The organism is Phaeobacter sp. B1627, assembly GCF_006265095.1.
In the GTDB taxonomy this organism is placed as follows: Bacteria; Pseudomonadota; Alphaproteobacteria; order Rhodobacterales; family Rhodobacteraceae; genus Epibacterium.
This window is the reverse complement of record NZ_VCNK01000022.1, coordinates 57672-113796: the sequence shown is the minus strand read 5'-3', so window position 1 is coordinate 113796 and position 56125 is coordinate 57672. Positions and strand designations below refer to the sequence as shown.

Here is a 56125-nt window from a genome sequence, read left to right as displayed (position 1 = left end):
CACGCTCAGCGATGCATCCGCGATGGTCAGCGGCGACGATTATGCGGCTTATGAAACTTTTGACCTGGCCACGGTTCTGGCAGAGGACATGCAATGACTGATATCTCGGGCACCAAATCTCTATCCCGCACGCCGCGCTGGCTCAAGCTGGCGTTTGCGCTCTCGCTGGGGGCCAACCTCGCGGTGATCGGAGTGGTCGCAGGATCAGCTCTGCGGGAGCCCCCCCATGGCGGCAAGCGCTATCACAAGGCTCCGCCGCCCCCCGCTGCCGCCGATGCCATTGGCGGGGTGATGTTTCGGAGTTTCGACCCGGACCAGCAGAGAATGCTGCGCGATCTGGGCGAGGGCGAGTTTGACAGTGTTGTCGACCGTCGGATCGCAGAGCTGAAGGCGCTATTGGACCTGATCCGGCAGGAGCCGCTGGATGTCGCTAGGTTGCGGGACCGTATCGCCGAACAATCGTCTGAGATCGAGAGCTTCAAGTCCACGCTGCAAGACGCCTGGATCGGCAAGCTGCAACAGATGAGTCCCGAAGAGCGTGCGGCCTTTGCCGACCGGGTCGAGCGTCATATCGCACGGTTCCGCAAACCGAAATCGCGCGATGGCCAGGGCGGGGGAACTCACGGCGGGGGAACTCAAAGAGGCAGCGATTGACGCCGATGGGCTCCCCCGTGTCCGGTGGGTGTCCGGTCACTGGTCGGGGAAGACAGGTCGGGAAAAGCGGGCCGGGAATAGCGGAGCTGATCTGGGGATGATCCGTGGCGCCGCCTTTGTTCCCCGGTCGGCGCAGTGGCTATAGAACGCCCGATTTGAACCACCGGCGCAGGTGGGCGTGATCAGGCGGCTGCCGGACGTGACGCGGCACCGAGAGAGGTTTGGTTGCGTCCGGCACGTTTGGCATCATAAAGCGCCCGGTCCGCAGCTGCAAACAGGCCATCAGCCGAGGTCTCGCCCGCGTGAGGCCCCCCGATGACGGCGCCGATGCTGATGGTGACCTCGATCGGGGTCGAGGCGCCCGAAACGGTGAAGGGGGCCGTGTTGATCGCCGTGCACAGCCGGGTTGCGGTGCTGCTGACTTCTGCGGCCGAGACGCCGGGCATGACGACCATGAATTCCTCGCCGCCGATACGGGCCAGCATGTCGCAATTGCGCAACTCTGCCTGCAGCCGCCGGCCCGCTTCGATCAGGACCGCGTCGCCGACCGGGTGGCCGAACTGATCGTTGATCCGCTTGAAGTGGTCCAGATCTGCGACCATCACCGCATATTGCTGACCCGACAGCGCAGCGTCACAGACGACCCGGTCGAGGAAGGGTTTTGCGTAGCGCCGGTTATAAAGGCCCGTCATCGGATCCTCCATCGCGGCGCGCAACCCGTTGCGCAATGTGTCCCGGGCGCGCTCGGCCCGGCCTCTGTACTCCAGTTGTATGTTGATCCGCAGCGCCAGTTCCTCGACCTGAAAACCGCAGTGCAACACATCATGTGCACCGCGGTCCAGAGCTTCGGCGGCAATGGTGGCGTCGGCCGGGTTGGGCACCGCGACCACAATGCAGTCGCGGGTGCTTGCCCGGGCCCGCAGATCAGCGAGAAGGCGCAGCGCCATGCCGGCGGAGAGTTCGTTCAATTCGATCACGATGACATCCGGCACCGGAGACCGCATCAGATCCTGGATGGCGTCGAGGGTACAGGCGCGCAGATCATCGCTGACCTGCGAGGACAGGCGGCGTTTCCATTTGAGAGAGGTTTGCAGATCGTGACACAGAAGTGCGATTCGGGCGTCGGGTCGCGACATGCGCTGCGCCGCCGCGGCAAGGGGGATGGCCAACCTGTGCGCGCCGTCTTCGCACAGTTGCAGATCTTCATTCTTGGAGCGCATGCGGAGCAGGCTGCGGATGCGGGCCTGAAGGATCATATCGTCCACGGGTTGCGGCAACACTTCATCAATTCCGGCCGACAGAGCCTTGATCCGGGTGGCGCGGTCATTCTGAGCACTGAGCGCGATCACCGGCACATCCGCGACCTGTGGCATGGCGGCCAAGGCCTGCTTGAGGGCGGCGGCGTCACCGTCGGGAAGGGACATTGCGGTCAGGACAAGATCTGGACGGTTGCCGGACGCCAGCGCGACGGCGGCCGCAACAGTATCGGCCTGCAACACCTGGAAACAGGCGGCCGTCAGCTGCACCTTCAAAATGATGCGATTGATGGAGACCCCATCTATGATCAGGATCGTGCCTAGCAAGTCCGAACACCTTCATATCTGTCTTATGACGTGGTCCGAGTGTCGATTAGACTGGTTAACAAACTCTTTCGTATTTACAGCAATTTGACCTAAAAGTGTCGACAAGGAGGCTGCTATGCCATTTTCCGCCGATCAGGCCGAGGTTCTGAGTTTGAAAGCGCTGAGCTGGCTGGCTGGCAATGACGACCTGCTGCCGGTCTTCCTTGGCGCCAGCGGGGCCTCGCTGTCGGACCTGCGTGACCGGGTGAACGATGCGACATTCCTCGGGGCTGTTCTGGACTTTCTGCTGATGGATGACGCCTGGGTCATGGCCTTTTGCGATCTCGAAGGTCTTCCCTATAGCGCGCTGGTCGAGGCGCGCGCGGCCTTGCCGGGGGGTGAACAGGTCCACTGGACGTGATAGGGCTGCGGAACGCCCTGATCCCTGATATCCCCGAGGACCATCAATGACCCTTTCCGCGCTTCTGTTTGACAAGGACGGTACGCTGTTCGACTTTTCCCGCACCTGGAATGGCTGGTCGATGACGATGCTGACCGACCTGGCGGAGGGAAACAGTGATCGCTTGGCCGCACTGGCGGACGCCATCAGTTATGATCTGGAGCAACGGGCATTCCGGCCGGACAGTATTGCCATCGCAGGCACAAACGGCGAGATCGCGGCGCGGCTGTCACCGCATGTTCCGGGCCGGGCACCCGCGGAGCTTGCCACCTATCTGACCCGGACGGCCGCAGAGGCCGAATTGGCGCAGGCGGTGCCCTTGGCTCCGTTTCTCGAAGGGCTGCGCGCGGAGGGCTACAGATTGGGCGTGATGACAAATGACGGTGAACATTCGGCCCGCCGTCATCTGACCCGCTCCGGCGTGCTTGAGCTTTTCGACATGGTGATCGGTGCAGACAGCGGCTATGGGGCCAAGCCAGACCCCGATCCCTTGCTGGCCTTTTGCAAGACCGCCTCGGTCCCGCCGTCGCAAACTGCTATGGTGGGCGACAGTCTGCACGATCTGATCGCCGGACGTGCTGCAGGCATGCAGACCATCGGCGTTCTGACCGGAATGGCCAGCGCCGCCGATCTCGCGCCGCACGCAGATGTGGTCCTGCCCGATATCGGCCACATCCCGGCCTGGCTTGCGGGCTGACCCCGGGAGGGTCTGCGCCAAGCGGCATCCTCCGACGGGAAAGCGACATGCCGTGTCGGGAATGGACAGGTGTGTCTGGAAGGCGATGATGCAGTATCGAGGGAGAATTCGGTTCACAGTCTGAGGGGGAGCACCATGTCGGAGACAGTTGCGCGCAAACGCCGTGGCGGCGGCAGAGCGGGGGCAGCGGCCCGTCGTGGTACGGCAACGCTGGAACAGATGCCGTGGAATCCTCCGACCAATCTTGACCGCCCGATTGAACCGTTGACCGATGAAGGCGTGGCCGCAATTCATGATGGCGCCATGCGGATCCTGGAGGAAATCGGAGTTCAATTCCTGAATGCCGAGGCGTTGGAGATCTTTCGGGAGGCCGGCGTCAAAGTAGACGGTGAACTGGTCCGGATGGGTCGCGACTTTGTCATGGACATGGTCGCAAAGGCGCCGTCGGACTTTACCCTGACCCCGCGGAACACGGATCGCACAATCCGCATCGGTGGCGACACGATGGTGTTCGGCAATGTGTCCTCGCCGCCCAACTATTGGGACGTGGAGCTGAACAAGAAGGTCTCGGGAACGCGCGCGCAATGCCAGAACCTGCTGAAACTGACGCAGTATTTCAATTGCATCCACTTCGCGGGCGGATATCCGGTGGAGCCTGTGGACATACATGCCTCGGTGCGCCACCTGGATGTGCTTTTTGACAAGCTGACGATCACGGACAAGGTGACGCACGCCTATTCGCTGGGCAAGGAGCGGGTCGAGGACGTGATGGAAATGGTGCGGATCGCCGGGGGGCTGAGCGATGCGGAATTCGAGGCGACACCTCGGATGTATACCAATATCAACTCCACCTCGCCGCTGAAGCATGACGACCCCATGATCGACGGCTCCTTGCGTCTGATCCGGCGCGGCCAGCCGGTGATCGTGTCGCCCTTCACGCTGGCGGGTGCGATGGCGCCGGTGACGATGGCAGGTGCGGTGGCGCAGTCGCTGGCGGAATCGCTCTGCGCGATTGCCCTGTTCCAATATGTCCGTCCCGGTGCCCCCTGCGCGATCGGTACCTTCACGTCGAACGTGGACATGAAATCCGGTGCCCCTGCCTTTGGCACGCCGGAATACATGCGGGCGACCCAGATGACCGGCCAGATGGCCCGGTTTTATGGGCTGCCGATGCGGTCTTCGGGGGTGTGCGCCGCAAATGTCCCCGATGGTCAAGCGATGTGGGAGACCTCCAATTCGCTCTGGGCTGCCGTACAGTCGGGCACCCATATGGTCTATCACGCCGCCGGGTGGCTCGAAGGGGGGCTGATCGCAAGCCCCGAAAAATTCATCATGGATTGTGAAGTGCTGCAGATGATCCAGCGCTATATGGAGCCGGCGATCGTGGCGACAGGACCTGATGAGATCGCGTTGGATGCCATCCGCGAAGTTGGCAACGATGGCCATTTCTTTGGCATCCAGCACACCCAGGATCGCTATGCCACTGCGTTCTATCAGCCTTTCCTGAGTGACTGGCGCAATTACGAGGCCTGGGAGGCGGCAGGCGGCGTCTGGACGGCGGAGCGGGCACACAAGATCTACAAGCAGATCATAGCCGAATTTGAAGAACCGCCGATGGATCCGGCTATCCGAGAGGAGTTGGCAGCCTTTGTGGAGCGGCGGAAATCCGAAGGTGGCGCGCCCACCGATTTTTAGGTTTCTGTCCCGGCCTGCGTCCCTGCGGCAAGTTTCCGCATGAAACTTGCCGCAAAGATCACTATTTCATTGGAGAGTGCGCATGTCTTGTCTTATGGTGGCTGCGTAACAATCGCACAGAATGATAGGATACGAGTCAGGGAGACCCCGCCCGGAAGCTTCGCATCATGCCTCGGATGTCAGCTCAAGAGGGAAATACCGCACGATTCGCATATGCAAGACCCTTGAGGCCGTGGGAAACTGTCCCCTCGGCTTTTGTTTTGTATGACGTCAGAATTATTCGTTTTTCCAGCAAGCTCTGGAACATGGCGTGTTGGTAAGACAGAAAGAATATGAAATCTTAGATATTCGGCCTTTCTTAAGCATGCGGACTTAATTTTGGCTAAAAGGTGAGATAGGGAACGACCGTATGCACGGTTTGATCAACAGGGCTGTCCAAGCGTTTGTTACCAGCACATATGGGAGCAAGCGCTGGAACGAGATCATGGACGCAAGCGAACTTGGATTTTCCGAGTTCGAAGCGATGCTCGTATACCCTGAAGATCAATCAATGCGGATGATGCGCGCAGTAGAACGGAGCCTTGAACGCCCTTTGCTCGAAATTCTGGAAGATGTCGGGACCTTTCTGGTGTCCAATCCGCAAGTGGAGGCCCTGCGCCGTCTGCTGCGGTTTGGCGGCGTCAACTACGTCGAGTTTCTGCATTCACTGGATGACTTGCCCGACCGGGCGCGGCTGGCCGTGTCCGACCTGCATTTGCCGGGGTTGGAGCTGATCGAGCAGGCCCCGGGCCAGTTCGAACTTTTGTGCCAGCCGGGCGTGCCTGGATATGCTCAGGTGATGACCGGTGTGCTGAGGGCGATGGCCGATGATTATGGTGCTCTGGTGATCCTTGATCTCGCGGGCACACAGGACGGCGCCGATGTGATCTCCATCACCCTGATCGAAAGCGAGTTCTCCGAGGGCCGGACCTTTGATCTCGGAGCGCATCCGCTATGATGAGCTTGCAGGATCTCAGCGCGATGGCCGATCAGATCTGTCCGATGCATGTCATCATCGACACTGACGGCAAGCTGCAGAGCTATGGTCCGACGCTGGATAAAATCCGCGGTGAGGACTCCTGGGAGGGGCGGTCCTTTTTCGATATCTTCGACCTCCAGCGACCGCGCTGGGTCAAGACCGTCGATGACCTGATGGAAACAGCGGGCAGCAAGCTCCATTTCCAATTGCGCTCTGCGCCCCATACCCGGATGAAGGGGGTTCTGGTGCCGCTGCCAGCCGGTAAGGGCGGCTTTATCAATCTGTCCTTCGGTATTTCGGTTCTGGATGCGGTGCGCGATTTCGACCTGACCAGCCAGGATTTCTCGCCTACGGATCTGACCATCGAGATGCTGTATCTGGTCGAGGCCAAATCCGCCGCGATGGAGGCCTCGCGTCAGTTGAACCTGCGCTTGCAAGGGGCGAAGATTGCCGCTGAAGAACAGGCCTTTACCGACACGCTGACCGGCCTCAAGAACCGTCGCGCCATGGATCACGTACTGAACCGTCTGATCAACAGCGGTCGGGATTTCGCGTTGATGCATGTGGATCTGGATTTCTTCAAGCAGGTCAATGACACCTACGGCCACGCCGCGGGTGATGCGGTGTTGCAGCGGGTGGCCGCGATCATGGTGGATTGCACCCGCAAATCAGACACCGTGGCGCGAATTGGCGGCGATGAATTCGTTCTCATATTTGAGGGTCTCATGGATATTGGGCGGCTGAGCGAACTGGCCCAGCGTCTGATCCAGAGGTTGGAAGACCCGATGATGTATGGCGCTCAGACCTGCAGGATCTCGGCCTCTGCCGGCACAACGCTGTCGTCGTCAATGTCGCAACCGGATGCGGCGCAATTGCTCCATCAGGCGGATGTGGCTCTTTATGGCGCCAAACGGGCCGGGCGGGCGCGACATATGTTCTTTGCCCCTCATCTCGAAGCTGAGATGGCGCCCCCCAGCAGCAAGTCTGCCTGACCTTTCTGCGCGCAGGGGCGGGGGCGCGTTGGTTGCGATGCTCTGCATGCCATGATCGCCAAGTCGCCGGATGGGACGCGCCGCCAACCGCGGCAAGAGACCAGAGGCACTGTGCTCAAAACCGTTCAAATTGGTCTGCTTGAATTGGTCATTATTGGTGCTTTGTCCTGTGCTGCTTGTGATCTAGGACAGGCAAAACGACATCGCCAATGCGGAGCCGCGCCATGCCACCATCCGATCTGAAACACCCCTTTGTCGCGGAGGAGGGGCACCGGCCCACGTCCCGGACGCAGGTTCTGCCCAGCGTCTGCCCGCTCGATTGCCCAGATACCTGTAGCCTCAACGTGGACGTCACAGACGGACGGATCGTGGCTGTGCGGGGCTCTGACGCCAATCCGTTTACGGCCGGGGTCGTTTGCAACAAGGTCGCCCGGGCCTATCCTGATTTTGTGCATGGGCCTTCGCGGCTGACGCATCCGCTGCGCCGGACGGGGCCACGCGGGTCCGGGCAATTTGAACGTATTTCCTGGGACCGGGCGCTCGAACTGGTGCATGAGGGGATGCAAAGATCTATCGACCAGTTCGGCCCACAATCCATCTTGCCGCTGAATTACGCGGGTCCTCACGGTGAATTGGCGGGTGGATCGCTGGACCGGCGGTTTTTCTACCGCCTTGGAGCAACCCGGTTGAACCGGGGGCCCCTGTGTGGCGGTGTCCGGGGGCTGGCCTACGAGAGCCTCTATGGCGATGCGCCGGGCATGCCGCCGGAGCAGGCGGCCCAGTCCGATCTGATCGTCGTCTGGGGCAACAATGTGACAGTGTCCAACCTGCACCTGACACGCGTCGTCAAAGCGGCCAGGGCGCAGGGGGCGCGTCTTGTGGTGATTGACCCCAAGCGGATCAAGATTGCCCAGCAGGCGGATCTGCACCTTCAGGTCCGCCCCGGGACCGACGTGATCCTGGCGCAGGGATTGGCGGCGGAGCTTGAGCGGCGGGGCGCCTTTGATACGGGGTTCATCGCGCGCTGGACATTGGGGAGCGACGCCTACATGACGGAGGCGCGGCAGTATAGTCTGGCGGCGACTGCTGATATTTGCGGACTGTCGCTGGCGGATCTGGGGCAATTGGCCGACTGGATGCAGGCGGCAGAGCGGATGGCCACGGCGCTGGGCAACGGAATGGAGCGCGGGCGCTCGGGCGGATCGGGTTTGCGCGCGGCCATGGCGCTGAACGCGCTGCTGGGCCAGCATGGCCGACCCGGGGCAGGTGTCATTGCCAAATCCGGTCTCGCCTCTCCCAAGACCCGTGCGCGTCTGCAGGGGGACCATCTGATCGATCCCGCGACCCGGGTCGTCAACATCCTGGATGTTGCGCGGCTGATGCTGGATCGCGATCAGGAGGTGCCGGTGGGGGCTGTGATGATCTACAACCACAACCCGGTGGCCACGCATCCGGATCAGGGTCGCATGATCGAGGCTCTGAGTCAGGAGGAGATGTTTGTGGTTGGCTGTGACGTCGTCATGACTGACAGCATGGCCTTGTGCGATGTCATCCTGCCGGCTGCTTCGCATTTCGAACATGATGAGATTTTCGCCGCCTATGGGCAAAACTATGTGCAGCGGGCGGAACCGGTGATCGCGCCGCTCGGCGAGAGCCTCCCCAACACGGAGATCTTTCGCCGTCTGGCCGCGCGGTTCGGCTATGTCGAACCGGAACATCAGGCCAGTGACGTCACCTTGATGGATGAGGCAATGGATGGCAGCCATCCGCAATTCGGGGGCCGCCCCCCAAGCGAGATGCCAACCGACCGGGCGCTGGAGATGCAGGCGGAAGGCGGCGCGCCTCTGGTTCTGTGCGACACGGTTCACCCTGCCACGGCTTCGGGCCGGATCGAATTGTTCAGCTCTGATCTCGAGCAGGCCGGCGGCTTTGGTGTGCCGCGCTATGATCCCGCACGGCAGGACCTGCCATTGGTGCTGATCACGCCCAGCTCCGACAAGCGGATCAACGCAACATTTGGCAGCTCCCCCTGGTCCAAGGGGCCGGAAGTGCTTGAGGTGCATCCAGCCGATGCCGCCGCGCGCGGGCTTGGCGATGATGAGTTTGTTGCGGTGGAAAACCAGCGCGGCAGTGTCACGTTTCGACTGCGGATTTCGGACGCGATGCGGCCGGGTGTGGTCTATGCGGCCAAAGGAACCTGGCGGCAAAGCTCGCAAACCGGGCTGACGGCCAATGCCCTGATCTCCTCTGCGCTGCGCACGGATATTGGCGATGGGGCCTGCTACAACGAGACCTTTGTGGAGCTGCGCCGCGCCGGTGAGGGGGCGGGCGCAGGCTAGGCCGGCCGCGGATCTTCGCGCCCGCTGCCGCAGACTTGCGCAGCGGGTCCCCAAGGCATAGCGTGGGGGTCCGGAAATCTCGACAGGCCGAATATCATGACAGTTGCTGCGCTGGGTTTTATGCCCGACCGGGGATCGGATACGCCGATATTTGAACAGATCTGCGCCGCGATCCGCAGCCGGATCCGGTCCGGGGCATTGGCTCCGGAGGAGCGGCTTCCTGCAACCCGAGCACTGGCGACGGATCTTGGTGTGGCGCGGGCAACCGTGGTGACCGCCTACGAACAGCTGATGGCAGAGGGGTACCTCAGATCGCGGCGCGGGTCTGGCTATACGGTCTGCGCCATGGGAGAGGTGGAGCTGTCGCCCGCAGAGGAAACATACCCGGCACAGGATTTGACCGAACATCCGCCCTTGTCGCTGGAGGCCGGGGAGCCGGACATGCGCCTGTTTCCGTATCGGGCCTGGGCGAAATGCGTGTCGCGCCTATGCCGCACTCGACCGGAGGAGATGCTGACCGGCTGCGGTGGCTTCGGCCATCCGGAGCTGCGGCAGGCCATTGCCACCCATGTGCGCGACTGGCGCGGCATTCCGGCCCGCCCGGAGCAGATCCTGGTGACGTCCGGCGCGACAGAGGCGCTGGATATCTGCCTGCATGCGCTGGCCAGGCAGGGCGGCACCGTCGCCGTCGAAGATCCGGGCTTTCCGCCGATTTGCAATTTTGCCGAGGCCCAAGGGCTTCGGGTGCGGGATCTCTTTGTTGATGCGCAGGGGGCCGAAGTGCCGACGGTCGGGGATGGCACCGGGGTGGTGGTTTTGACCCCATCGCACCAGTATCCACTCGGCGGCGCAATGAGTGCCGGACGGCGGCAGTCCTTTATTGCCTGGGCGGCGCAGGCCGGCGGCTGGATCATCGAAGACGACTACGATTCCGAATTTCGCTATGCAGGACATCCGATTCCCGCCATGGCCGGCGTCGATGCGCAGGGCCGCACAGTCTATATTGGCAGCTTTTCAAAAGTATTCTCCAATAGTCTGCGGATGGGCTATATCGTGGCGCCGGACGGTCTGGTCGATGTCCTCGGCACCGCAATGAGTGCCAAGGGGGCGCGGGCAAGTTCGATGCCGCAGGCTGCCTTGGCGGAGTTCATGCATCGCGGCGAATTCTATCGTCACCTGCGCCGCGTCCGTCGCGTCTATGCGGAGCGGCACCGTAACCTTGTTGACCGTTTGCGCCGCGACTTTTCCGATGTTGGTCACGTCCAGGATCATCATGCGGGGATGCAGGTCGTGTTGCATTTACGGGATGGCCTCAACGATCAGAAGCTCGCGCAGTCGGCACGCGCCCATGGTCTGGGGGCCGATGCATTGTCGGCTTTTTGTCGGGGCTCCGCCGGTTTGAATGGCCTGATCCTCGGGGCAAGCCTCAACGATCTGGACGAGCAGGAAGAGGCTTTGGAACGCCTGCGGCGGGTGATTTCATCAACAGAGAAATCCCCGCCGCAGGAGCGTATTTTTCGAACGTGAGTGGTGGCTGGCACAAGCGGTTTGAAATAAAAATGGCAGCCCGTAGGGGAATCGAACCCCTCTTTCCAGGTTGAAAACCTGGCGTCCTAACCGATAGACGAACGGGCCGCGCTGTGCGTGAGGGGGTGTTTACTCAGTCCCCAATGACTGTGCAAGGGGGAAACTACAGAAAGTGCAAAGTTTTTGCGAAGCTGGTGGGATCCGTGAAAATTCATCATTTTCAGTGACTTGGGGGGATTTTTCGCCGCGTGGAAACCCGCAGAGATGCAGGTTTCAGATCCCGAGCGGACAGCAGTCACCAATATAGGGATAGTGGCAGCCCGTAGGGGAATCGAACCCCTCTTTCCAGGTTGAAAACCTGGCGTCCTAACCGATAGACGAACGGGCCGCGCTGTGCGTGAGGGGGTGTTTACTCAGTCCCCAATGACTGTGCAAGGGGGAAACTACAGAAAGTGCAAAGTTTTTGCGAAGCTGGTGGGATCCGTGAAAATTCATCATTTTCAGTGACTTGGGGGGATTTTTCGCCGCGTGGAAACCCGCAGAGATGCAGGTTTCAGATCCCGAGCGGACAGCAGTCACCAATATAGGGATAGTGGCAGCCCGTAGGGGAATCGAACCCCTCTTTCCAGGTTGAAAACCTGGCGTCCTAACCGATAGACGAACGGGCCGCGCTGTGTGAGCGCGTGTCTAGGGATTTGCGCCGGCCCTCGCAAGCGAAAAAGCATGGATCAGCGAAATTTGTTTTCCACAGGGGGCGACACACAGAACGGCCGCGCCACAAAAACAGCAAAATCAGGCCTCGGCCGCATCTTCCAATCGCAATTGCGCGCTTTGACGCCCGCCCCAGGTGTTGACCTCCAGGCGACCGGCGACATGAAAGCGCGCACCGCCATGGTCCAGCAGACGCGGTCCCAGCGCTGTATCAAAGGCGCCAAAGCTGATGGCGTCGATGTTGCCCCCCATGCCGTCGGTGAAACTGACCTTCAGATGCGACTCGCCCACACGTTTGGCAAAGCGCACGGCAAGCTCGGGAAAACCGTAGCGCGGGGCAGGGGCACCGGCGCCAAAGGGGCCTGCCTGTTCGATCTGTTCGATCAACTCGACGGTTGCGGCACCGGGCATCAACATCCCGTCCAGCTTCAGGTCAGATGGCCCCAGATCGCCGGCCCCCTGTTTTTCCAACAGCTCGGACAGTCGGGCCATGGCGGGTTCCAGTTGATCCCGGGCCACGGTCAGCCCGGCCGCCATCTTGTGCCCACCCCCTTTGATGAGGTGGCCGTCCAGCGCCATTCTCTGGATCGAAGCGCCAAGGTCGATGCCGGAGACGGAGCGTCCCGACCCTTTGCCTTCGCTGCCATCAAGCCCGATCACAACCGCCGGGCGGCCGGTGGCTTCTTTCAGGCGGGAGGCCACGATGCCGACGACCCCGGGGTGCCAGCCTTCGCCTGCGGCCCAGACCAGCGGTGCGTCAAAGCCCCGTGCCTCGGCCTGTTCGAGGGCGGCAGCCCGCACGGCATTCTCAATATCACGCCGTTCCGTGTTCAGCTGATCCAACCGTTCCGCAAGGGCCGCGGCCTCGTGTGGATCCTCGGTGGCCAAAAGCCGCGCGCCGAGGTCGGCCTTGCCGATGCGCCCTCCGGCGTTGACACGGGGGCCCAGCAGAAACCCGAGGTGATATGTTGAGGGGGCAGAGTCCATCCGGCTGACATCCGCCAGTGCCACAAGACCCGGGCGCGCGCGCCGTCCCATGACCTTCAGGCCCTGCCGCACCAGCGCCCGGTTGGCCTCGATCAGCGGGGCCACATCGGCGACCGTTGCCAACGCCACCAGATCCAGCAGTCCCATCAGATCGGGCCCGGTCCCGAACCCTTTGTCCCGGGCCTGCCGGCGGACATCGACCAGCATCAGAAACACCACCCCCGCAGCGCAGAGGTAGCCGAGGTCGCCATCTTCGTCCTGGCGGTTGGGATTTACCACTGCCACACAGGCGGGCAGGGTCTCCCCGCCGAGGTGGTGATCCAGAACCACCACATCAGCGCCCCTGGCCGCCGCGATAGGACCATGCGACAGTGTTCCGCAATCGACGCAGACAATCAGGTCATGATCCCGAGCCAGGGCGGCCATCGCCTCCTCGTTGGGGCCATAGCCCTCGTCGATGCGATCCGGAATATAGAGCGTCGCATCCTGTCCCATCTGACGCAGATACACCAAAAGCAAGGCCGCCGACGCACCGCCATCGACGTCATAATCCGCAAAGATCGCGACCCTTTGACGTTTTTCGATGGCCTCAAGAAAGCGCGCAGCAGCGACCTCCATATCCTTCATGCGGCGCGGATCGGGCAACAGTTCGCGAAGCTGGGGCGCGAGAAAACCGCTGGCCTCATGTGCGGGGACGCCGCGGCGGGCCAGAACCTGACAGACCGCTGGCGGCAGACCGGTTTCCTGCGCCAGATGCTCACCGGCGCGGCTCTGATCGATGCCCGGCCCAATCCAACGCCGTCCGGTCAATGAGGTCTCGACTCCCAGAAAACTCAACTCTGTGGCTCCTGCTGATGGCTAAGAGAAAAGGCCGGATCCGCTCGGTCCCGGCCTTTCATCTTTTCATAAATACCTACTTTCCGACCGCGCCTGCAAGCGCTGCGGAGGGGGGAGGGCGATGGCGTTACTGATGCGCGCTCAGTGGGGTGCGGTAGCTCATGCGCCGCACGGACCCTGTCTTGGAACGCATCAGCAGCGTGGTGGTCTCTACCCACCCCGGCCGACGCCGGATGCTGGGCAGGAGCGAGCCGCCGGTGACGCCGGTGGCGGCAAAAATCACGTCCTGCGTGACCATCTCGTCCCGGGTGTAGATGCGGTCAAGGTCGGTGATGCCTGCTTTGGCGGCCCGGGCCTTCTCGTCGTCGTTGCGAAACACCAGACGACCAAAGATCTGGCCTCCCATGCATTTCAGCGCCGCTGCCGCCAGGACCCCTTCGGGGGCGCCGCCCTGACCCATATACATGTCGATACCGGTGATTTCGGCTTCGGCGCAATGCATGACGCCCGCAACATCGCCGTCGGTGATCAGGCGGATGGAGGCTCCGGTTTCACGCACTTCCGCGATCATCGGCTCGTGCCGTGGGCGCTCCAGAATGCAGACGGTGATGTCGGCGGGGCTGCAGCCTTTGGCGGCCGCCAGCGCTTCGACCCGCTCGCGCGGGGACATATCCAGCGATACGATGCCATCGGCGTAGCCGGGACCAATGGCCAGCTTGTCCATATATGTATCGGGCGCATGCAGCATCGAGCCGCGTGGCCCCATCGCAATCACCGTCAGCGCGTTTGGCATGTCCTTGGCGGTGAGGGTGGTGCCTTCGAGCGGATCAAGGGCAATATCCACGCCGGGGCCGTTGCCGGTGCCGACTTCTTCACCGATGAACAGCATTGGCGCCTCGTCGCGTTCGCCTTCGCCGATGACCACGACACCGGCGATGTCCAGCAGATTGAGCTGCTCGCGCATGGCGTTCACGGCGGCCTGATCGGCGGCCTTTTCGTCGCCGCGCCCAATTAGCGGAGCAGAGGCCAGAGCGGCCTGTTCGGCAACCCGGGCCAGGCCCAGGGACAGCATGCGGTCGTGAAACGGCGCATCGGCAGGTGTCGAAGTCATTCCCAAATTCCTATCTCAATCTCTTGTGATCCCATCCGGCATACCCCGCCCTTGCCCGCAGGGGCAAGGGAGCGGCGGCGATGGTGACGCTAACGGTGGTCGTTTCGGGCGCGATCTGGTCAAACCCCGTCCGCCTGTTGCGTATAAAGATCAAATGTCACAGTTCTTCGATGCGCAATGCGACTGGGGCTCCTTCGACGACACCGGTCGCCTCCAGCCCGTCCAGAGCATGTTCCAGCATGGATGAGGTGCATTTATGCGTCACCACCAGAACCGGTGCGATGGTGGTCGAATGGTCATACTGGCGCATCCGGTGGATCGAGACACCCGCGTCCCCGAGCGCCGCCGCCACCTTTGCCATCGCCCCCGGCTTGTCCTGCAGCGACATGCGCACGTAATGGGCCGCGGGCAGGCCGGCTTGCGCAGAGGGCGCATCGTCCAGCGTTGCGGCGGGCTGACCAAAGGTCGCGATCCGGATGCCCCGCGCAATATCGAGCACATCCCCCATCACAGCACTGGCCGTCGGGCCTTCGCCCGCGCCGGGGCCGCGCAGAACCACCTGTTCGATCGCGTCGCCTTCGATCACCACCATGTTGGTGCCGCCTTCCAGCTGTCCCAGGGGAGAGTTCGCGGGAACGAGGCAGGGTGTCATACGCTGCTCCAGCCCCCGCGCCGATCGCTGAGCCACCCCGAGGAGCTTGATCCGGTAGCCCATATCGGCAGCATGACGAATGTCTTCGATTGCGATCCTCTGGATCCCTTCGAGCTTCACATCGTCAAAGGCCGGTTTGGTGCCAAAGGCAATCGCCGCCAGCAACGCCAGTTTGTGACCGGCGTCGATCCCGCCGACATCCAGCGTCGGATCGGCCTCGAGATAGCCAAGGTCGTCCGCTTCCTTGAACACGGTGGCATAGGGCAGGCCCGCAGTTTCCATCCGGGTCAGGATGTAGTTGCAGGTGCCGTTCATAACCCCCATGACGCGGGTGATCTCATTGCCCGCCAGCCCCTCGGTCAGCGATTTGATCACCGGAATGCCACCGGCCACGGCCGCCTCGAACCGGATCACACGGCCCTTGGCCTCGGCCTGTTCGGCAAGAGCCTGCCCATGGATCGCCAGCAGCGCCTTGTTGGCGGTGACCACATCCTTGCCAGCGGCCAGTGCGGCCTCGGTTGCGGCCTTGGCGGGGCCGTCGTGTCCGCCCATCAGCTCGACAAAGACATCGACATCGTCGCGGGTGGCCAATGCGACCGGATCGGTCTCCCAGGCATAGTCTTTGAGAGACACACCGCGGTCTTTGGAGGCATCCCGGGCACAGACCGCAGATATCACCACGGGGCGGCCGGTTCGGGCCTCCAGCAGGGCTGCGTGGCGACGGATGATTTTCACCACGCCAATGCCAACCGTGCCCAAACCTGCAATCCCCAGTCGAAGCGGTTCAGTCATAGCGGGAGGTCCTCATAAATGGATGTCGAAAGGTTGGATGACGCATTAGCCGCTCTGGCCCGGTGGTGCAACGCCTCGTCGGTCTGCTCTTCGGCCGACAGGTTCGCCTGCGCGTCGGGCGACACGGTTGATCAGGATCCCGCTCAGGGTGTCCGGCGGCGCAGGTCTGCGGCCCGTTGGCGCAACCGCGCCGCGCGCGCATCGAGCGTCTCCGTCAATTCGGCGCTTTCTACCTCGGGAAGCGGTTCGGCTGCGAGGGCGGTCCCGAGAGGCAGCAATCGGGGGTAGGGCTGGTCCTGCAGGTCCGCGGGCAGGCGATCCTCGAGCTCGGGGACGCGGGTGCAGGAGGTGAGAGCAAATGCACAAAGCAGGGCCAGTGCGCAGAGCGGGGCCACGCTGCCGAGCTGTACAACCGTGCCCCTTGTTCGCGGCTTTGATGCGGCGTAGAGCCGATCGGCAAGCGGCTCTGTGGACGGTAGCGTCGAGGTGTGTCGGCAGGGCATGGCAATGGTCCTTGTTCCCGCCCTTGATGCACAAATGTGCCTGTGGGTACAAGACATCGCGACGCCTGCCGGAGGTGGGTTTTATCTGAACAAATGTTCAGTTACCTTTGGCGCCATGGCACGTACGCAAGGCTCTCATTCCGACATTACCGGCCCCCGCATCCGTGCGGCGGCGCAGGAGCTTTTTGCGCGACATGGGTTTGCCGCCGTGTCGATGCGCCAGATTGCGGCCCATGTGGGTTTGCAGGCAGGGGCGCTTTACAATTACACGAGCGACAAGCAGAGCTTGTTGGTGGATCTGATGCAGGCCCATATGGAGGACCTGTTGGCGGCCTGGGCCGAACAGCGGGTGTCCGGAGACGCGGTCGCCCGACTGGAAGCATTCGTGCGTTTTCACATCCGCTATAATCTGGAGCGGTCGGACGCGGTTTTCATCGCCTATATGGAGCTGCGTAATCTGACCGAAGAGAATTTCGCCCGCATCGAGGACCGCCGCAGGGCCTATGAGGATCAGCTGGAAAACATCCTGAAGGAGGGCGTTGCCACCGGCGTTTTCCAGGTGCCGGATACAAAGATCGCGGCGCTTGCGGTGATTGCGATGCTGAATGGTGTGTTGACCTGGTATCGGGATGGCGGGCGGCTGTCGCTGACTGAGGTGGAGACGCTTTATTGGGACATGGTCCGGAAATCCGTCGCGCTCTGATCGGGTTCGGCGGCAGGTGGGTATCTGACGGCAGACGGGTTTCAAGATGAGCGCTACCGCGCGCTTTTATTCTGCAGGACGGACGGTGATGGATCACGCGACGGTACCGGACGGGCGGCCCCCGGGAGCAGGGGGACCGCCCGCAGGCGCCTGTCTGGTGTGATCAATGCGCGGGCTTGATGAATGTGCCGTTGCGCAATTCAGCAAAGGCTTTTTGCAGTTCGGCCCGGGTATTCATGACGATCGGACCATGCCAGGCCACCGGTTCCTGGATCGGTGCGCCGGAAATCAGCAGGAACCGGACGCCCTCGGGGCCTGCCTGCACGGTGATTTCATCGCCGGTGCCGAAGCGCACCAGCGTGCGATCCCCGGACATGTCGCGGATGTTGACTTCCTGTCCTGCGACCTCTTTTTCCAGCAGCACCCCCTGCGGGCGGGAGGCATCCGCAAAGGCGGCGGAACCGTCAAAGATATAGGCAAAGGCCCGCCGGTAGGTATCGATCCGAAAGGTCTTTTTCACTCCGGCCGGAACATGGATGTCGAGATACTGCGGATCGGCCGCAATGCCGTCGACAGGGCCGGTCTTGCCCCAGAAGGAGCCGACGATCACTTTGACGCGGGTGCCGTCGTCGTCGATGACCTCGGGGATTTCTTTGCCCTGTACGTCCTGATATCGCGGCGCGCACATCTTGTCGCGTCCGGGCAGGTTCCCCCAGAGTTGAAACCCGTGCATTTGCCCCTCGCGATTCCCGGCGGGCATTTCCTGATGCAGGATGCCGGAGCCGGCTGTCATCCACTGCACATCGCCCGCGCCGAGCGTGCCGGTGTTGCCGAGGCTGTCGCCATGTTCGACCGTGCCTGCAAGCACATAGGTGATGGTCTCGATCCCGCGGTGGGGGTGCCAGGGGAAACCCTGCTGGTAGAGCTCCGGATGGTCGTTGCGAAAGTCGTCAAACAGCAGGAAGGGGTCCAGCTCGCTGGGATCCTGAAAGCCAAAGGCGCGGTGCAGATGGACACCTGCCCCTTCCATCGTCGGTTGGGCGGCGCGGGTTTCAAGGACGGGACGCAGGGACATTTGGGTTCTCCTGATGAGGTGATCTCTCTGCCAATCTAGACCGAACCACGGGGAACGGAAGTCTGCACAGGTTGACGGTCACTGTGCGCGGGTGCAGAGGCCAAGGCCCGCGACCGAGAGCGGGTCTGAGACAGAGCCGTCTGCGGTTCGGGCGGGTGGAAGAGGGTGGGGCGAGGGGCGAGCAGGACCCGGGTTGCGGGGCGTGTCTGCGGCTGCTGCGTTTCTGGTGCCCTCGAAAGGGGCTGTTAGGTTCAGATGTTTTTCGCTACCTCTGCCCCATCGGTCGTGGATTGGGTCCTGACCAAAACAGGGAGAGCAATCCATGAACAGCCCCTATGGCGCCGATGAAATTCTGGCCACCATCGAGGCCTCGCCCGCCCGCAGGGTGCTGGGGGTGGCAATGCTTGCGGGGCTGGGGCTTCTGTCTCTCTATGTCGCGGTAACCAGTTCGCTGGGCTTTGGGTGGTGGATCTTCTTGGTTGTGGTTGCAGGCGCGGCGCTGTGGATGGGATATCGCATGTGGCACGCCACTGCGCACCGGTTGGAGCTGACGCCCAAGGTGCTGCGCTGTTCCGATGGAGTCGAGCTGGTGAGAATTTCAGATCTGGAGCATCTGGACCGCGGATTCTTTGCCTTCAAGCCCTCCAACGGGTTTCTGATGCGCAGTCGGAGCCGGGACACGCGCCAGTGGTATCCGGGTTTGTGGTGGCGGATGGGGCGTCGGATTGGCATCGGCGGGGTGACGCCTGGGTCGCAAACCAAAACGGCCTCTGAAATCCTGGCGGCCCTGATGGCGGAACAGAACGCAGACTGAATGCACAAACATCTGGTCAGGCGGCGTCAGGCGGAATAATCGCAGCCCATTGATCAGGTGGCGACTTCAAAGGCCGCGCCGGACCTTGTCACCGAGTCATGGTCGCGCCATCACATCACGGAGTCGTCGATTTCGTCATCGTGAATAGTACCGTCGCTGAATATTTCCCCCTCAAAGGCGACGAGAGAGGCAAAGCGGGGGCGGGTGAACACGAAGTTGTAGATATTGCGGGTGGAGAAGCCGATGTTGAAAGCGGGCTCCACATTGTTCCATGTCTCGACAAGGATCACGCGCTCCTGGTCGGGCATCGTGGGCAGCTTGGCCTCGATATCGGACACCGTGCCATCGGTCCAGACGTTCATCAAGTCGCCCCGCTCGACGGACCAATCGACGTAGTAGCGATTGTCGTCTTCGTCCCAGCGGATCACCGATACCCGCATCGACATGCCGGAATCTGACCGCACCAGAAGCTGCGCCAGGGTGAACATGCTGTCGATGTAGTCATCGTTCAGGGCGGCCGTCTCGCGCGAGATCAGGTCCGAGATGGTATAGGCGGCTTTGGTATTGACCGTCTCCTGCCGAAACAGATCAAACAGCGTGTAAGTGGCCGCAAAGATGCCGAGCAGGAAGGGCAGGTAAAAGGCAACCTCAACCGAGACGTTGCCCTCTTCGCGGCGCCGAAACCGGCGCAGGATATCAATGAGAAACTGACCCATGGCTTATTTCGGCTCCTGAACAAATGCGCTGGAGGCATAGAGGCGAATGCGACCCTGACCGTCCTTTTGCATGCTGTCGGCGAGGCCCCAGTGGGGAAAGACGGGGTCAAAGCTCATGCAGGCCCGCAGGAACATCAGATCGTTTGATCCCCCGTTTACAAAGGTGGTGACCGCCTCCACCTCTTCAATGACGGAGACACAGTCCGGGTCGGAATTGACCCCGCCCCAGGCGAAGGGGTCGAGCTGCACCATTTCGAGACGCAGCGAGGTTGCACAGTCGTCGATGAACCCGGATCTGGCACAGATCCTGTCGCGAATGTCATCATGCTGCATATTGCCACCGGTGCCGAGGCGAATATCGCGGACCGTCATGTCCATGGCGCGCTCCAGCATGATCTGTCGCACGGTGATCAACCCCAGCTCGACCGAGGCGAAGAGGACCAGCAGCATCAGCGGGAACAGGATCGCAAATTCGATTGTCGCATTGCCGTCGTCGGCCTCGCGGAACCGGCGCAATCGGGCGGGCAGGGCAGGGGCGCGCATCATTCTGTCAGCCTCAGTTGGCGGATCGCCGAGGCGATGGAGTTGAAGGCCTCAGCGATTTCCAGCCCTTTGACATCGTAGTAGTGCGAGTCGGAGCTTGCGCAGTCGCGCAGAACGGTCTGGCCGCCTTCGGGTGCTTCGAAGCCGATCGTGAAGACGATGATGCCCTGATCCTTGGCCGCGGTGCAGATCGACTGGGTCCGGAGATCTTTGCTGCTGGCCCCTACCGCATTGTACACGTCATAGTACCATTCATCACGGGCGTCGTAGTAGTCCATCCAGTCGTAGAACAGGTAGTAGTAGATGTATTGCAGTGAGGTATCGGCAAAAAGATCGGCAAAGCTCAGCTCAACGGAGCTTCCGCGCTCGCGCATTGTGGTTTCACGAGAGCAGTTGCCACGGTAATCCCAACGGTAGCAGTATTTCTTTGACAGATTGCCATCGCCAAAGGGATGCGGGCCCCAGGTGCCGGAGCCGGTATCGGGATCATGCCAGAAGTAGTTTCCTGTGTTCTCGTTGTAGGTCGAGTAGACTCTCTCATCGGCATTGTACCAGACCTGCGAGCCCCCGTTGCGGTAGTCACTGTTGACATAATACTGATCGGTGTTCTGGCCATCCGTCATCAATACGATGACCTTCAGCGTTTCATGGTCTGAATAGCTGACCGGGCGATTGGCGTATTGTGGATCTATTTCCGCATCGACACCGCTCGCGAGGGTTGAGACGATCGGTTGCATCGACGGATCCAGCAGGGCGACGCCCCATTTCATTCCAACGTCGATGGAGGTGTTGTCGCTGGCTTCGAAGTCGTCGATGTAGTCCTGCAGCGTATCGACGTCGTCTTCCAGCAACATCACCGTGCGTTCGGGATTGTTGACATGCGACGCGCAGGTTGCCAGTCTGACCAGATCGGAACTGTTGCGGTAGTCGCTGCTGCCCCAGATCGAAAAATGCATGGTCTGTTCGTAGTCGTCGACCGTGCTGATCGCGGTGGTGGAATAATCGTCGCTGTCAAAGTTGATGCAATGGGAATAGCTGTGCGCGTCGCTCAACTGCAATTGGTCGAGCACAGAGGCGGGCATCGAAACCTGCGTCGAATAGGGCACGATGGAAATCGTCATCTTGCCGTCTTCGGTGTTGTCATCCATGGTCTGGACGAATTGCTTGGCGGCGGTTTTCAGGTTCCTCAGACGGTTGTCCTGCCCCATGGATCCAGAGACATCCAGCACCAGTGAAATCTCGACATTGCCGATACTCTCGACCGCAGTCGCCGCCGCCCTGAGCGGCAGCGGCTTGTCGTACCTGGCAATTTTCATCCAATAGGTTTCGAAATCCGCATCTACGGTTGCTGTGACCCGTTTCGACGACGGCGTGATTTCGGTGTAGGGTTGCTTGTAATATCGGTCCAGCCCGGCCTTGGCCATGTAGTCCAGCACGACGGCGTCGGGGGCCAGGGGCTGATCCAGGTCGGCCGCCGCAAGGACCGCGCGGTCAAGGGTGTATTGCAACTCTGTTCGGTCCCGTTCGAGCCGTACCAGATCCATACCGATGCCACCGACGGCCAGCATGCAGAGCAGGGTGGCAATCATCGGCTTTTCCAGCACGCCGCTCTCGTCAGCCCGGAACCGCAGCCCAGTCTCCCGCAGGCCAGTCTTCCGAAGCCCCGTCCATAGGCCACGAGAGGCCAATGATGTCGTCGTCCAGAAATTGCCGTTCATATCTGATGTCTTTCCAGCGATCAAAAGAGCCGAGATGAGCCGAGATGAATAGGGCAAGGCCGGAACCGAAGTTCAAAGCACATGTTCGCCCGCTTTAGGAATGGTTGATAAAGATGGCCGAACTGGGGCGCGATCTGGTCCTAAACCGCTCTTTTCGGGAGAGTTTGACGCTAATCCTGTCCGGTTTCTCGGGTTGTCTGGCCAGCTGAAACAATCCGTTCCGGGATCAGAGGCTCGCGCCACAGCTCCCGGGTGGCGGATCCGAAAAGGCCGGTGCCGCAGGGGAGTGGGTTTGCCGCTTTTTTGTGCAGTTTCTGTGGATAATAGGTCGCAGGACGTAACGTTCTCTGAATAGATGGGGAGCAGTATCGCAACTTGAGTCGTTTCAGGAGGACGGGAACAGCCGATGAGCAATCTCAAAGAACCGAGCTTTCGCGAAAGTGTGGACCTCATGTTCAATCGCGCCGTGGCGCTGATGGACCTGCCGCCCGGACTGGAAGAAAAAATCCGTGTCTGCAACGCAACCTATACCGTGCGTTTCGGCGTGCGCCTGCGCGGGAAGCTCCAAACGTTCACGGGCTACCGCTCCGTCCATTCGGAGCATATGGAACCGGTCAAGGGCGGCATTCGCTATGCAATGGGGGTCAACCAGGATGAGGTCGAGGCGCTGGCGGCGTTGATGACCTACAAATGCGCCCTCGTCGAAGCCCCTTTCGGCGGCTCAAAAGGCGGCTTGTGTATCGATCCGCGTGAATACGACGAGCAGGAGCTGGAACTGATCACCCGCCGCTTCGCCTATGAACTGGCGAAACGCGATCTGATCCACCCGTCGCAGAACGTGCCTGCGCCCGACATGGGAACAGGCGAGCGCGAGATGGCGTGGATTGCGGATCAATATGCCCGCATGAACACCACAGACATCAATGCAAGGGCCTGCGTCACCGGAAAGCCGCTGAACGCCGGCGGGATCGCCGGCCGGGTCGAGGCCACAGGCCGCGGGGTTCAATACGCCCTGCAGGAGTTCTTCCGCTATGAGGAAGACAAGGCGAAAGCGGGGCTCTCCGGCACGCTCGATGGCAAGCGCGTCATCGTGCAGGGCCTGGGCAACGTTGGCTATCATGCGGCAAAATTCCTCTCCGAGGAGGACGGTTGCCGGATCATCGGCGTGATCGAACGCGACGGTGGGCTGATGGATGAAAACGGGCTCGACATCGAAGATCTGCACGCCTGGATCGCGAAACATGGCGGCGTTGATGGGTATCCCTCGGGCCGCTACATCAAGGATGGGGCCAAATACCTCGAAGAGGACTGCGATATTCTGGTGCCGGCGGCACTGGAGGGGGTCATCAATCTGACCAACGCAGACCGGATCAAAGCCAAACTGGTGATCGAGGCTGCCAACGGCCCGGTTACCGCCGGGGCGGATGAGATCCTGCGCAAGAAGGGGACGGTGATCATCCCCGACATGTATGCAAATGCCGGGGGCGTGACGGTCTCCTACTTCGAGTGGGTGAAAAACCTGTCGCATATCCGGTTCGGTCGCATGCAGCGGCGTCAGGAAGAGGCGCGTCACCAGCTTGTTGTGGACCAGTTCGAGGCGTTGTCGGAAAGCATGGGCAAGACCTGGACGCTGGATTCCAAGTTCAAGGAGAAATACCTCAAGGGGGCGGGCGAGTTGGAGTTGGTGCGCTCGGGCCTGGATGACACCATGCGCACCGCCTACCAATCCATGCGTGATGTCTGGCACGAGCGCGATGACGTGACGGATCTGCGGACTGCCGCCTATCTGGTCTCCATTGGCAAGGTCGCGGGCAGCTACCGGACCAAGGGTCTTTGACGCGGCAATATGCTGTTTGATGACCGGGATTATCCGGTCCTGTTCTACAGGCTCTCCCATATCGGGAGGGCCTGTTTCACTTGCCGCTTGTGTGGATGACCTCCTCTGCTTGCCCCTTGCCTGGGTGACGCTAGGTCAAGGTCCGGAAGGCACGGAATTCTACCGAAGGAGCGGGTCGTGAAGCAAGCTATTGTGTTTGATTGTGAATTTCTGACGGCCGAGGGCTCTCCCTCGCGGTTCTGGTGTGGCCCGAAGGACCCGGATCCCGTGATTGCACAGATCGGTCTGGTGAAGTTGGGGCTGGAACAGGATTTTCCCATCCTCGGGACCGAACGGATCTATGTGTTGCCGGTTGACCGGCAGGGCGCGCGGTGGCCGCTGGATCCGTTTTTCACCAGGCTGACCGGCATTACCGAAGAGGTTCTTGATCGCCAAGCCGTGCCGCTTGGTTCGGCGCTGAAGGCGGTTGAGGACTATGCCGATGGCGCCCGTCTGTGGTCCTGGGGCAAGGATGAATTCAATATGGTGGCGATCAGCTGCTACGTGGCTGGCCTCGTGCCGCCGCTGCCGGTGACCCGGTTCGGCAACGCCTGCGATCTGTTCCTGAAGGCGGGCATGCCATATGATGATTTGAAAGTCACCCGCAGCAACACCCTGGCCAGCTATTACCAGATCGACCACCCGCCGCTGCAGGGGCATGACGCGGTCGATGACGCATTGTCAGTGACCTATGCGGTCCAGCACCACCTGCGCGGCGGGGCGCTTGACGCCTCTGATTTTGGCTAGGTGCGGCAAAGCCCGAAGTCATAGTTTTGCCCATTGAGTGAAACCTGTCGAAAAGACCGCTTGCTTGTCGTAAATCGAACTAGACAGAAATGCCCAGTTCGTGGCCATCTGCACAAAACACTGCCGAACTTTGACGTTCAGGGCTAGGAGCCTCAGGGCAAACCAGCTAGCACTGAGCTCAAAGCGGATCTGCCCTGTCAAGCGTGACCGTATGACAGTGTGACAGTGTTGCAGTGCGACAGTGTTGCAGTGCGACAGTTTTGCAGTGCGACAGTTTTGCGGGGCGAGAGGGCGACAGGAACAGAGCTTGGGGAGATGAGCCATGCGATTTTCAGGCTGGCGGGTGCTGAAGGAAGGGCTGACGGGCAACAAGGGCTGGGGCCCCCATTGGCGCGACCCTGAACCAAAGCGGGATTACGATGTGGTGATCATTGGCGGCGGTGGACACGGGCTTGCCACCGCATATTACCTCGCCAAGGAGCATGGGCTTCGCAATATCGCCGTGCTGGAAAAGGGCTACCTTGGGGGCGGCAATGTTGGCCGCAACACCACCATCGTGCGTGCGAACTACTATCTGCCGGGCAATTCGGAGTTTTATTCGCACTCCCTGAAGCTGTGGGAGGGGTTGGAGCAGGATCTCAACTACAATGCGATGATGTCGCAGCGCGGCATTCTCAATCTGTTTCACAACGACGGACAGCGCGATGCGACCATCCGCCGGGCCAATGCGATCGTCAATCAGGGCGATGATGCCGAGATTCTCTACCGAGATGAATTGAAGAAGCTGGTGCCGTTTCTCAACTATGACAACAATCGGTTTCCGATCATGGGCGCGCTGCTGCAGCGCCGCGCCGGGACCGCGCGCCATGATGCGGTCGCCTGGGGCTATGCGCGCGCTGCGGATCAGTTCGGTGTGGACCTGATCAAGAATTGTGAAGTCACAGGTATCGATGTAGAGGGCGGCAGGGTCGTGGGGGTTCAGACCGCGCGCGGTCCGATCCGGGCCAGAAAAGTCGCGCTGGCGGCTGCGGGACGTTCCGGACAGGTGGCGGCAATGGCGGGGCTGACCCTGCCGGTCGAGAGCCATGTTTTGCAGGCGTTTGTATCGGAAGGTCTGAAGCCGGTGCTCGACCATGTGGTGACCTTTGCCGAGGGGCATCTCTACATCAGCCAATCCGACAAGGGGGGGCTGGTGTTCGGCAGCTATCTGGATTTCTACAGCTCCTACGCGGCGCGCGGGAACCTGCCGATGGCGGAACATACGATGGAAACCATCGCGGCAATGGTGCCCGCCCTGACCAAGGCACGGCTGCTGCGGAGCTGGGGAGGGATTATGGATATGACGCCCGACGGGTCGCCCATTATTGATCACACGCCTGTCGAGGGGCTCTATCTGAACGCCGGCTGGTGCTATGGCGGGTTCAAGGCAACACCGGCCTCGGGCCACTGCTTTGCCCATCTGATCGCCACGGATCGCCCGCATGAAGCTGCCGCCCGGTTCCGGCTGGATCGGTTTCGCAGCGGCTATGGGCTGATGGATGAGGAGGGAACCGGTGCGCAACATAATCTGCACTGAGCGTCTGGCGCGGGTCACAGGAGCCTCCGGCGGAGGTATTTGGGAAAAGATGAAAGGGCGCCGGTCATGAGGATCACCTGTCCGATCTGCGGCGAGCGGGATCGTCGCGAGTTCACATATCGGGGTGCCGCGCTTGGAGCGCCGGCACTGGAGGCCGGGATCGAGGCCTGGCACGCTCAGGTTCACCTGCGTCTGAATCCGGCCGGGTCGTTGGCCGAGCTTTGGCATCACGAGATGGGCTGTGGCGCCTGGGTTCAGGTCACCCGGAACACCGCAACCCATGAGATGCTTGGGTCGGTCCTGGCTGAGGATGCGGATCTTGCGATGCCTGCGCCGGAAACGGAGGTGGAGCCATGAGGATCTCGGGCCTGGGGCATGGGATGGGAAATCGTCCGGTCAGTTTTTCGTTCAACGGCAAACACTATATGGGAGTGGAAGGCGATACGCTGGCCTCGGCTCTGCTGGCAAATGATGTGCATCTGGTCGCGCGATCGTTCAAGTATCACCGTCCGCGGGGCATACTGACCGCAGGATCGGAAGAGCCCAATGCCCTTGTGACCGTTGGTGAAGGCGCGGCGGGGGATCCCAATATCCGGGCGACCCAGCAGGACATATTCGAAGGGCTGGTGGCGCGCAGTCAGAACTGCTGGCCTTCCGTGGACCGGGACGTGATGGCCGTAAACGATCTGGCCGCACCCTTTCTGGGGGCAGGATTTTACTACAAGACCTTCATGTGGCCCGCGCCGTTTTGGGAAAAGCTCTATGAGCCCATCATTCGCCGCGCTGCGGGGCTGGGTGCTTTGTCCGGAACACCCAATACGGACGTCTATGAGAAAGCCTTTGCGTTTTGCGATCTTCTGGTGATCGGATCGGGGCCTGCGGGGCTGATGGCGGCACTGACTGGCGCGCGCGCGGGTGCCGATGTCATCCTCGCGGAAGAGGACAGCCGCATGGGCGGGCGCTTGCTGGCTGAGGTTGAAGAAATCGATGGCAGGCCTGCCCATGTCTGGGCGGCAGAGGTGATTGCCGAGTTGGAGGCGCTGGACAACGTCCGCCTGATGACCCGCACGGCGATCACGGGCGCCTATGATCAGGGCACATTTTCGGCGCTGGAGCGGGTGTCGCATCACTTGCCACCAAGTCAATCACTGAAGACCGCGCACCGTCCGCGTGAGTGTTTCTGGCGGATCGCAGCCAAGGCGTCGGTGCTGGCGGCAGGGGCAATCGAGCGACCGGTTGCATTTCCCAACAATGACCGACCGGGGATCATGACCGCAGGTGCCGTGCGCGCATATCTCAACCGGTGGGGCGTGGCAGCGGGGGAGCGGATCACGGTTTTTGCCAATAATGACGACGCCCATCGGACCGCCCGCGATCTGCTGGCCGCCGGGGTCCATGTGACCGCTGTGGTCGACAGCCGCCACGATGCGCCGGATGGCACCGGCTTTCCGGTGATCAAGGGGGCCGTGGTTTGTGATACGGCCGGGCGCCGCCGACTGCAGAGCGTCACCGTGCGCAGCGTTCGGGGTGAGGAGAAAATCCAGACAGATTGCCTCGCGATGTCCGGGGGCTGGAACCCGTCGGTCCATCTGACCTGTCACATGAATGGACGCCCCCGCTGGAACCGGGAGCTGGCGGCCTTTGTGCCGGTTGCCGGGGTGGTGCCGGGGATGCAGGTGGCCGGGGCGGCCAATGGTGTCTTCTCCACCGGCGGTGCCCTGCGCGAAGGGGCGGCGGCTGCAAGGGCCGCTCTGGCAGATCTCGGTCTGAAAGCACAGGTGCCGCCTCTGCCGGTGGCCTCGGAGGAGGTCTATCGGATCAGCCCGCTTTGGGCCGTGCCGGGCAAGGGGCGCGCGTGGCTGGATTTCCAGAATGATGTCACGGTCAAGGACGTCACTCAGGCCGCGACGGAAAATTTCCGCTCGGTGGAGCATATGAAGCGCTACACCACACAGGGAATGGCGACAGATCAGGGCAAGAATTCCAACGTGGCGGCCCTTGCGGTGCTGGCCGATGCAACCGGTCGCAGCATTCCAGAGACGGGAGTCACCAGCTTCCGCCCTCCTTTCGTGCCGACCTCGATTGCCGCGATGGGAGCGGGGGGCGAAGGGCAGGGGTTCAAGCCACGGCGCTACCTGACAAGCCACGCGGCGGGATTGGAGCAGGGCGCGTCCAACACCGAGGTGGGGCTCTGGTATCGGGCCAGCTATTTCCCCAAGCAGGGGGAGACGAACTGGCGGCAGTCCTGTGATCGCGAGGTCATGATGGTGCGCAATGCGGTGGGCGTCTGCGATGTCTCGACGCTCGGCAAGATCGACATCAAGGGGCGCGATGCGGCCAGACTGCTGGATCTGGTCTATACCAACATGTTCTCCACCCTGAAAATCGGCCGGGTCCGCTATGGTTTGATGCTGCGCGAGGATGGTTTTGTCATGGATGATGGCACCACCGCGCGGCTGGGCGAGGATCACTACGTCATGACCACCACCACCGCAGCGGCGGGACAGGTCATGGCACATCTGGAGTTTCTGACCCAAGTTGTCCGTCCCGATCTTGATGTGCGGTTCACCTCGGTGACGGATCATTGGGCGCAGTTTGCCATCGCGGGCCCCAAGGCGCGCGCACTCGTTGACGGATTGGTCGAGGAAACAGTGAATGGCGACAGCTGGCCGTTCATGGCCTGCGGCGAGATCACGGTCAAAGGGGTCCGGGGCCGCTTGTTCCGGATCTCCTTTTCGGGCGAGCACGCCTATGAGATCGCCGTTCCGGCGCGCTACGGCGATGCGCTTTACCGGGCGCTGGTCGCGCAGGCCGAGCGCCTTGGCGGTGGGGCATATGGTATGGAGGCGCTCAATGTTCTGCGGATCGAGAAGGGGTTCATCACCCACGCAGAAATCAACGGAACTGTGACGGCTTTTGACCTTGGCATGCAGGGGCTGATATCAAAGAAAAAGTCATGCTGGGGCAAGGCTCTGTCGGAGCGTGCAGGCTTGATGGATGAAGACCGGATGCAGCTTGTCGGGCTCAAGCCTGCGGGCGCGGCCCAGGACATCAGTGCCGGGGCGCATCTGTTTGACCCCGACGCCTCGGTCGAGCGGGTCAATGATCTGGGGTATGTGACCTCGGTCGGGTTCTCGCCGACGCTGGGTCACATGATCGGGTTGGCCATGCTGTCGGCCGGACGGGACCGGATGGGAGACACCGTCCGGCTGGTCGATCACACGCGGGGCATTGATACGCTGTGCGAGGTTGTGAACCCGGTGTTTTTTGATCCTGAGGGAGGGCGTGTCCGTGGATGATCTGAGTGCGAAATCTCCCTGTGAGGGGCTGCTGCCCGCGACCGTCGGCGGTTTTACCCTGCGCGAGGAGCCGCCAACCACATTGACGCTGATTGCGCCCTACGCGGGGCAGGAGGCGGCCCTGAGCGCGGCGATGGACGCGGCGCATGGGCTGGCCTTTCCGGCCCCGAACCGGACCACTGGCTCCGGGGAGGCGCGCGCGGTTTGGTTCGGTCGGAGGCAGGCGGTGTTGATGGGGCCCGACGCCCAGCCCGGGTTGGCGGCGCACGCGGCGTTGACCGATATCAGCGATGGCTGGGCCGTGGTGCGGCTGGACGGCGACCGGGCAGAGGATGTGTTGGCCCGTCTGGTGCCGGTGGATCTGCGCCCTCGGGTGTTCCAACCGGGCCATACGGCGCGCACCGAACTGCGGCACATGATGGCGTCGCTCACGCGGGTGTCAGCAAAATCCTTTCAAATCATGGTGTTCCGCTCGTTCGCCGAAACGCTTGTTCACGATGTCAAAACAGCCATGGAAGCCGTGGCGGCACGGGGCTAGATTGGCAGGAATCTCGAAACTGATTCCGGAGCTGATCTATGATCCGCAAGATCCTTGCTGCCGCGCTTGTGGCGGCGCCCCTGAGTGCCACATCTGTTCTGGCTGACGCCGATCTCGGCAAGGAGGACAGCTGCAAATACCAGGGCCAGGTGATGTCCGCCGTACAGCAGGCGCGGCTGGACCGGGTGCCGCAGGCCCAGGTCGAGGATACGATCCGTGCGACATCGCCGGACTGGCCTGCAAATTTCTCCAATGCCATTCCGCAACTGACAGCGCATGTCTATCAGATGAAGCGGCGCGATCTGAAACAATATGACCTCGGAGAGGTGTTCGAGGCGCAATGTCTTGAGAACTGGGAGCAGATCCAGACCATGAAGAAGAACCTTGCCGACAACTGAAGTGCCTGATTGATCGGACCCCGATATGTCTCTGCCTCCTGGATTCCTGGATGAACTGCGCACCCGCGTCAGCCTGTCTGACGTTGTCGGGCGAAAGGTCATGTGGGACCAGCGCAAGAGCCAGCCAGGCAAGGGAGACCTGTGGTCGCCCTGTCCGTTCCATCACGAGAAAACGGCGTCTTTTCATGTGGATGACCGCAAGGGATTTTACTACTGCTTTGGCTGTCACGCCAAGGGAGATGCCCTGAAATTCGTGCAGGAGACCGAGAATGTCTCTTTCATGGAGGCGGTGGAAATCCTCGCGGGCGAAGCCGGGCTGGAGATGCCGAAACGTGATCCGAAGGCGGCCGAGAAGCAGGATCGGCGCACGCAGCTTGCGGACGTCATGGAGCAGGCGGTGCGGTTTTTCCGCCTCCAGCTGAACACGCAGGCGGCAAGCGAGGCGCGGGCCTATCTGTCGCGGCGGGGACTGAGTGCTGAGGCGCTGGAGCGCTGGGAAATCGGTTTTGCGCCTGATGGCTGGCAGCATCTTTGGGATGCCTTGAAAGGCAAGGGCGTCGCTGATGATCTGATCCTTGGGGCGGGGCTGGCAAAGCCTTCGAGCAAGGGCAAGAAACCCTATGATACGTTTCGCAACCGGATCATGTTTCCGATCCGCGATGCGCGGGGGCGGGCCATTGCCTTTGGCGGGCGGGCGATGGATCCGAACGACAACGCCAAATATCTGAACTCGCCCGAGACGGAGCTGTTCGACAAGGGGCGCAACCTGTATAACCACGGCCCTGCGCGTGCGGCCTCCGGACGCGGCAGCACATTGGTGGTGGCGGAAGGCTACATGGATGTGATTGCGCTGTCCGAGGCGGGGTTCGCGTCTTCTGTGGCTCCGCTGGGAACAGCCGTCACCGACAGCCAGCTGCAATTGCTGTGGCGGATTTCGGATGAGCCGATCATCGCGCTGGATGGTGACACGGCCGGCGTGCGGGCGGCGATGCGTCTGATTGACATGGCGCTGCCCTTGCTGGAAGCGGGCAAGTCCCTGCGGTTTGCCGTCATGCCCGACGGCAAGGATCCTGACGATCTGATCCGCGCGGAAGGGGCCGGGGCCGTGCAGACGGTGTTGGATCAGGCGATCCCGATGGTGCGGCTGTTGTGGCAGCGAGAAACCGAAGGCCGGGTCTTTGACAGCCCCGAACGCAAGGCCGCGCTGGACAAGTCGTTGCGTGAGAAGATCAAGCTGATCCGCGATCCGTCAATTCGCCAGCACTATGCCGAGGATCTCAAGGAACTGCGGTTCCAGCTCTTTCGGGGCAACCGGGGCGGCGCGCGGCAGGGGGGCTCCGGCTATGAGACACGTCAGGGGGGATACAAACCGCGCTCCCGATCCCAGAGCGGGTTTCGCGATGGCGCCCGCATGCCATGGGCGGCGCCGCCATCGCCGCGCGCGACCACGCGGTCATCGATCGTGGCCGCGGCCGAGGATCAGGACTTTGCCCGGGTGCGTGAGGCCGTGATCCTGGCCACGGCCCTGACAACGCCGACCGTCATCCCGGAGTTCGAGATCAACCTCGAACGCATGCAGTGCCGGGATCCCGATCATGCCCACCTGCGTGACCTCGTATTGCGTCACGGCATTGATGCACCAGAGCGACTTCGCGATGAAATTACGTATGCTCTCGGGCCTGATGCCCTTGAAAACCTGATGGCCCTGCGCCATGTGGCAATCAGTCCCTGCGTGCGCAAACCCGGCGATCTGGAAATGGCCAGCCTCACTCTGGCCGAGGAATTCGCGAAACTCGAGAGCATGGCGGGGCTCAATGCTGAACTGGCGGAGGCCGAGGAGGATCTGGATAGTCTCGCCGATGAGGCCCTGACCTGGCGGTTGCGTCAGGCGGCAGAGGCCCGCAACCGGGCTGTTCGCAGCGAGAATGAGGACAAGGCGACATATGATGTGGGCGAGAACGGTGCGCGGCTCAACAGGGATGAGCGCGATGCCTTTGGCGCCCTGCTCAACCGAATCGGCTTCAGCGAAAAATAACTGAATGGAAGCGGTTCTGACGTGCCCGACTGTGGCCGCCACGCCGCGAAATGACGTTTTGCTAAAGAAGCGCAAAGAAAAATTGGGTAAACGGGGTGACGAATCACAAGACCGCACTAATGATTCGATCCACCCGAATCGCCCGCAGCCCCTTAGAGGAGCAATGAATGGCCGCCAAAGATACTGATGACCGCAAGCCTGACGATCAGGACGCCGAAATTTCGCTCGACATGAGCCAGGCCCAGGTCAAGAAGATGATCGCCGAAGCCCGTGAGAAGGGCTACATCACCTACGATCAGCTCAATCAGGTTCTGCCGCCGGATCAGGTCTCCTCCGAACAGATCGAGGATGTCATGTCCATGCTGTCGGAGATGGGCATCAACATCATCGAGGACGAAGAGGCCGAGGAAGAGGAGAACAAAGGCTCCACCGAACTGGTCTCTGCCGAGACCAATCGCGAAGTCTCTGTCGCGGGCGCGCAGGCCGAAAAACTCGATCGTACCGATGATCCGGTGCGGATGTATCTGCGCGAGATGGGGTCCGTCGAATTGCTGTCGCGCGAAGGCGAAATTGCCATCGCCAAGCGCATCGAGGCGGGTCGCAACACGATGATCCTTGGGCTCTGTGAGAGCCCCTTGACCTTTCAGGCGATTACGATCTGGCACGACGAACTTCTGTCCGAAGACATCCTGTTGCGGGATGTGATCGATCTGGAAGCCACCTTTGGCAATCAGATGGACGAAGAAGGTGGCGTCGAACAGCCGGTGGTCGATCCGTCGGCGGTAAGTGCCGCCACGCCGGAGAAAAGCAAAGAAGACAGTCCCGAGCTGGACGCCGACGGCAACCCGATCCTCAACAATGACGATGATGAGGATGAGGACGATCAGGCCAATATGTCCCTCGCTGCCATGGAGGCCGCGCTGAAGGACCGCGTTCTGGAAACTCTGGAACGGATTTCCAATGATTTCGCGATGTTGTCGGAAATGCAGGATCTGCGGATCTCGGCAACGCTGAATGAGGATGGCTCCTTCTCGGCGTCGGATGAAGCCAAGTATCAGCAGCTGCGCTCCGAGATCGTGGAGCTGGTGAACGGGCTGCATCTTCACAACAACCGGATCGAAGCCCTGATTGACCAGCTCTATGGCATCAACCGCCGTGTGATGCAGATCGACAGCGCGATGGTCAAACTCGCCGATCAGGCCCGGATCAACCGCAAGGAGTTCGTTGACGCCTACCGGGGACGCGAGCTGGACCCCAACTGGTTGTCCGATATGGGGGAAAAGCCGGGTCGGGGCTGGCAGATGTTCATCGAACGCTCCACCGAGAAGGTCGAAGAACTGCGGGCAGATATGGCGCAGGTCGGCCAATACGTGGGTCTCGATATTTCGGAATTCCGCCGTATCGTGCAGCAGGTGCAAAAAGGCGAAAAAGAAGCCCGTCAGGCGAAGAAGGAAATGGTCGAGGCGAACTTGCGTCTCGTGATTTCGATCGCCAAGAAATACACTAACCGCGGCCTGCAGTTCCTGGATCTCATTCAGGAAGGCAACATCGGCCTGATGAAGGCGGTGGACAAGTTCGAATACCGTCGCGGGTACAAATTCTCGACCTATGCCACATGGTGGATCCGTCAGGCGATCACCCGCTCGATTGCGGATCAGGCCCGGACTATCCGGATCCCGGTTCACATGATCGAGACGATCAACAAACTGGTCCGGACCGGGCGCCAGATGCTGCATGAGATCGGCCGCGAGCCGACGCCGGAAGAGCTGGCTGAAAAGCTGCAGATGCCGCTGGAAAAAGTCCGCAAGGTGATGAAGATCGCCAAGGAGCCGATCTCTCTGGAAACGCCGATTGGCGACGAAGAAGACAGCCAGCTGGGCGATTTCATCGAGGACAAGAATGCTGTGCTGCCGCTGGACAGCGCCATTCAGGAAAACCTCAAGGAAACCACCACCCGGGTTCTGGCGAGCCTGACCCCCCGCGAGGAGCGTGTTTTGCGGATGCGGTTTGGCATTGGCATGAACACCGACCACACGCTGGAAGAAGTGGGCCAGCAGTTCTCGGTGACCCGTGAGCGTATCCGTCAGATCGAGGCCAAGGCCCTGCGCAAGCTGAAACACCCGAGCCGGTCGCGCAAACTGCGCAGCTTCCTCGACCAATAGCACCCAAGGCGGCCCCCGGTTTTCCGGGCTGGCTCCGCCTGCATCAGACCAAGGTTTCAAAGGCGCCCCGGATTGAGTTCGGGGCGCTTTTTCGTTCCTTCTCCCAGCGGCCCAGGTCTACCAAATCATGTCGCGCCTGAACCTCCGGTCTCGCGTGCCGGGAACGGGTCTGCGCCTTTTGGTGTTAACCAACCGGCCAATCTGCGTGTTGAATAAAGTTTTCAAAGAATTATCCTGTCCTGGGTGAGTGTGATCGCTTTGACCAGACAGAACCGGGGGTGACGATGAGCGGACGTAACGAGTTGACGCGTGCCATGACCGCATTGGACAAGCAGCTGGATGCGCTGGAAACGATGACGGAGGTGAACTCCTTTCTTGTCTCGGCAATGCGCGAGCATGAACAAGAGCTGACCCGCATGAGCCCACAGGAAACCCGTGAAATGCTGCGGGCCAAGGCGCGGGCCATCTATCGGCCGGACGGCGGGCTCAAACCCAATGCCAGCGCGCTGCAGCTTCTGGAGGAGACCTTGGGGCGCGGTCAATCCGCCGAGATCATCCCGTTTCGCCCGCGCGGTTCAGAGCTTTCTTCCTGATCCGGCTTCTCCGCGCCAGTCGAAGACTTGTTCCGCTCACGTGAACGGCCTACATCAGCGGGAGCCAACGAAGGATGCCCCTGATGCCGATCTCCAGCGTTTTCAACCGCCTCGCCTGTACTGCCCTGATCGGTCTGTCAGGACTGGCGGCCTGCACCGAGCTGCCCAGTACCGGAGCACAGGCGGATTTCTATGCTCCACGCACGCAGGCTCGGGTCTATGCGCTGGATGCGCGCAGCTTTGAGGTGGTGCCGCAGATCGGCGCCAATGGTGCGTCCTATTGGTGCACCGCTGCTGATTTCGCGCGGCGGCGCCTTGGGGCGGGGTGGTCGCAGATGATCTACGTCCAGAAGGGGCGGGCGGACAGCGTCGTCAGCGGCCGTATCGATGCGGTGACCTTCACCCTCGACGAAATTCCGCGCGCGGAGGGCTATCCGCTCATACGCCGCGCCTATGGCTTCAAACCCGGTGACGCCTTCAGCCTCTCCACCGCCGAGGGCTTCTGTCACGAAGTTGAACCGCTGCTCTTCTTCTAGGACCGCCGAAGCATGCCGCAGCACGAGTTCACGATCGAGACACAGGGGCAGGGGCTCTACGAATTCACGCGGCTGCTGTGCGATTGGGTCGCTCAATCGCAGGTGGAGGCCGGGCTGCTCACGCTGTTTGTGCGCCATACGTCCTGCTCTTTGCTGGTGCAGGAGAACGCCGATCCCGAGGTCCGCGATGACCTGCTCGCATATTTCGCCCGTTTGGTGCCGCCCTCCAGCGATCCGTCGATGGCCTATCTGCGTCATACCTATGAGGGGCCGGACGATATGCCGGCCCATATCAAGGCGGCAATGCTGCCGCTGAGCCTGTCGCTCCCAATCTCGGACGGGCGGCCAGTGCTGGGCACCTGGCAGGGGATCTATCTCTTCGAACACCGCAATGCCCCGCATCAGCGCAGGGTCTTCGCGCATCTTGCCTAGCCCGCTGCACGCCCCGCAGGCCAAGGTGTTGCGGTGGCAATTCCCCTCTACCCAAACTCTAGCAGCTCCCCTATAGTTGTGGATAAATGCGCAAGGCTGCGCACTAGAGCGATTTTGTGTCAGGGAAGGGAGCCCGCGGATGCGCTGCCCGTTTTGCGGAAATGTCGATACCCAAGTGAAGGATTCACGCCCGGCAGAGGATCACGTCTCTATTCGTCGGCGCCGGTCCTGTCCGGCCTGCGGTGGGCGCTTCACCACCTATGAACGGGTCCAGCTGCGGGATCTGGTGGTGATAAAATCCAACGGCAAGCGGGAGGATTTCGACCGCGACAAGCTGGAACGCTCCATCCGGATCTCCATGCAGAAACGCCCGGTAGATCCGGAGCGGATCGATCAGATGATCTCCGGCATCGTGCGACGGCTTGAGAGCATGGGGGAAACCGATATCCGCTCCAAGATGATCGGCGAAATCGCGATGGAAGCGCTGGCCCGGATCGATACGGTGGCCTATGTGCGCTTTGCCAGCGTCTATAAAAACTTCCAGGCGGCCGACGATTTCGAGGATTTTGTGCACGAGTTGCGTCCACCGGTCCAGCCTGACAGCTGATCTGCGGATCTGACGTGCAGGGAAAGGTCTGAACCCATGACCCAGAGTGATGATCGCTTCATGGCGATGGCCCTGTCGCTCGGGCGCAGAGGGCAGGGGCGAACCTGGCCCAATCCTGCGGTCGGATGCGTCATTGTGCGCTCGGGGCGGGTTGTCGGACGCGGCTGGACCCAACCCGGTGGCAGGCCGCACGCAGAGGCCGTGGCCCTGGCTCAGGCCGGGCCGGCTGCTGAGGGTGCCACGGCCTATGTCAGCCTCGAACCCTGCGCCCATACCGGCCAGACCCCGCCCTGCGCGCAGGCTTTGATTGATGCAGGTGTCGCACGCGTGGTGGCCGCGATTGGCGACAGTGACCCACGTGTCAGCGGTCAGGGGTTTGCGATGTTGCGCGCGGCGGGCATAAAAGTCACCACCGGCGTTTGCATGGATGAGGCCGGGTTCGACCACGAGGGATTCTTCCTCAGGACAGAACAGGGACGGCCGTTTGTAACCCTCAAGCTGGCCGCCAGCTTCGATGGCCGCATTGCGACGGGCTCCGGGCAGAGCAAATGGATCACCGGCCCCGAAGCCCGCCGGGCTGTACACGCCATGCGCGCCCGCCATGACGCGGTGATGGTCGGCGCGGGGACGGCCCGGGCGGACGATCCCAGCCTGACCGTGCGTGACCTCGGCATCGAGGCCCAGCCCGCGCGGGTGGTCGTGTCACGTCATCTCGACTTGCCGCTGATGAGCAGCCTGGCCCGTTCGGCACGCGATGTGCCGCTTTTTCTCTGCCACGGTCACAGTGCCGATGCAGAGCGTATCCGCGCATGGGAAGGGGTCGGCGCCACTCTCCTGTCCTGTGGGGCGTTGGGCACGCAGCTCGACCCGCATGACGTGTTGCAGCAACTGGGGCAGGTGGGCATGACGCGTGTATTCTGCGAGGGTGGCAGCGCGCTGGCCGCAACGTTGTTGGCCCATGATCTGGTGGATGAGCTGGTCGGCTTCACGGCCGGTGTTGCGATTGGCGCCGAGGGGCTGCCCTCAATCGGCGCATTGGGGATTGGGGCCTTGCCGGACGCTCCGCGGTTTGACCTGATCGAGACCCGCACCATCGGCGCCGATATCCTGCATCGCTGGAAACGCCCTCAAAGCTAGACGATTTCCTGAACCGCCTTCCGCTGACGTGGAAAAGGCTGCCAATGCGCCGAAGACCACGCGCATTCGGTCACATGATCACAGCAGCGATTTCGGCTCTGGTTTCATCTTTTGAAAATACCTCGGAGCGCGAGGCAGCGCCTCGCATCCTTCATCCGCGCCAAAGACGGACGGAGCTGGCCAGGAGCCCCTGCAGCTTCGACAGGCTTCGATTAAGCTGGCCCGGTTGCGGCAGGTCGCCGTTGATCAACCGATCCACCGCCACTTCCGGCGGACAGGGAAGTCCGGAGATGGGATCGAAATACCGCGGATAGTCAATGAGCGCGGCATAGGCCAGCCCGAGTATACCAGGCTTTGCGTCCCGCCAGTGTGGGGCCTGCAGCCGGTCTTGCGTCAGCCCCCACCCGGCATAAAACGGCAGCCCGACACAGGTCACAGGCACCCGCCGCAGCAAAGCCTCGAACCCGAGAAGCGAGGTCATGGTCCAGACTTCGTCAACGGAATCGATCAGGGCGGCCGGATTGGCGCGCACCGCGATCACATCCGCCCAGGTTTCAACCGACCGCAGCTCTCCCTTGCGCAATCCGGCTTCGACATCCGGATGAGGTTTGTAGATGATAACGGCCTTCGGACGGGCCGCGCGCACCGCTTGCAGCAGCTTCATATTGGTATTGATCTTGCCGGTGCCAAGCCGGATCGAGGCGTCATCTTCGACCTGGCCGGGCACCAAAATACGATGCCCTTTGGGGAGCTCCGGCAGGTCGCCACCAATGTTGTATTTTGTGATTTCGTGCTTGATCAAACGCATCACCAAGGCTTCGATCCGCCTTTCCTGCTGCGGGGTCAGTGTCGCGCGGGCGCGGATCAGATCGTCCAGATCATTGTGACGAGTGGGGTCGTAATAGATCCCCTGCCGGTCCAGCGCCAGAGACAGGGGCGGGACAAGCTGCGCCCCGAGACCTTTTGAACGTAAAAAACCATCCTCCAGGTTCCAGGCCCCTGCATGTGCCTCGGTCGCCTTGCTGGCCCAGACCATCCAGGACTTGCCGCTCTTGCGGGCTGTCTGCGCACTTTCAGTGAAGCGCATGCGAACGTGCTGGCCAAAAAACTTCTGCAAAGGTTTGCGTTTCCACAAACTGATCCCGGAGGCGGCCCAGCCAACGCGGTCCTCGCGCCAGGCCCGCACCTGTGCCTCCAGTGCATCAATCACCTGTTCCACCTCGCAGAGCTGATCGTTGTAGGGGTCATACCAGGTGGGATACTGGATCATTGCAGCGGCAAAAAGCTGGGCCCGGGTCAGCTTGCGGGTGCGCCCCTGCGGTGGAAATTCATCCTCTGTCAGGCCCCAACCGGCATAGAACGGCTGGCCGAAGATCCGCGGTTTATGCCCCGCGAGGATCGCTTCGAACCCCAGCTGCGACGACACTGTATAGACCCCGACCGCCCCCTCCAGCAGGAGATGCGGCGACACCGGGGCATCGAACAGCTCCACCCGACCAGTGGCATCACGGGCGCTGAAATACCCGGGCCGGTGGCCGCGCACCGTCTCCGGGTGGGTCTTGATCAGGATGCGCGCGCCGGGATGTTCCTCCTGCGCAAAGGCAAGCATCTCTTGAAACCGGCCCTGATCGGCCCCCGGAAACGGCACTGACGCCTTGACGGAGGCATCGCCGCGCAATTGGTCAACGACCAGGACATAACCGGGATCCGGCACCGGCACCTGAGGGTGGAAGGCGTTGTATTTGCTGAGATGTGCGTCCTGCAGGCGGGCCATTGCATCCCGTGCACGCCGCATCAGGTGGCTGTCGTCCAGTGGATCCGTCTTCAGCATGATCACAAGGTCGCTGGACAGATGCGGATTGAAATGCACCCCGGTGCGATCGATCAGCAACCCAAGCGGCGGCTCCCCGCTGCGCCCTGGATGGACCGAGCGCAGGAAAGCATCCTCAACCCGGATCATCGCCGCGTGGTGGGCTTCGGCGACCTTCTTGCCGCGATGTGCAGTGGGAGAATCCCCCCATATGCCGACGAAGTCGCCGTCTTTCGGGCGGCCAAGACGAATATCATAGCCGGCGAGCTGCAGAATGCGCCGCACCCGCTGCTGGAATAAAAACCCGCTATTGTACACAAAAAGCCGGGAGCGAGAGCTCCCGGTTTGTGTGGTGTCAGGATGCGGCTTCGGCCTTTGCATCATGAGAGATCAGTCGGCACCGAAGAGCGTGTCAATGCTTGCCGCTGTGGAGAGGGGGCTGAACAGCAGCGACAGGGTCTTGGTCCACTGCGCATAGGGCGCCTCGGTCACATAGATGGTATCGCCGTCCCGGATCACGAAATCGCGGGCGATGAACAACCCGTTCGGCTGGGTGAGGTTCAGCACATAGACCATCCGCTGGGCACCGATCAGATCGTTGCGTCCCAGGACCTGATTTGAAATCTCCGCCGCTTCGTTGCGGAAGACAAACACGCCGGTGGGGTCGGACGCGGTGGCAATCAGGCCACCAACCTGCGCGATGGCCTCCAGCGCAGAGAGGTTCTGGCTCTCGAAGGGCACGCGGGCCTGAGCAGCGGTGGCGCCAAGGGCGGTAAAGGCGCGTGTATCGGCCTCGACAAGGATCTTGTCGCCATTGCGCAGCGCAATATCAAGCTGCGGGTTGTCATAGAGATCCTCGAACCACACGGTGCCGGTCTGCTGGCCCCGGATAATGGTAACCTGCGCGATTTCCGGCTCGATTGCGATGCCACCGGCGCGCGCCAGCATGGTCGACAGCGTCCGCGTCGGGCGCTCGATCGGGTAGACCCCCTGACCGCCGACGGCTCCGGTCAGGCTCACGGTGGCGCCATCCCCGGCGAGGCGACGGACCTGAACCTGCGGATCCGGTGTTTGATCCTCCAGCTTTTCGGTGATCGCTTCGCGCAGCTGTTCGGGCGTGTTGCCCGAGGCCCGCACCCGGCCGGCGTAGGGCACGAATATGTATCCGGCCCCGTCAACCTGCACTTCTTCGAGGGCCGTCGCATTTGCCCCGGCGCTGGCAAGCAGGCCGTCATCGACGTTTTCCCAGATGGTCAGCCCGAGAATGTCGCCGGGCCGGATGATGTCCGATGTCAGCACCGACGCATTGGCGAAAGAGTCCGAAAACCCGAGCGCCGGCACAACGGCGGTGGCAAGGGCGACGCGGTCATTGACGGATACAACAAAGGCATCGCCTTGTTTTTGAACGGATCCCGCAAAAATCTGACGTTTGCTTGGGCCAACCTTGGGCAGCCCGCAGGACGCCGCAAGGGCAACTGCCGTCAGCAATGCCACGGGGCGCGCCCATCGAAAATGCATGGGTTTCACTGCTCGGTCTCCTCGACCTGTTTTTATTTTGCCTCAAGTTTTGCCAGCAAATTAACCGAGTGTTCGGAAAAAATCCAGAGACCTGTGCACTGTGGCTCAGGTCACGGCACGCAAGTGTTGCCGTGGCGCTGCTGTTCCGGCGAGGAACGCGTCATAGGGATCCTCGGCTGCCAGCATCATGTCGACGACCTGCCGCAACAACTGTCTGCGCCCGGAGCGGGAATAAAATCCGCCGGGCAGCTGCGATGTTTCCAGAAGATACCGGCGATACTGTTTGTAGGCGCGTCCGTCCGGGCGGGCCGGCGCGGTAAAGAACTCCGTGAGGGGCTGGGTGGAGACGAATTCGGGCTTGTCATAGACGGCCTTGCCGAAGACCTTGAGCGGCAGGCCGCGCCAGAGCACTTGCTGGCCCGCGGTGGAGTTCACGGTCACGGCCGTGCGCGCTTCGTTCAGAAGCTGGGCCAGCTTGCCACCCCGCACGTAGTGGACCCTGTCGCTGACGCCATGGGCGCGGGCGATACGCTTCAGATCACGGCGCAGCGGCACGCGGCCGTCTTCCAGCGGATGCGCCTTGAACACCAGATGGTGATGCGTCGGCGCGCTGGCAGCGAAATCGGTGATCACGGTGTCCAGAAAATCCGTCATAGTGGAAAAAGGGGAGTGGGCCTGAAAGGCGCTGTCATGTTCCAGCTGCAACAGCGCCAGATGGTAGGGAAAACCGCCGTTTCGAATGCGCGCGGTGGCAATGCGGCGGTCAAGCGCGTGCATCGGCATCATCAGGAGACGACGCAGGTAGAGCTGAAATTCTCGGGTGACCGGCAACGCCCGATGCGGGCGAAAGCTGCGGTAGCCCCGGTTCCAGAACATGACGAACCAGTGATAGAGCGCGCCGTAGATCACATGTTGCCGGGTATCGCCCCAATGGGCCGGTGGCAGTGGCATGTCCAGCTCACTGCGGGCGAGGGTCTGCTCCATGTCGGCGACCTGCATCTGCATCAGGCGGGAATGGCCGTTGGAGCCGCCCCGTTCGTAGGTGACCCAATAGGGCCGGAGGTAGCCTTCTTCAAAGACGTGGACGGTCACGCCGCGGCTGCGCGCGATCTCTGTCGCCCGGGCATGAACCGGACGTGTATCGCCATAAAGGACGATATCGGTCACATCATGCACATCCAGCAATTCGGCAAACCGCGCAGGCCAGTCGTCAGGCGCCCCCCTGTAGGGGATGTAGCTTTGCCGGTCGGTCCAGAAGACCCGGTCACCGGTGTTGAAGCCGACGCGATGGACCCGACAGCCCGCCGATCGCAAAAGGCGCGCGAGCGCGGCAAAAAACGGTCCGTGCGGACCTTGCAGGAACAAAAAGCTGCGCGTGTCGGCGGAAGGCGGGGGCATCTCGGCGGCGGTCCTTTGGTCGCGTGCTGAAAGAGGTGGCGGAGATCCGGTCAATTTCCACCTGTTCTAGGGCCAAACTATGACCAGATGCTTCACCACGGCAAGCGCGCTCTTGAGCCGGGCGCGGCCAAGGGCTAGCTCTGGGCAAACGGTGCGTCCAATGCGGCGCGGAAATTCGAAGGAGACAGCCCATGTTCACCGGGATCATCACCGATGTCGGCACCCTCATCGCGCTGGAGCAGGAGGGCGATCTGCGCGCCCGTATCCAGACCGCCTATGACACCGACAGCATAGACATGGGGGCCTCTATCGCGTCGGACGGGGTCTGTCTGACGGTCGTGGCGCTGGGCGCGGATTGGTACGATGTCCAGATCTCAGCCGAGACGGTGTCAAAGACCAACCTCGATACCTGGGTTGTGGGGAAGCGGGTGAACCTGGAACGTGCGCTGAAGGTCGGCGATGAGCTGGGCGGCCATATCGTCTCGGGGCATGTGGATGGCGTGGCCGAGGTCGTGGGGCTGCGCGATGAGGGCGACAGCACCCGCGTCACGCTGCGGGCGCCGGAGGACCTTGCCAGGTTCATCGCGCCGAAGGGATCGGTCGCGTTGAACGGCACCTCGTTGACGGTGAATGAGGTGGAGGGACGCGAGTTCGGGATCAATTTCATACCACACACCAAAGAGGTGACCACCTGGGGCGATGTGACGCTGGGGGATCGCGTCAACCTCGAGATCGACACATTGGCACGCTATGTGGCGCGCCTGCAGGAGAGCCTCTAGATGACTGTCGTGGCTGGGTTGGGACATAACGGTGGGCCGAGTATGGAGCCGGGAAAGGTCTGGCGGACGTATGCGTGGCGCTCCGCGCAGAAGAAGCTGATGCCCAATACTATCCCGAAACTGGTGTTGCAGATGCGGCTCAAGCGGGCAGCGGAGCTGGGTATGGACTACAAAACCTACGCAAAAGTGCGTCAGACGTCGGGGCGGGACGTGCTGGGGCTGTTGTTTTCCTCCAATGCGCTGCAGCTCTTTGGTCGCGCTGAGATGCCTGAGAGGGAGGCGGAGGCTTTGGAAAAGGTGGTCGGGGCCGGACGTCTTGCGCTGGCGCATCGCCCGCTGCGGCCGGAGCATGTGGCCGAGGCCAACCCGGTCCTGGATGCAACGGGGCAGGCGCCGGTCTTTACCGACGGCTGGGGTCACATCCGGGAGGCGGTGCAGGGGATCATCCATGCGCGTGGTCTGTCGGGCTCTGCGGTTGTGGTCATCGGGGATGCCCCGCTGGAGCATGAATGGAGCACCGCCGGACGTGCGGCGGCCTATCTGAGTGCGGCGGAGTATTTCCGCAACGGGGCCGGTCGCTGACCGGGGCCGGAAAGCCGGGGACAGGTGAGCTCAGGTCAGGGGGAGCAGGGAGGCAAGGGCGCGCCCGTATGCCCGACGGAAGATTCCAGATGCCGCCGCCGCATTGCCCTCAGGCGCGCGCAGTGAACGGGCAGGGCGGTGGCGATGGTGCAGACACGCACAGAATGAGTGCCGGTGACGTCCCTGCCGGTGCCCTGTGCAGGGCTGGTATTTGCGCCCTTCGTGGTCTATTTCGGCTTGCACAAACTTTGTCGTGGACGGGCATTGCCTGCGCCGCGTGTCCTCACCAGCGAAAGACCTGCCGCCCATGAGCTATGAAACGCCCGGTCCCGTCGAAGCCGAATTGCGGGAAGCCATCAGTCCCATCGAGGATATCATCGAAGAGGCTCGCAAAGGGCGGATGTATATCCTGGTGGACCATGAGGACCGTGAAAACGAGGGCGATCTGGTGATCGCTGCTGAATTCGCGGATGCGGAGGCGATCAATTTCATGGCGACGCACGGGCGCGGGCTGATCTGCCTGCCGATGACTGCGGAGCGGATCGACCGTCTTGGATTGCCGATGATGGCCGTGAACAATTCGTCGCGACACGAGACGGCCTTTACCGTCTCCATCGAAGCGCGCGAAGGGGTGTCGACCGGAATTTCAGCCGCCGACCGGGCGCTGACCGTGGCCACGGCCATCAATGAGCAAAACGCGATGACCAGCCTCGCGACCCCCGGCCATGTGTTTCCACTGCGGGCAAAGCGCGGCGGGGTATTGGTGCGGGCAGGCCATACCGAAGCGGCGGTCGATATCTCCCGTCTGGCGGGGTTGAAGCCTGCGGGCGTGATCTGCGAGATCATGAAAGAAGACGGCACCATGGCGCGCCTGCCGGATCTGGTGGAGTTTGCAAAGACCCACGACATGAAGATCGGCACGATCTCCGATCTGATCTCCTACCGGACCAGGAATGACAACCTTGTGGATGAAACCGGGCGCTCCACGGTGTCCTCCGAATACGGCGGCGACTGGGAGATGCGGCTGTTTACCGACCAGACCCACGACGTGGAGCATGTGGTTCTGATCAAGGGCGACATCACGACACCGGGGCCGGTCCTGACGCGGACCCATGTTCTGCACGAGGCTTCTGACCTACTGGGGCTGGGCCCGAAGCCTGCGGGTGAATTGCCGAAAGCGATGCAGCTGGTGGCCGAAGAGGGGCGCGGGATTGTCTGTCTGTTCCGGCAGCCCCGCAACGCGCTTTATGCCGCCGAAGAGGATGGGCCCCGCACCATCAAACAAACCGGTCTGGGGGCTCAGATCCTCAATAAACTGGGCGTGGAAGAGCTGATCCTGCTCACCGACTCGCCGGAAACGAAATACCTTGGCCTTGATGCATACGGGTTGTCCATTGTCGGCACCCGCCCCATCTTGTCATCTGAATCCTGAAGGAGGCCTGTTCCATGGCTGGACATGAAACCCACTACATTCTGCCCCGTCCGACATTTGACAAGCCGGTAAAGCTGTTGATCGTGGTCTCGCCCTACTACAAGGATATTGCCGACAATATGGTTGCAGGCGCCGTGGCCGAGATTGAGGCCGTGGGTGGCACCTATGAGGTGGTCGAAGTTCCCGGAGCATTGGAAATCCCGACTGCGATTGGGATTTCTGACCGATCGTCAAACTTTGACGGCTACGTGGCGCTGGGCTGCGTGATCCGGGGGGAGACGACGCATTACGACACCGTCTGCAACGACAGTTCGCGCGCGATCCAGCTTTTGGGCCTGCAGGGGCTTTGCATCGGCAATGGCATTCTGACGGTGGAAAACCGCAAGCAGGCCGAGGTGCGCGCAGACCCCGATGATCAGAACAAGGGCGGTGGCGCTGCGGCTGCAGCCTTGCATCTGGTCGCGCTGGCGCGTAAGTGGGGCGCCCAGACCAAGGGAGTCGGGTTCAAACCCTCCTCCGACTCCTATCGGCTCGCTTAATCAGAAAACGGATTGACCACGGCATGACCTCGAAAGACGCCTCTAAACCGGCTGCGAAACCGGCAAAGACCAAGACGCAGGCCCGCTCCGCCGCCCGTCTGTACGCGGTGCAGGCCTTGTTCCAGATGGAACAGAGCGATCAGTCCTTTGACAAGGTCATCGTCGAATTCGAAGATCACCGGTTCGGTGCGGTCTACGATGAGGATGAATACGCCGAGGGCGATCCGAAGTTGTTCCGCCAATTGGTCCGCGAAGCGGTCAATCATCAGGCGAGGATCGACCAGATGACGGACCGCGCGCTGGTGGCGAAATGGCCGATCGCGCGTATTGATCCGACCCTGCGCGCGTTGTTTCGGGCCGCTGGTGCGGAGTTTGTTGAATGCGACACGCCCGTAAAGGTGGTCATCAACGAATATGTCGACATCGCGCGCGCGTTCTTTCCCGAGGGCAAGGAGCCGAGCTTTGTGAATGCTGTGCTCGACCATATTGCACGCGAGGCACGGCCCGAGGCGTTCTGATCCCGCACGGCGCGCGCGTGGGGGGCAAACTGGCTGACGGCCGTACTCTGACGTGCAGAAAGAAAGGCAATCGGCGTCGGACAACAGGAGTGGGTGCAGGGCAGGGGCCTTGCGCCTTTTTTGTTTGCGGGCCCCACATCCGGCAACCGAAGGACGTCCGCATCTGGCAACCGAAGGAGGCCCGCGCCCGCCTCTCCGTATCAGTATTGCACGGAAATTGGTCATAAGTTTGCGTTGCGCAGCGAATCCTGTCAGCCTGTTAACCACGAAATGTCGTCTCCAGCCCTGGAGTTGACAGCGATACCCGGAAACAAGAGCCCGACAGGGCTGGCAGAAACAGGAGGGGATATGTTCCAAAAAATAGTCGTGCCGGTTGACTTGGCGCATGAGGCCGCGTTGGGGAGGACCCTGCAGGTGGCCGCAGATCTGGCCCGTACCCACAAGGCGGCTTTGTGCTTTGTCGGGGTTGCGTCTTCCACACCGGGGGTCGTGGCACGAACGCCCGAAGAATATGACGCAAAGCTGAAGGTTTTCGCGGCAAGCCAGGCTGCGCAGCACGGGGTGCCGGCCAGCGGCCACGCGATCATCAGCCACGATCCTGCGGTGGATTTGAACAAAGCATTGGAAAAGGCGATCAGGGATCTCGGTGCGGATCTGGTCGTCATGGCAACCCATATGCCCAATGTCTCCGACTACATCTGGGCGGGGCACGGGGCGCATGTGGCGGCCCATAGTCCGGCCTCTGTGCTACTCGTTCGCGACCAGGAGCCCACAAAATGAAATTCCCAAACGAAAGGCGACAGCGATGACCGACCAAACGACGGAAACGTCCGACGGGATTCCCAGCCCGGACGGCGCTGCGCATGTCATCAACACTGAATACGAAATCGGACAGGACAATGTGGAGGGCAGTGTCGGTCCCTTTGGCTTTGACATCCACAATCCGGTATTTCTGGTCTCCGGCGTCGCGATTGTGGCGTTTGTATTCTACACGCTCGCCCTGCCGGAGCAGGCAGGGGCTGCGTTTGCCTGGCTCTTCAGCTCTGTCACCAAGGGATTTGACTGGTTCTTCATCGGGGCGGCGAACATCTTTGTGCTCTTTTGTCTGATGCTGATCGTGACGCCATTGGGCAATGTCCGCCTCGGCGGCACAGAGGCGACGCCTGATTACAGCTACATCGGGTGGTTTGCGATGTTGTTCGCCGCCGGGATGGGGATCGGGTTGATGTTCTACGGGGTCTCGGAACCTCTGAGCCACTTTGCCTCCTCCATGGGGGGGACCGCGACCGAAGGCGGTGTGCGCACGGATTGGGCCCCGTTGGGTGCGGCCCTCGGCAACGAGACGGAAGCAATGCGTCTGGGCATGGCCGCAACGATTTTTCACTGGGGGCTACACCCTTGGGCGATCTACGCCGTGGTGGCTCTGGCGCTGGCATTGTTCAGCTATAACAAAGGCTTGCCTCTGACGATCCGGTCGGCATTCTACCCGGTGTTCGGGGATGCGGTCTGGGGCTGGGTGGGCCATCTGATCGACACGCTCGCGGTTTTCGCGACGCTGTTCGGTCTGGCGACCTCGCTGGGGTTCGGCGCGACGCAGGCAAATGCGGGACTGAACGAATTGTTCGGGGTGCCCGTCGGCGCCACCACCGAGGTGGTGTTGATCTCAGCGATCACGGCAATTGCGCTGGTGTCGGTCTTGCGTGGCCTTGACGGCGGCGTGAAGGTCCTGTCGGAGATCAATATGGGGCTGGCCTTCGTCTTGTTGATTTTCGTGCTGCTGGTCGGGCCGACGCTGTTCCTGTTGTCGTTGTTCTGGGACTCACTGGTGGCCTACATCCAATATCTGCCTGCGTTGTCAAACCCGGTCGGCCGAGAAGACGTGAACTTCAGCCAGGGGTGGACATCATTCTACTGGGCCTGGTGGATCTCCTGGTCGCCCTTTGTTGGCATGTTCATAGCCCGCGTCAGCAGAGGCCGCACCGTGCGGGAATTCATCATTTGCGTCCTGTTGATCCCCTCGATGGTCTGCGTGATGTGGATGAGCGTCTTTGGCGGCACGGCGATGTATCAGGTGGTCACCGATGGCTACACCGTGGCCCAGGATGCGGCGCTGGAGTTGAAGCTGTTCAAGATGCTCGACGTCATGCCATTGGCGGGGATCACGTCGCTGGTCGGGATTGTGCTGGTGATCGTGTTCTTCGTGACCTCGTCGGATTCCGGCTCGCTGGTGATTGACACCATCACCGCAGGCGGCAAGGTTGACGCGCCTGTGCCGCAACGTGCGTTCTGGTGCATCTTTGAAGGCGCCGTCGCAATCGTCTTGTTGCTGAGCGCGGGCGGCCTGCAATCGCTGCAATCGATGGTGATCTCCACGGGTTTGCCCTTCACGGTCGTGTTGCTGGTGATGTGCTATGCCATCCTGCGCGGCCTTATGAGCGAAAGGCGCAATACCTAGCACAGGTGAGAGAACTGCAGGCAGATCAGAAAAACGGCGCTTCTTACGGGCGCCGTTTTGCATTTGGCCGACCATTGGAGATGACGTGCCTGTCGGGCGCGCCCCGGGTCTCCTCATGGCGCTGTCCCCTCATTGTGCTTTCCTCTGATGAACGGTCTGGCTCATGTCCTGTTTTGCATGGAACAGACCATCTGGCGCGGCAAAATCGTCGCAGTCCGGGGTCGAAGCTGGACGCGGTGATGGCCCCACCCTATCTATTGGCTATGGAGATGCGGAGGATAAGATGCCTGACCTGATCAAACTATATATTCGCAGCGCCCTTGCAGGCCTCGTGCTGAGTGCGGTTTTCGTGGGGGCTCTGCTTGCGCTTGATGTGGGGCGTTTGGGCAGTTTGATCCTCGGATCCGATGCCGGTGTCTTGGCTGCGGCGGTGCTATGGATTTCAAATGCGGTGGTCTTCGGCGGGGTGCAGTTCGGGATTTCCGTGATGGGGATTGCCTCTCGCGATCATCGTCCCGGCGGCGGTCTGTCGGTCGGGCCGGAGCTGCAGCCTGTTCGCGTGCGTGCGCATATTTCCGGGGCGCGGTCCACAGGCCGTTCCTGAGCTTTTGGCGGAGCAATGGTACTTGGGGCCGCGACGGGCCTCGAACTAGACGGGCCGGGAACTCTCGGGGGCAGCCCTCATGATCCGCGCCAGAGTTCACCCCTCAGATTTCACCCTCGGTGTCTCAATCGGGGACAAATCCGGCGCAGGCACGGGGGCATAGCGGGGCAGAGCATTGGCAACAAATCGGAGAAATACCAGCCGTCACCGATGAAATCGAGCGGAGCTCGACGGGCGTGGATGTGGCGGGAACCACCTGTCAACCGTGTGGCGTTGATTCCCGAGGACCTGTATGTACAGGTGGGCGCCAGGTAAACGGACCAGGGTCCGCACAGAGCCAGCTCCCTCGGAATTGCTTAAGGCCACTGGAATGCTGCCGTTCACGAGAAGGGCAGAACCCGCCTGCACTCACATCTAATGGTCCGGTGCCTCCTGCACAAGGGGGCGCGCCGACGGGAGGGCTTGATTTTTGTTCATGAATTGTTCACCTTGGCGAAATGACCAGTTCCGACATCGATCATGACGACTTTGCCGACGGGCCTGAACCTGCCACAGCCAGTGCCGGGGAGGTAGGGCGCGCCGTTTCTCTGTCGCAGCCGGGTCAGCGTCTGGCGCGCGGAGTGAGCCGCTATTTGCGCTCCATGGGCTATGTTTCGGTGGAGGAATTCGTGCCTGATCGCGGCTTGCGGGTGGATGTGATGGCACTGGGGCCCAAAGGAGAGCTTTGGGTGATCGAATGCAAATCCAGCCGCGCGGATTATCAGAGCGACGCAAAGTGGCAGGGCTACCTGCAGTGGTGCGATCGCTACTTTTGGGCCGTCGACATGGATTTTCCGACCGACCTGTTGCCGCAGGACACGGGGCTGATCCTCGCCGATGCCTATTCCGCCGAAGTTATCCGGATGGGGCCGGAGCAAAAGATGTCTGCTCCGCGTCGCAAGAAGCTTATTCAGAAATTCGCAATGGATGCGGCCCGGCGGCTGCAAAAGCTGCGCGATCCCCGGCTTGGGGCCGAAGGTCGTCTGATCCTGCCGCGCGGAACAGACGCGGATTAGGCGCCCTGGATGAGGCAGGACGCAGTCAGGAAGGGCAGATCAGACGATGAGATCCATTGTCGCTTTTGCCGGGGGCACAATGTAAATAATGTCGTTATGCCCGTCCAGTTGCAGCGCAATGATCTGCTGCTGTCTTGTGGCCTCTGCGGCGTCTTCACTCGCGCTATTGGCAAACGGCTGAGCAGTTGCATGCAGCGGATCATTTTGTGGCGCGGTTGCCGTTGTATTCTCTGAACCCGGCGCAGAGGCCGACGCCGCCGGCAGGGGATCAGCCGGCGTAATACGGTCGGCAGAGGGCTTGGACGCGGGATCCATGTCCAGTTCAGCCGTGATACCGACCTGTGTAGTGGTGATTAGATCCGCGGAGTGTTCTGCCTCGCGAGGTTGCAGAGGTTGCAGTTGCGCATAGGCCTTGCGCGCAAGAGCGATAAGATCCTGGCTCGCCCGCTGCTGATCCTCCGTCAGCGGTAGGTTCACGACCACACCCGGGGGCTGTGCCCCTGACACAGCTCCTGACTCTGCTTGTGCATGGTCTGCTGTCCGGGATGATTGCAACGGAACCTCTGTCGGATCGCGGAACCCTGAGGCGTCGCGGGCTGCACGCTCCGGGGCCAGGCCAAGGATCACAACGCCATCATCCATCACGTATATGACGCGGGACGGGCTGCCCCCTGCAGGGGGGCTGAGCGTGTCTGCCGAGGCGGCCTCATTCGCAATCGCAGGGGCCGACAGTGGCCCGACCGCAGTTTTGGCGTCGCGCAGCACGGCCTGCGAGGTTCCGCTTTCTGCAGGTCCGGCCTGCGACGTTCCGCCGGACTGCTGCAAGGCCGGTCCTGAGGGGTAGACATCGACGGAGCCAGGGACGGAGCCAGGGACGGGGCCAAGGAGCTCGGCGGGGGAGGCCGATAGGACCCTGTGAGCCTGCAGAAAGCTGAGGACCTTCTCCATTCGGTCAACGGTATCAGAGATCTGGTTGACGGCAGATTTCCAACCCGGCTCCGGAGGTTTGCTGATCTGATCAATTATTTTGTCGCGCGCACGCCGCGCCTGGGTGACCTGGTTTTGAAGCTGGTTCGCAGTCAGGCTATCTGAATCGGACAGGGAGAGCGCAGCAGCGTGCGGGCCGTTGGCCGAGGCGATAGCGCTCGGTAAATTCACCATGAGACCCGTCGGGGGGGGAGTAAAATGATACATCACACACGCTCCAAGCAGAGAGTTGCCAGTCCTTAATGATTTATAGGGGAAGGTTAACACGGCTATAACCTGCGTAAACGGATCGTGTAAAATGCAACCGATTATCATGCTTGGCCAAGGCCATTAGCCAATTAACCTGCCGGAATTGCGGTAACTTTGCGAAAGAAGGCAGGGCGAAAAAATGGTCTTTTTCAGGCATAAGAAAGCCGGGCACGTGGCCCGGCTTCGCTCAACGTGGATTGGTCGGACCGTCAGGAGCTGACGGCACGGGCGGCTTGTGCTGCGGCACGAATTTCATCAGCGATTTCATCAGCTTCTTCTGGTTCGAAGTCCATTGGAATCTCGACTCCGTCGGCTTCGATAAAAATGCGGACCATGCCCACATCGGTCGGGCCGATCTGCATATTCGCTTCGACATCACGTTCGGTGTTGATCCCCATGGACATGCTCCTTCGCACAGCAGTGTGGTGAGCAACTCTGCTAGACCGCAGTTGTCTAAAAAGCAAGATGTTCGACCGGGGCGGCGCCGGCAGCGGGTTTGCCGGAGAGGGAACTGTGGCGGTGATCGTCGGGCTCGGAGGGGGAATCACCAGGCAATGCAATGCCGGAGCGCGCCGGGCGTGGCGTTTGTTCCGTCGAGTGGGCGGCGATTTCTTAAGGGTTAAAAGGGGAATTTTCCAGATGGGTGAAAAACTTGTCGTATCGGCTCTTGCACTCGGAAATTCTGTGCTATAAATGCCCCTTCAGTGCCGCCTTAGCTCAGTTGGTTAGAGCGCTTGATTGTGGATCAAGAGGTCCCTGGTTCGAGACCAGGAGGTGGTACCACTCCCCCCCCAAAAAAAGCAGAACCTTTCCCTTTATTACAGCCTCTAGGTTGTTGAAGAACTGCGGCCTGTTGATTTACCCCGCAAAACACCGCGCAAAACACTACATAATGCGCCGGATTTTGGGGTGTGCGGCGGCGGAAAGGGTGAAGCTTGTCGGGCGAAGTTATCAATTCAGGATGCGGGTGCCCAAGCGCTTTGCCGGTGTTGAGGCCCGCAAGGAGATCTATGTTTCTTTCAAAACTGGCGACATCGTGGCGGCGCACGCGCGTGCGGCTGAATTGGAGCTGAAGCTGGATGCGGCATGGGAGGCCCGTCTCGCAGGCGAGAACCCCGATTTCACATCCATCGTGCGCTATCGCCAGACTCTGGGTTTTGCAACAAGCTTGGCGGTTTGCAGTCTGACGGCGAATTTCCCGCCCGTATGTCTGAAATTCAGGCCTCGGATTAGGCGCAGGCTCAAGCGTTGCTTGGCACTGTCCAGGGGGTGAGCGTTATCAGCCCCACCTATGTGGTCCAGTTTGAACGTGAGTGCAGGATCGGCCTGGGTTCCATCGGGACGATGGTTTCCGAAGCCGGTGGGCGGTCGCCCAGTGCACGATGCGGTCCTTTTATGTTGTAGTTTTCCTCCATTGTTCAATCAGGATGTGCGCTTCCCGTAAGGTGTAGAAGAGCTCCCCGTGACCTTCCCCCCGGCATTGAGGCCGGCTTGATCTGGGGTCTTCCGGTTGGGTGAGGTTACCGCATTCCGCGATGCGCTTGAATGTGAGTAGCAAATCGCTGTCGATGGGCATGCGTTCGTTTTCATTCATCGATTTCATCGTATTTATTCGTTTTTTCTAAAGCGATGACATCCCTACGGTCCGGCCAATCTTTGGAGAAACGACAATGGATGCTACACAAGCCGTTATTCTGGTTGGCATCGGCCTCTTTGGCGGGGTCTGGAACGCCATTGCCGGAGGCGCAACGCTGTTCACCTTTCCCGCACTTATGGCCGTCGGGCTCCCGCCTGTCGTGGCGAACGCTACGAATTACCTCGCTCTTTTGCCATCAAACGCAGCGGCCCTTCCCGCCTATCGGGAGGAACTGCGCGGAGTTGGCAAAACCCTGATGCCGCTAATGATCGTGTCAGGTGTTGGCGCAATCATCGGGTCGATGCTGCTCTTGGTGTCCGATCCTGATTTTTTCGTGTTGCTTCTTCCTTTTCTCATTCTTCTGGCGACCTGTCTGTTTGCTTTCGGCAACACACTCCGGACTTGGTTGCTCAACACGATGGGCGAAAGCCGAGGGAACACGGCTATCTACACTGGCCTGTTCCTATCGTCGATCTACGGCGGATACTTCGGCGCAGGGCTTGGGTTCATCCTGCTTGCCATTGCTCAACTCATGGGATTTTCAAACTTTCATACCGCCAACAGTATCAAGAATCTGCTGGCAACGAGCTTCACGATCTTGAGCATTCTCGTCTTTGGGATTGGCGGTCTGATCGCATGGCCACAAGCGATCGCAATGATGGTTGGGAGCACTATCGGAGGTTATGCAGGCGGTCGTTTGGCCAAGCGCGTGAGTGCGCGCTACCTTCGAGGTGCCGTAATTACATTCGGTGCGGTTCTCTCCATCGTATATTTCGTCCGTGCCTTTGGTTGATGTGAAGCGGTGAACCGATCGCAGGCATTCGCGCAGTTGCAGCGAATGCACACTTCTCCGCTCCTTGCCAGTTCGCGACGTGCGTGGCCAAGGTCAGCTTTCGCGGGTTTGTGCCAATGGCTGGTGGCCCGCTTCGGGCTGCATTCGTACCTGTCGGAAGCAGAGCTGCCGCAGCCGCCAAAAGAAATCCACGTGCTATCCAGGTCTTCCGGTCAAATCCTGCGCAAGCATCAGTGCATTTCCGTCGGGGTCGTAAAACGTCGCGGTCTTGACCATGCCTTCGATGACATCCGTCTCGCCGTCAAATTTGACTTTGGCCTGTTCCAGTTTCTGCCGGGCTGAATCGAGATCAGCGATCCCAAACACTGGCACGCAGTTGCCGGGCGATGGCTTGCTGTGCTCGCCAAGGCCAAGGACAACACCAGGTGTGTTTGTCCGAAGCTCAGACCAGCCCGCGTCATCGGCATGATAAAGCGGCTTAAATCCCAGCATGCTTTCGTACCATTCCGCGCTTGAATGGCGATCGCGAACCGACATGGCAATGGTGATGGTGTGATCTACGGAAATAAGTGACATGGGGTTTCCTTATTATATAAAATATACTAACTATACTTTATGGACATTAGGGTGCTTGTCAATATCACTTCAAGGGCTTGGTCGCTGCCTATACTGTCGAGCTTGCATTCTGGCGTCGCCGGGCGGCAAGCGCCGCTGTTGGCTGCGACCGGTGCAGGCAGGACAGCATTCACGCAAAGCCTGGATCATTTGATCGAACTGGGTTTGCTTGAACGAAACCCCGGTTACGGCCATCCGCTGCGCCCGGAATTTCGACTAACGAAGACGGGGGCGGCTGTAGCGGCAATCGCCAATCAAATTCACACCGTTTCTACCGAGCAAGATTGGCCCTTGTTGCGCCGGTCATGGACATTGCCGGTCCTGACGTCGCTCCATAAGCCGCGTCATTTCACGGACATCAAACGACACTTCCCGAGGATTACAGATCGGGCGCTGTCTCAATCATTGAAGTCGATGGAAGCAAGGAGCTGGGTTTGCCGCAGCGTTGATGGAACCGCCCGCCCGCCCAGATCGCTCTATAGTGCGGTGAACGCCGGTGGCCTTATCAGTCAGGTCATTGCGCCTGAGGTCATTTTCAGCTTGCCATCCAATTCATAATCGAAAGACTGGAACTCGGATGAGCGCGGAAGCGGCGCTTAAGCCAGAAGAGCCAATGGCAAATCCGTACCTGCTGCAGTCATCGAACGCGACTTCATGAGCGTCCGCTCTGTCTAGCCTTTCCTGATATAATACGACCACTTCGGGCTGACTGCCGCCATCTAGCAGCAGAGCTGGCATGCGATTTCGCTGCAACATTGCTGCTGCGCCACCGCATGGCGGCTGTGAGCCCACTTTAATTGATGCTGCGCATCATACGAATGCCTGATTTTGTGACAATGCAAAACCTTGTATCGACCCAGTGAAACTCTGCTCATGCTACAAGGGGCAATATGTAGCCATGAGTGATACGTGACAGCAGTCAAAAGATGGAAGGCCAAGCGGAAGTCACCGCAGGGCCAGTCACCTATTACGTCGGCACACGGGCGCTGCTCAGCAGCCTGCCGAAGGTGGACTGGTTGCTTGGGGATCGCGGCTATGACGCCGAATGGTTCCGCGAAGCCCTGAAAGACAAGGGGATACGCGCCTGCATCCCGGGACGACAGTAGCGCAAGA

Annotated in this window: 52 protein-coding genes, 4 tRNA genes and 2 pseudogenes (2 of these 58 only partly in view); 39 read left to right on the top strand and 19 right to left on the bottom strand. The window is 61.2% G+C overall.

Annotated features, from left to right (window positions below; all coding sequences use genetic code 11):
• Positions 1-97, top strand: partial view of a hypothetical protein gene (locus FGE21_RS13145; protein ID WP_139663757.1) — the 3' portion only. Its footprint begins 317 nt before the window's first position; only the last 97 of its 414 coding nucleotides appear in the window; its start codon lies off the left edge, out of view; its stop codon occupies positions 95-97.
• Positions 94-654 carry a periplasmic heavy metal sensor gene (locus FGE21_RS13140; RefSeq protein WP_139663756.1) on the top strand — a complete coding sequence of 187 codons (561 nt, stop codon included), beginning with the start codon at positions 94-96 and terminating at the stop codon, positions 652-654. Before FGE21_RS13145 ends, FGE21_RS13140 begins: the two co-directional genes overlap by 4 nt.
• 182 nt (positions 655-836) lie before the next feature.
• On the opposite strand, the gene FGE21_RS13135 is transcribed toward FGE21_RS13140, so the two are convergent.
• The gene (locus FGE21_RS13135; RefSeq protein WP_139663755.1) at positions 837-2237 is read right to left on the bottom strand and encodes a diguanylate cyclase; all 1401 of its coding nucleotides are present in this window, start codon (positions 2235-2237) and stop codon (positions 837-839) included.
• Positions 2238-2352: 115 nt separating this feature from the next.
• Between FGE21_RS13135 and FGE21_RS13130 the strand changes: the two genes are divergently transcribed.
• The 7 genes from FGE21_RS13130 to FGE21_RS13100 all read left to right on the top strand — a co-directional run bounded on the left by FGE21_RS13130 (position 2353) and on the right by FGE21_RS13100 (position 10944).
• Complete coding sequence (locus tag FGE21_RS13130; protein WP_139663754.1) at positions 2353-2637, top strand: DUF3572 domain-containing protein; 285 nt, start codon at positions 2353-2355, stop codon at positions 2635-2637.
• A 46-nt stretch (positions 2638-2683) separates the two neighbouring features.
• Positions 2684-3373, top strand: coding sequence for an HAD family hydrolase (locus tag FGE21_RS13125; protein WP_139663753.1), 690 nt, complete (start codon positions 2684-2686; stop codon positions 3371-3373).
• 135 nt (positions 3374-3508) lie between these two features.
• On the top strand, positions 3509-5068 hold the full coding sequence (locus FGE21_RS13120; protein ID WP_139663752.1) for a trimethylamine methyltransferase family protein: 1560 nt from the start codon (positions 3509-3511) through the stop codon (positions 5066-5068).
• 409 nt (positions 5069-5477) lie between these two features.
• Complete coding sequence (locus tag FGE21_RS13115; RefSeq protein ID WP_139663751.1) at positions 5478-6065, top strand: heme NO-binding domain-containing protein; 588 nt, start codon at positions 5478-5480, stop codon at positions 6063-6065.
• Positions 6062-7078, top strand: coding sequence for a GGDEF domain-containing protein (locus tag FGE21_RS13110; protein ID WP_139663750.1), 1017 nt, complete (start codon positions 6062-6064; stop codon positions 7076-7078). Before FGE21_RS13115 ends, FGE21_RS13110 begins: the two co-directional genes overlap by 4 nt.
• Before the next feature lie 224 nt (positions 7079-7302).
• On the top strand, positions 7303-9417 hold the full coding sequence (locus FGE21_RS13105) for a molybdopterin-dependent oxidoreductase (protein ID WP_139663749.1): 2115 nt from the start codon (positions 7303-7305) through the stop codon (positions 9415-9417).
• Positions 9418-9513: 96 nt separating this feature from the next.
• Positions 9514-10944 (top strand): PLP-dependent aminotransferase family protein, encoded by a 1431-nt coding sequence (locus FGE21_RS13100; protein ID WP_139663748.1) that lies wholly within the window; start codon positions 9514-9516, stop codon positions 10942-10944.
• Between the two features lie 33 nt (positions 10945-10977).
• Here the strand turns inward: FGE21_RS13100 and FGE21_RS13095 are convergent.
• From FGE21_RS13095 to FGE21_RS13065, 7 genes are all read right to left on the bottom strand, one after another.
• A tRNA-Glu gene (locus FGE21_RS13095) sits at positions 10978-11052 on the bottom strand.
• A gap of 205 nt (positions 11053-11257) precedes the next feature.
• Positions 11258-11332: transfer RNA gene (locus tag FGE21_RS13090), tRNA-Glu, on the bottom strand.
• Between the two features lie 205 nt (positions 11333-11537).
• Positions 11538-11612: transfer RNA gene (locus FGE21_RS13085), tRNA-Glu, on the bottom strand.
• 124 nt (positions 11613-11736) lie between these two features.
• Entirely contained in the window at positions 11737-13479 is a 1743-nt protein-coding gene (gene recJ, locus FGE21_RS13080; RefSeq protein WP_139663747.1) for a single-stranded-DNA-specific exonuclease RecJ, read from the bottom strand.
• Positions 13480-13606: 127 nt separating this feature from the next.
• Entirely contained in the window at positions 13607-14590 is a 984-nt protein-coding gene (gene glpX / locus FGE21_RS13075) for a class II fructose-bisphosphatase (protein ID WP_139663746.1), read from the bottom strand.
• Between the two features lie 157 nt (positions 14591-14747).
• Positions 14748-16034, bottom strand: a complete 1287-nt coding sequence (locus tag FGE21_RS13070) for a homoserine dehydrogenase (protein WP_139663745.1) — start codon at positions 16032-16034, stop codon at positions 14748-14750.
• 143 nt (positions 16035-16177) lie between these two features.
• Positions 16178-16537, bottom strand: coding sequence for a hypothetical protein (locus tag FGE21_RS13065; RefSeq protein WP_255731576.1), 360 nt, complete (start codon positions 16535-16537; stop codon positions 16178-16180).
• A 115-nt stretch (positions 16538-16652) separates the two neighbouring features.
• Here FGE21_RS13065 and FGE21_RS13060 point away from each other — a divergent pair, with 115 nt between their 5' ends.
• Entirely contained in the window at positions 16653-17240 is a 588-nt protein-coding gene (locus FGE21_RS13060; protein WP_139663744.1) for a TetR/AcrR family transcriptional regulator, read from the top strand.
• Positions 17241-17403: 163 nt separating this feature from the next.
• Here FGE21_RS13060 and FGE21_RS13055 read toward each other — a convergent pair whose 3' ends face one another.
• Entirely contained in the window at positions 17404-18315 is a 912-nt protein-coding gene (locus FGE21_RS13055; RefSeq protein ID WP_139663743.1) for a pirin family protein, read from the bottom strand.
• A 322-nt stretch (positions 18316-18637) separates the two neighbouring features.
• On the opposite strand from FGE21_RS13055, the gene FGE21_RS13050 reads away from it, so the two are divergent.
• The gene (locus FGE21_RS13050; protein WP_139663742.1) at positions 18638-19129 is read left to right on the top strand and encodes a hypothetical protein; all 492 of its coding nucleotides are present in this window, start codon (positions 18638-18640) and stop codon (positions 19127-19129) included.
• Between the two features lie 110 nt (positions 19130-19239).
• Here the strand turns inward: FGE21_RS13050 and FGE21_RS13045 are convergent, their stop codons facing one another.
• Genes FGE21_RS13045 through FGE21_RS13035 form a run of 3 tightly spaced genes read right to left on the bottom strand, consistent with a single transcriptional unit; the run spans position 19240 to position 22106 of the window.
• Positions 19240-19845, bottom strand: a complete 606-nt coding sequence (locus FGE21_RS13045) for a TadE/TadG family type IV pilus assembly protein (protein WP_139663741.1) — start codon at positions 19843-19845, stop codon at positions 19240-19242.
• 3 nt (positions 19846-19848) lie between these two features.
• The gene (locus FGE21_RS13040) at positions 19849-20391 is read right to left on the bottom strand and encodes a TadE/TadG family type IV pilus assembly protein (protein ID WP_139663740.1); all 543 of its coding nucleotides are present in this window, start codon (positions 20389-20391) and stop codon (positions 19849-19851) included.
• A complete protein-coding gene (locus FGE21_RS13035) occupies positions 20388-22106 on the bottom strand; it encodes a VWA domain-containing protein (RefSeq protein WP_139663739.1) in 1719 nt (572 codons plus the stop codon). Before FGE21_RS13035 ends, FGE21_RS13040 begins: the two co-directional genes overlap by 4 nt.
• 406 nt (positions 22107-22512) lie before the next feature.
• On the opposite strand from FGE21_RS13035, the gene FGE21_RS13030 reads away from it, so the two are divergent.
• The 14 genes from FGE21_RS13030 (at position 22513) to ribD (ending at position 38042) form a co-directional block, all read left to right on the top strand.
• Complete coding sequence (locus FGE21_RS13030) at positions 22513-23943, top strand: Glu/Leu/Phe/Val dehydrogenase (protein ID WP_139663738.1); 1431 nt, start codon at positions 22513-22515, stop codon at positions 23941-23943.
• Between the two features lie 177 nt (positions 23944-24120).
• Entirely contained in the window at positions 24121-24729 is a 609-nt protein-coding gene (locus tag FGE21_RS13025) for an exonuclease (protein ID WP_139663737.1), read from the top strand.
• A 322-nt stretch (positions 24730-25051) separates the two neighbouring features.
• Entirely contained in the window at positions 25052-26305 is a 1254-nt protein-coding gene (locus tag FGE21_RS13020) for a sarcosine oxidase subunit beta family protein (RefSeq protein WP_139663736.1), read from the top strand.
• A 66-nt stretch (positions 26306-26371) separates the two neighbouring features.
• Entirely contained in the window at positions 26372-26662 is a 291-nt protein-coding gene (locus FGE21_RS13015; RefSeq protein WP_139663735.1) for a sarcosine oxidase subunit delta, read from the top strand.
• Positions 26659-29604, top strand: coding sequence for a sarcosine oxidase subunit alpha family protein (locus FGE21_RS13010; RefSeq protein WP_139663734.1), 2946 nt, complete (start codon positions 26659-26661; stop codon positions 29602-29604). The genes FGE21_RS13015 and FGE21_RS13010 overlap by 4 nt, the downstream gene beginning before the upstream one ends.
• Positions 29597-30142, top strand: coding sequence for a sarcosine oxidase subunit gamma (locus FGE21_RS13005; RefSeq protein ID WP_139663733.1), 546 nt, complete (start codon positions 29597-29599; stop codon positions 30140-30142). The genes FGE21_RS13010 and FGE21_RS13005 overlap by 8 nt, the downstream gene beginning before the upstream one ends.
• Before the next feature lie 38 nt (positions 30143-30180).
• A complete protein-coding gene (locus tag FGE21_RS13000) occupies positions 30181-30540 on the top strand; it encodes a hypothetical protein (protein ID WP_139663732.1) in 360 nt (119 codons plus the stop codon).
• Positions 30541-30565: 25 nt separating this feature from the next.
• A complete protein-coding gene (gene dnaG, locus FGE21_RS12995) occupies positions 30566-32575 on the top strand; it encodes a DNA primase (protein ID WP_139663731.1) in 2010 nt (669 codons plus the stop codon).
• 167 nt (positions 32576-32742) lie between these two features.
• Complete coding sequence (rpoD, locus tag FGE21_RS12990; protein WP_139663730.1) at positions 32743-34737, top strand: RNA polymerase sigma factor RpoD; 1995 nt, start codon at positions 32743-32745, stop codon at positions 34735-34737.
• A gap of 284 nt (positions 34738-35021) precedes the next feature.
• Positions 35022-35330 (top strand): hypothetical protein, encoded by a 309-nt coding sequence (locus FGE21_RS12985; protein ID WP_255731574.1) that lies wholly within the window; start codon positions 35022-35024, stop codon positions 35328-35330.
• A gap of 83 nt (positions 35331-35413) precedes the next feature.
• Positions 35414-35866, top strand: coding sequence for a hypothetical protein (locus tag FGE21_RS12980; protein WP_139663729.1), 453 nt, complete (start codon positions 35414-35416; stop codon positions 35864-35866).
• Between the two features lie 12 nt (positions 35867-35878).
• Positions 35879-36298 carry a secondary thiamine-phosphate synthase enzyme YjbQ gene (locus tag FGE21_RS12975; RefSeq protein WP_139663728.1) on the top strand — a complete coding sequence of 140 codons (420 nt, stop codon included), beginning with the start codon at positions 35879-35881 and terminating at the stop codon, positions 36296-36298.
• Positions 36299-36437: 139 nt separating this feature from the next.
• A complete protein-coding gene (gene nrdR / locus FGE21_RS12970) occupies positions 36438-36905 on the top strand; it encodes a transcriptional regulator NrdR (RefSeq protein ID WP_139663727.1) in 468 nt (155 codons plus the stop codon).
• A 36-nt stretch (positions 36906-36941) separates the two neighbouring features.
• The gene (gene ribD, locus FGE21_RS12965) at positions 36942-38042 is read left to right on the top strand and encodes a bifunctional diaminohydroxyphosphoribosylaminopyrimidine deaminase/5-amino-6-(5-phosphoribosylamino)uracil reductase RibD (RefSeq protein ID WP_255731573.1); all 1101 of its coding nucleotides are present in this window, start codon (positions 36942-36944) and stop codon (positions 38040-38042) included.
• Positions 38043-38193: 151 nt separating this feature from the next.
• Here the strand turns inward: ribD and FGE21_RS12960 are convergent, their stop codons facing one another.
• From FGE21_RS12960 to FGE21_RS12950, 3 genes are all read right to left on the bottom strand, one after another.
• Positions 38194-40236, bottom strand: coding sequence for a capsular polysaccharide biosynthesis protein (locus FGE21_RS12960; RefSeq protein ID WP_139663726.1), 2043 nt, complete (start codon positions 40234-40236; stop codon positions 38194-38196).
• A 6-nt stretch (positions 40237-40242) separates the two neighbouring features.
• Positions 40243-41370 (bottom strand): polysaccharide biosynthesis/export family protein, encoded by a 1128-nt coding sequence (locus tag FGE21_RS12955; protein WP_139663725.1) that lies wholly within the window; start codon positions 41368-41370, stop codon positions 40243-40245.
• A 105-nt stretch (positions 41371-41475) separates the two neighbouring features.
• Positions 41476-42768 (bottom strand): capsule biosynthesis protein, encoded by a 1293-nt coding sequence (locus FGE21_RS12950; protein WP_139663724.1) that lies wholly within the window; start codon positions 42766-42768, stop codon positions 41476-41478.
• Between the two features lie 191 nt (positions 42769-42959).
• Between FGE21_RS12950 and FGE21_RS12945 the strand changes: the two genes are divergently transcribed.
• The 9 genes from FGE21_RS12945 to FGE21_RS12905 all read left to right on the top strand — a co-directional run bounded on the left by FGE21_RS12945 (position 42960) and on the right by FGE21_RS12905 (position 50732).
• Complete coding sequence (locus FGE21_RS12945; protein WP_139663723.1) at positions 42960-43547, top strand: riboflavin synthase; 588 nt, start codon at positions 42960-42962, stop codon at positions 43545-43547.
• A gap of 99 nt (positions 43548-43646) precedes the next feature.
• On the top strand, positions 43647-44129 hold the full coding sequence (locus FGE21_RS12940) for a hypothetical protein (RefSeq protein WP_255731572.1): 483 nt from the start codon (positions 43647-43649) through the stop codon (positions 44127-44129).
• A 307-nt stretch (positions 44130-44436) separates the two neighbouring features.
• Positions 44437-45561, top strand: a complete 1125-nt coding sequence (gene ribB, locus FGE21_RS12935; RefSeq protein ID WP_139663721.1) for a 3,4-dihydroxy-2-butanone-4-phosphate synthase — start codon at positions 44437-44439, stop codon at positions 45559-45561.
• 14 nt (positions 45562-45575) lie between these two features.
• A complete protein-coding gene (locus FGE21_RS12930) occupies positions 45576-46100 on the top strand; it encodes a 6,7-dimethyl-8-ribityllumazine synthase (RefSeq protein ID WP_139663720.1) in 525 nt (174 codons plus the stop codon).
• A gap of 23 nt (positions 46101-46123) precedes the next feature.
• A complete protein-coding gene (nusB, locus tag FGE21_RS12925; RefSeq protein ID WP_139663719.1) occupies positions 46124-46618 on the top strand; it encodes a transcription antitermination factor NusB in 495 nt (164 codons plus the stop codon).
• A 348-nt stretch (positions 46619-46966) separates the two neighbouring features.
• Positions 46967-47398, top strand: a complete 432-nt coding sequence (locus FGE21_RS12920; protein WP_139663718.1) for a universal stress protein — start codon at positions 46967-46969, stop codon at positions 47396-47398.
• 25 nt (positions 47399-47423) lie between these two features.
• Positions 47424-49073 (top strand): BCCT family transporter, encoded by a 1650-nt coding sequence (locus tag FGE21_RS12915; RefSeq protein WP_139663717.1) that lies wholly within the window; start codon positions 47424-47426, stop codon positions 49071-49073.
• A gap of 283 nt (positions 49074-49356) precedes the next feature.
• Positions 49357-49677: a hypothetical protein gene (locus tag FGE21_RS12910; protein WP_139663716.1), complete on the top strand. Its 321-nt coding sequence runs from the start codon at positions 49357-49359 to the stop codon at positions 49675-49677.
• A 497-nt stretch (positions 49678-50174) separates the two neighbouring features.
• Complete coding sequence (locus tag FGE21_RS12905) at positions 50175-50732, top strand: MmcB family DNA repair protein (RefSeq protein WP_139663715.1); 558 nt, start codon at positions 50175-50177, stop codon at positions 50730-50732.
• A gap of 39 nt (positions 50733-50771) precedes the next feature.
• On the opposite strand, the gene FGE21_RS12900 is transcribed toward FGE21_RS12905, so the two are convergent.
• Both FGE21_RS12900 and FGE21_RS12895 read right to left on the bottom strand, forming a co-directional pair.
• Positions 50772-51926 (bottom strand): chemotaxis protein CheA, encoded by a 1155-nt coding sequence (locus tag FGE21_RS12900; protein ID WP_139663714.1) that lies wholly within the window; start codon positions 51924-51926, stop codon positions 50772-50774.
• Between the two features lie 251 nt (positions 51927-52177).
• Complete coding sequence (locus FGE21_RS12895; RefSeq protein WP_139663713.1) at positions 52178-52366, bottom strand: DUF6324 family protein; 189 nt, start codon at positions 52364-52366, stop codon at positions 52178-52180.
• Positions 52367-52674: 308 nt separating this feature from the next.
• Here FGE21_RS12895 and FGE21_RS12890 point away from each other — a divergent pair.
• Both FGE21_RS12890 and FGE21_RS20635 read left to right on the top strand, forming a co-directional pair.
• Positions 52675-52751 (top strand) — tRNA-His (locus FGE21_RS12890).
• 109 nt (positions 52752-52860) lie between these two features.
• Positions 52861-53241, top strand: a complete 381-nt coding sequence (locus FGE21_RS20635; protein ID WP_370285680.1) for a DUF6538 domain-containing protein — start codon at positions 52861-52863, stop codon at positions 53239-53241.
• Between the two features lie 16 nt (positions 53242-53257).
• Here FGE21_RS20635 and FGE21_RS12885 read toward each other — a convergent pair.
• Positions 53258-53433, bottom strand: a pseudogene (locus FGE21_RS12885) (integrase core domain-containing protein); the annotation flags it as partial.
• Positions 53434-53638: 205 nt separating this feature from the next.
• Here FGE21_RS12885 and FGE21_RS12880 point away from each other — a divergent pair.
• Positions 53639-54397 (top strand): sulfite exporter TauE/SafE family protein, encoded by a 759-nt coding sequence (locus FGE21_RS12880; protein ID WP_139663712.1) that lies wholly within the window; start codon positions 53639-53641, stop codon positions 54395-54397.
• Between the two features lie 195 nt (positions 54398-54592).
• Here FGE21_RS12880 and FGE21_RS12875 read toward each other — a convergent pair whose 3' ends face one another.
• On the bottom strand, positions 54593-54973 hold the full coding sequence (locus tag FGE21_RS12875) for a VOC family protein (RefSeq protein ID WP_139663711.1): 381 nt from the start codon (positions 54971-54973) through the stop codon (positions 54593-54595).
• A 39-nt stretch (positions 54974-55012) separates the two neighbouring features.
• Between FGE21_RS12875 and FGE21_RS12870 the strand changes: the two genes are divergently transcribed.
• Positions 55013-55570 carry a winged helix-turn-helix transcriptional regulator gene (locus tag FGE21_RS12870; protein ID WP_139663710.1) on the top strand — a complete coding sequence of 186 codons (558 nt, stop codon included), beginning with the start codon at positions 55013-55015 and terminating at the stop codon, positions 55568-55570.
• Positions 55571-55956: 386 nt separating this feature from the next.
• Positions 55957-56125, top strand: a pseudogene (locus tag FGE21_RS12865) (transposase) (its annotated part continues 164 nt past the right edge of the window); the annotation flags it as partial.

Coding starts and splice junctions, on each gene's coding strand:
- nusB (WP_139663719.1), top strand. CDS start 46,124: ATGACCTCGAAAGACGCCTCTAAACCGGCTGCGAAACCGGCAAAGACC.
- FGE21_RS12985 (WP_255731574.1), top strand. CDS start 35,022: ATGAGCGGACGTAACGAGTTGACGCGTGCCATGACCGCATTGGACAAG.
- FGE21_RS13055 (WP_139663743.1), bottom strand. CDS start 18,315: ATGTCCCTGCGTCCCGTCCTTGAAACCCGCGCCGCCCAACCGACGATG.
- FGE21_RS13120 (WP_139663752.1), top strand. CDS start 3,509: ATGTCGGAGACAGTTGCGCGCAAACGCCGTGGCGGCGGCAGAGCGGGG.
- FGE21_RS13050 (WP_139663742.1), top strand. CDS start 18,638: ATGAACAGCCCCTATGGCGCCGATGAAATTCTGGCCACCATCGAGGCC.
- FGE21_RS12895 (WP_139663713.1), bottom strand. CDS start 52,366: ATGGGGATCAACACCGAACGTGATGTCGAAGCGAATATGCAGATCGGC.
- rpoD (WP_139663730.1), top strand. CDS start 32,743: ATGGCCGCCAAAGATACTGATGACCGCAAGCCTGACGATCAGGACGCC.
- FGE21_RS13125 (WP_139663753.1), top strand. CDS start 2,684: ATGACCCTTTCCGCGCTTCTGTTTGACAAGGACGGTACGCTGTTCGAC.
- FGE21_RS13035 (WP_139663739.1), bottom strand. CDS start 22,106: ATGAACGGCAATTTCTGGACGACGACATCATTGGCCTCTCGTGGCCTA.
- nrdR (WP_139663727.1), top strand. CDS start 36,438: ATGCGCTGCCCGTTTTGCGGAAATGTCGATACCCAAGTGAAGGATTCA.
- FGE21_RS13000 (WP_139663732.1), top strand. CDS start 30,181: ATGATCCGCAAGATCCTTGCTGCCGCGCTTGTGGCGGCGCCCCTGAGT.
- FGE21_RS12900 (WP_139663714.1), bottom strand. CDS start 51,926: ATGTATCATTTTACTCCCCCCCCGACGGGTCTCATGGTGAATTTACCG.
- FGE21_RS13020 (WP_139663736.1), top strand. CDS start 25,052: ATGCGATTTTCAGGCTGGCGGGTGCTGAAGGAAGGGCTGACGGGCAAC.
- FGE21_RS20635 (WP_370285680.1), top strand. CDS start 52,861: ATGCGCCGGATTTTGGGGTGTGCGGCGGCGGAAAGGGTGAAGCTTGTC.
- FGE21_RS13110 (WP_139663750.1), top strand. CDS start 6,062: ATGATGAGCTTGCAGGATCTCAGCGCGATGGCCGATCAGATCTGTCCG.
- FGE21_RS12930 (WP_139663720.1), top strand. CDS start 45,576: ATGGCTGGACATGAAACCCACTACATTCTGCCCCGTCCGACATTTGAC.
- FGE21_RS12910 (WP_139663716.1), top strand. CDS start 49,357: ATGCCTGACCTGATCAAACTATATATTCGCAGCGCCCTTGCAGGCCTC.
- FGE21_RS12880 (WP_139663712.1), top strand. CDS start 53,639: ATGGATGCTACACAAGCCGTTATTCTGGTTGGCATCGGCCTCTTTGGC.
- glpX (WP_139663746.1), bottom strand. CDS start 14,590: ATGACTTCGACACCTGCCGATGCGCCGTTTCACGACCGCATGCTGTCC.
- FGE21_RS13140 (WP_139663756.1), top strand. CDS start 94: ATGACTGATATCTCGGGCACCAAATCTCTATCCCGCACGCCGCGCTGG.
- FGE21_RS12905 (WP_139663715.1), top strand. CDS start 50,175: ATGACCAGTTCCGACATCGATCATGACGACTTTGCCGACGGGCCTGAA.
- FGE21_RS12940 (WP_255731572.1), top strand. CDS start 43,647: ATGCCCAATACTATCCCGAAACTGGTGTTGCAGATGCGGCTCAAGCGG.
- ribB (WP_139663721.1), top strand. CDS start 44,437: ATGAGCTATGAAACGCCCGGTCCCGTCGAAGCCGAATTGCGGGAAGCC.
- FGE21_RS13060 (WP_139663744.1), top strand. CDS start 16,653: ATGGCACGTACGCAAGGCTCTCATTCCGACATTACCGGCCCCCGCATC.
- FGE21_RS12955 (WP_139663725.1), bottom strand. CDS start 41,370: ATGCATTTTCGATGGGCGCGCCCCGTGGCATTGCTGACGGCAGTTGCC.
- dnaG (WP_139663731.1), top strand. CDS start 30,566: ATGTCTCTGCCTCCTGGATTCCTGGATGAACTGCGCACCCGCGTCAGC.
- FGE21_RS13105 (WP_139663749.1), top strand. CDS start 7,303: ATGCCACCATCCGATCTGAAACACCCCTTTGTCGCGGAGGAGGGGCAC.
- FGE21_RS12920 (WP_139663718.1), top strand. CDS start 46,967: ATGTTCCAAAAAATAGTCGTGCCGGTTGACTTGGCGCATGAGGCCGCG.
- FGE21_RS13065 (WP_255731576.1), bottom strand. CDS start 16,537: ATGCCCTGCCGACACACCTCGACGCTACCGTCCACAGAGCCGCTTGCC.
- FGE21_RS12870 (WP_139663710.1), top strand. CDS start 55,013: ATGGACATTAGGGTGCTTGTCAATATCACTTCAAGGGCTTGGTCGCTG.
- ribD (WP_255731573.1), top strand. CDS start 36,942: ATGACCCAGAGTGATGATCGCTTCATGGCGATGGCCCTGTCGCTCGGG.
- FGE21_RS12945 (WP_139663723.1), top strand. CDS start 42,960: ATGTTCACCGGGATCATCACCGATGTCGGCACCCTCATCGCGCTGGAG.
- FGE21_RS13115 (WP_139663751.1), top strand. CDS start 5,478: ATGCACGGTTTGATCAACAGGGCTGTCCAAGCGTTTGTTACCAGCACA.
- FGE21_RS13070 (WP_139663745.1), bottom strand. CDS start 16,034: ATGACTGAACCGCTTCGACTGGGGATTGCAGGTTTGGGCACGGTTGGC.
- FGE21_RS12875 (WP_139663711.1), bottom strand. CDS start 54,973: ATGTCACTTATTTCCGTAGATCACACCATCACCATTGCCATGTCGGTT.
- FGE21_RS13040 (WP_139663740.1), bottom strand. CDS start 20,391: ATGATGCGCGCCCCTGCCCTGCCCGCCCGATTGCGCCGGTTCCGCGAG.
- FGE21_RS12980 (WP_139663729.1), top strand. CDS start 35,414: ATGCCGATCTCCAGCGTTTTCAACCGCCTCGCCTGTACTGCCCTGATC.
- FGE21_RS12975 (WP_139663728.1), top strand. CDS start 35,879: ATGCCGCAGCACGAGTTCACGATCGAGACACAGGGGCAGGGGCTCTAC.
- FGE21_RS13010 (WP_139663734.1), top strand. CDS start 26,659: ATGAGGATCTCGGGCCTGGGGCATGGGATGGGAAATCGTCCGGTCAGT.
- FGE21_RS13015 (WP_139663735.1), top strand. CDS start 26,372: ATGAGGATCACCTGTCCGATCTGCGGCGAGCGGGATCGTCGCGAGTTC.
- FGE21_RS13030 (WP_139663738.1), top strand. CDS start 22,513: ATGAGCAATCTCAAAGAACCGAGCTTTCGCGAAAGTGTGGACCTCATG.
- FGE21_RS12915 (WP_139663717.1), top strand. CDS start 47,424: ATGACCGACCAAACGACGGAAACGTCCGACGGGATTCCCAGCCCGGAC.
- FGE21_RS12960 (WP_139663726.1), bottom strand. CDS start 40,236: ATGATGCAAAGGCCGAAGCCGCATCCTGACACCACACAAACCGGGAGC.
- FGE21_RS13130 (WP_139663754.1), top strand. CDS start 2,353: ATGCCATTTTCCGCCGATCAGGCCGAGGTTCTGAGTTTGAAAGCGCTG.
- FGE21_RS13100 (WP_139663748.1), top strand. CDS start 9,514: ATGACAGTTGCTGCGCTGGGTTTTATGCCCGACCGGGGATCGGATACG.
- FGE21_RS13045 (WP_139663741.1), bottom strand. CDS start 19,845: ATGGGTCAGTTTCTCATTGATATCCTGCGCCGGTTTCGGCGCCGCGAA.
- FGE21_RS12950 (WP_139663724.1), bottom strand. CDS start 42,768: ATGCCCCCGCCTTCCGCCGACACGCGCAGCTTTTTGTTCCTGCAAGGT.